The organism is Alcaligenes faecalis, from assembly GCF_041521385.1.
GTDB classification, from domain to species: domain Bacteria; phylum Pseudomonadota; class Gammaproteobacteria; order Burkholderiales; family Burkholderiaceae_B; genus Alcaligenes; species Alcaligenes faecalis_E.
This window is the reverse complement of sequence record NZ_CP168006.1, coordinates 227,800-284,350: the sequence shown is the minus strand read 5'-3', so window position 1 is coordinate 284,350 and position 56,551 is coordinate 227,800. Positions and strand designations below refer to the sequence as shown.

52 protein-coding genes, 4 tRNA genes and 1 riboswitch (2 of these 57 running past the window's edge) are annotated in these 56,551 nt (G+C 55.5%); of the genes, 33 read left to right on the top strand and 23 right to left on the bottom strand.

The genetic code is table 11. From position 1 onward, the window contains the following. The 3 genes from phnX to ACDI13_RS01340 form a co-directional block, all read right to left on the bottom strand. Window positions 1-248, bottom strand: the 5' portion of a protein-coding gene (gene phnX / locus ACDI13_RS01350) for a phosphonoacetaldehyde hydrolase (RefSeq protein ID WP_316989415.1). The gene continues 619 nt to the left of window position 1, outside the view; 248 of the gene's 867 nt are visible here — the first part of the coding sequence; the start codon lies at window positions 246-248; the stop codon falls past the left edge of the window. 7 nt (window positions 249-255) lie between these two features. Further along, complete coding sequence (locus ACDI13_RS01345; RefSeq protein WP_372373075.1) at window positions 256-1,962, bottom strand: putative 2-aminoethylphosphonate ABC transporter permease subunit; 1,707 nt, start codon at window positions 1,960-1,962, stop codon at window positions 256-258. Between the two features lie 91 nt (window positions 1,963-2,053). Further along, window positions 2,054-3,130 (bottom strand): putative 2-aminoethylphosphonate ABC transporter ATP-binding protein, encoded by a 1,077-nt coding sequence (locus ACDI13_RS01340; protein WP_316989417.1) that lies wholly within the window; start codon window positions 3,128-3,130, stop codon window positions 2,054-2,056. Window positions 3,131-3,270: 140 nt separating this feature from the next. On the opposite strand from ACDI13_RS01340, the gene ACDI13_RS01335 reads away from it, so the two are divergent. Beyond that, complete coding sequence (locus tag ACDI13_RS01335) at window positions 3,271-4,146, top strand: LysR substrate-binding domain-containing protein (RefSeq protein ID WP_162090490.1); 876 nt, start codon at window positions 3,271-3,273, stop codon at window positions 4,144-4,146. A 9-nt stretch (window positions 4,147-4,155) separates the two neighbouring features. On the opposite strand, the gene ACDI13_RS01330 is transcribed toward ACDI13_RS01335, so the two are convergent. After that, entirely contained in the window at window positions 4,156-6,189 is a 2,034-nt protein-coding gene (locus ACDI13_RS01330; protein ID WP_316989418.1) for a DUF4139 domain-containing protein, read from the bottom strand. Between the two features lie 226 nt (window positions 6,190-6,415). Here ACDI13_RS01330 and ACDI13_RS01325 point away from each other — a divergent pair, with 226 nt between their 5' ends. Together ACDI13_RS01325 and ACDI13_RS01320 are read left to right on the top strand one after the other, a co-directional pair. Next, window positions 6,416-7,096 (top strand): A24 family peptidase, encoded by a 681-nt coding sequence (locus tag ACDI13_RS01325; RefSeq protein WP_372372619.1) that lies wholly within the window; start codon window positions 6,416-6,418, stop codon window positions 7,094-7,096. Window positions 7,097-7,424: 328 nt separating this feature from the next. Further along, window positions 7,425-8,498: an FAD-dependent monooxygenase gene (locus ACDI13_RS01320; RefSeq protein ID WP_316989419.1), complete on the top strand. Its 1,074-nt coding sequence runs from the start codon at window positions 7,425-7,427 to the stop codon at window positions 8,496-8,498. Between the two features lie 336 nt (window positions 8,499-8,834). Here the strand turns inward: ACDI13_RS01320 and ACDI13_RS01315 are convergent. Next, window positions 8,835-8,919, bottom strand: a tRNA-Leu gene (locus ACDI13_RS01315). A 160-nt stretch (window positions 8,920-9,079) separates the two neighbouring features. Here ACDI13_RS01315 and ACDI13_RS01310 point away from each other — a divergent pair. Further along, a complete protein-coding gene (locus ACDI13_RS01310) occupies window positions 9,080-9,652 on the top strand; it encodes a PadR family transcriptional regulator (RefSeq protein ID WP_261780308.1) in 573 nt (190 codons plus the stop codon). A gap of 2 nt (window positions 9,653-9,654) precedes the next feature. Further along, a complete protein-coding gene (locus tag ACDI13_RS01305; protein ID WP_316989420.1) occupies window positions 9,655-10,455 on the top strand; it encodes a siderophore-interacting protein in 801 nt (266 codons plus the stop codon). On the opposite strand, the gene ACDI13_RS01300 is transcribed toward ACDI13_RS01305, so the two are convergent. Then, entirely contained in the window at window positions 10,452-10,796 is a 345-nt protein-coding gene (locus ACDI13_RS01300; RefSeq protein ID WP_210938394.1) for a hypothetical protein, read from the bottom strand. The genes ACDI13_RS01305 and ACDI13_RS01300 overlap by 4 nt on opposite strands. Before the next feature lie 117 nt (window positions 10,797-10,913). After that, window positions 10,914-11,007: riboswitch (SAM-I-IV-variant riboswitch) on the bottom strand. A gap of 152 nt (window positions 11,008-11,159) precedes the next feature. On the opposite strand from ACDI13_RS01300, the gene ACDI13_RS01295 reads away from it, so the two are divergent. After that, window positions 11,160-11,244, top strand: a tRNA-Leu gene (locus tag ACDI13_RS01295). Between the two features lie 479 nt (window positions 11,245-11,723). Then, window positions 11,724-11,978: a heavy-metal-associated domain-containing protein gene (locus ACDI13_RS01290; RefSeq protein ID WP_316989421.1), complete on the top strand. Its 255-nt coding sequence runs from the start codon at window positions 11,724-11,726 to the stop codon at window positions 11,976-11,978. A 507-nt stretch (window positions 11,979-12,485) separates the two neighbouring features. Here ACDI13_RS01290 and ACDI13_RS01285 read toward each other — a convergent pair. Continuing rightward, a tRNA-Leu gene (locus ACDI13_RS01285) sits at window positions 12,486-12,570 on the bottom strand. A gap of 108 nt (window positions 12,571-12,678) precedes the next feature. Here ACDI13_RS01285 and rnr point away from each other — a divergent pair. The 3 genes from rnr (at window position 12,679) to ACDI13_RS01270 (ending at window position 17,366) form a co-directional block, all read left to right on the top strand. Then, window positions 12,679-15,156: a ribonuclease R gene (rnr, locus tag ACDI13_RS01280; protein WP_316989422.1), complete on the top strand. Its 2,478-nt coding sequence runs from the start codon at window positions 12,679-12,681 to the stop codon at window positions 15,154-15,156. Window positions 15,157-15,225: 69 nt separating this feature from the next. Beyond that, window positions 15,226-15,972, top strand: coding sequence for a 23S rRNA (guanosine(2251)-2'-O)-methyltransferase RlmB (gene rlmB / locus ACDI13_RS01275; protein WP_316989423.1), 747 nt, complete (start codon window positions 15,226-15,228; stop codon window positions 15,970-15,972). 158 nt (window positions 15,973-16,130) lie between these two features. After that, window positions 16,131-17,366, top strand: a complete 1,236-nt coding sequence (locus ACDI13_RS01270; protein ID WP_316989436.1) for a cystathionine gamma-synthase family protein — start codon at window positions 16,131-16,133, stop codon at window positions 17,364-17,366. Window positions 17,367-17,379: 13 nt separating this feature from the next. Here the strand turns inward: ACDI13_RS01270 and ACDI13_RS01265 are convergent, their stop codons facing one another. Continuing rightward, the gene (locus ACDI13_RS01265; RefSeq protein WP_316989424.1) at window positions 17,380-18,852 is read right to left on the bottom strand and encodes a PLP-dependent aminotransferase family protein; all 1,473 of its coding nucleotides are present in this window, start codon (window positions 18,850-18,852) and stop codon (window positions 17,380-17,382) included. Between the two features lie 319 nt (window positions 18,853-19,171). On the opposite strand from ACDI13_RS01265, the gene ACDI13_RS01260 reads away from it, so the two are divergent. Genes ACDI13_RS01260 through ACDI13_RS01250 form a run of 3 tightly spaced genes read left to right on the top strand, consistent with a single transcriptional unit; the run spans window position 19,172 to window position 22,118 of the window. Further along, window positions 19,172-20,731: a cytochrome D1 domain-containing protein gene (locus tag ACDI13_RS01260; RefSeq protein WP_316989425.1), complete on the top strand. Its 1,560-nt coding sequence runs from the start codon at window positions 19,172-19,174 to the stop codon at window positions 20,729-20,731. 13 nt (window positions 20,732-20,744) lie between these two features. Continuing rightward, on the top strand, window positions 20,745-21,089 hold the full coding sequence (locus ACDI13_RS01255) for a c-type cytochrome (RefSeq protein WP_316989426.1): 345 nt from the start codon (window positions 20,745-20,747) through the stop codon (window positions 21,087-21,089). A gap of 48 nt (window positions 21,090-21,137) precedes the next feature. Next, window positions 21,138-22,118 (top strand): NAD(P)-dependent oxidoreductase, encoded by a 981-nt coding sequence (locus ACDI13_RS01250; protein WP_316989427.1) that lies wholly within the window; start codon window positions 21,138-21,140, stop codon window positions 22,116-22,118. A 404-nt stretch (window positions 22,119-22,522) separates the two neighbouring features. Here ACDI13_RS01250 and nirJ read toward each other — a convergent pair whose 3' ends face one another. The 7 genes from nirJ to cobA form a co-directional block, all read right to left on the bottom strand. Beyond that, window positions 22,523-23,656, bottom strand: coding sequence for a heme d1 biosynthesis radical SAM protein NirJ (gene nirJ / locus ACDI13_RS01245; RefSeq protein ID WP_316989428.1), 1,134 nt, complete (start codon window positions 23,654-23,656; stop codon window positions 22,523-22,525). Between the two features lie 2 nt (window positions 23,657-23,658). Next, window positions 23,659-24,156 (bottom strand): Lrp/AsnC family transcriptional regulator, encoded by a 498-nt coding sequence (locus ACDI13_RS01240; RefSeq protein WP_316989429.1) that lies wholly within the window; start codon window positions 24,154-24,156, stop codon window positions 23,659-23,661. 1 nt (window position 24,157) lies between these two features. Next, window positions 24,158-24,643: an AsnC family transcriptional regulator gene (locus ACDI13_RS01235; RefSeq protein ID WP_316989430.1), complete on the bottom strand. Its 486-nt coding sequence runs from the start codon at window positions 24,641-24,643 to the stop codon at window positions 24,158-24,160. Beyond that, window positions 24,636-25,559: an Lrp/AsnC family transcriptional regulator gene (locus ACDI13_RS01230; protein ID WP_316989431.1), complete on the bottom strand. Its 924-nt coding sequence runs from the start codon at window positions 25,557-25,559 to the stop codon at window positions 24,636-24,638. Before ACDI13_RS01230 ends, ACDI13_RS01235 begins: the two co-directional genes overlap by 8 nt. 52 nt (window positions 25,560-25,611) lie before the next feature. Continuing rightward, window positions 25,612-26,772 carry a cytochrome D1 domain-containing protein gene (locus tag ACDI13_RS01225; protein ID WP_316989432.1) on the bottom strand — a complete coding sequence of 387 codons (1,161 nt, stop codon included), beginning with the start codon at window positions 26,770-26,772 and terminating at the stop codon, window positions 25,612-25,614. Beyond that, the gene (locus ACDI13_RS01220) at window positions 26,769-26,963 is read right to left on the bottom strand and encodes a cytochrome c (RefSeq protein WP_372372617.1); all 195 of its coding nucleotides are present in this window, start codon (window positions 26,961-26,963) and stop codon (window positions 26,769-26,771) included. The genes ACDI13_RS01225 and ACDI13_RS01220 overlap by 4 nt, the downstream gene beginning before the upstream one ends. A 179-nt stretch (window positions 26,964-27,142) precedes the next feature. Next, window positions 27,143-27,925 (bottom strand): uroporphyrinogen-III C-methyltransferase, encoded by a 783-nt coding sequence (gene cobA / locus ACDI13_RS01215; RefSeq protein ID WP_316989434.1) that lies wholly within the window; start codon window positions 27,923-27,925, stop codon window positions 27,143-27,145. Window positions 27,926-28,487: 562 nt separating this feature from the next. Between cobA and ACDI13_RS01210 the strand changes: the two genes are divergently transcribed. From ACDI13_RS01210 to ACDI13_RS01130, 17 genes are all read left to right on the top strand, one after another. Next, a complete protein-coding gene (locus ACDI13_RS01210) occupies window positions 28,488-28,760 on the top strand; it encodes an HU family DNA-binding protein (protein WP_003799450.1) in 273 nt (90 codons plus the stop codon). 91 nt (window positions 28,761-28,851) lie between these two features. Continuing rightward, a tRNA-Val gene (locus ACDI13_RS01205) sits at window positions 28,852-28,927 on the top strand. 169 nt (window positions 28,928-29,096) lie between these two features. Then, window positions 29,097-29,288, top strand: a complete 192-nt coding sequence (locus ACDI13_RS01200; RefSeq protein WP_316989347.1) for a hypothetical protein — start codon at window positions 29,097-29,099, stop codon at window positions 29,286-29,288. Window positions 29,289-29,893: 605 nt separating this feature from the next. Then, window positions 29,894-30,250 carry a hypothetical protein gene (locus tag ACDI13_RS01195; protein WP_372372616.1) on the top strand — a complete coding sequence of 119 codons (357 nt, stop codon included), beginning with the start codon at window positions 29,894-29,896 and terminating at the stop codon, window positions 30,248-30,250. A gap of 715 nt (window positions 30,251-30,965) precedes the next feature. Next, entirely contained in the window at window positions 30,966-31,175 is a 210-nt protein-coding gene (locus tag ACDI13_RS01190; protein ID WP_316989349.1) for a cold-shock protein, read from the top strand. A gap of 224 nt (window positions 31,176-31,399) precedes the next feature. Next, a complete protein-coding gene (locus ACDI13_RS01185) occupies window positions 31,400-31,672 on the top strand; it encodes a hypothetical protein (protein WP_316989350.1) in 273 nt (90 codons plus the stop codon). 31 nt (window positions 31,673-31,703) lie between these two features. Further along, the gene (locus ACDI13_RS01180) at window positions 31,704-32,291 is read left to right on the top strand and encodes a class I SAM-dependent methyltransferase (protein ID WP_316989351.1); all 588 of its coding nucleotides are present in this window, start codon (window positions 31,704-31,706) and stop codon (window positions 32,289-32,291) included. 151 nt (window positions 32,292-32,442) lie between these two features. Continuing rightward, window positions 32,443-33,462, top strand: coding sequence for a sulfate ABC transporter substrate-binding protein (locus ACDI13_RS01175; RefSeq protein ID WP_316989352.1), 1,020 nt, complete (start codon window positions 32,443-32,445; stop codon window positions 33,460-33,462). Between the two features lie 25 nt (window positions 33,463-33,487). Beyond that, entirely contained in the window at window positions 33,488-34,402 is a 915-nt protein-coding gene (gene cysT, locus ACDI13_RS01170; RefSeq protein ID WP_316989353.1) for a sulfate ABC transporter permease subunit CysT, read from the top strand. Then, on the top strand, window positions 34,399-35,286 hold the full coding sequence (cysW, locus tag ACDI13_RS01165; protein WP_316989354.1) for a sulfate ABC transporter permease subunit CysW: 888 nt from the start codon (window positions 34,399-34,401) through the stop codon (window positions 35,284-35,286). The genes cysT and cysW overlap by 4 nt, the downstream gene beginning before the upstream one ends. Before the next feature lie 18 nt (window positions 35,287-35,304). Then, window positions 35,305-36,402, top strand: a complete 1,098-nt coding sequence (locus tag ACDI13_RS01160) for a sulfate ABC transporter ATP-binding protein (RefSeq protein WP_316989355.1) — start codon at window positions 35,305-35,307, stop codon at window positions 36,400-36,402. A 250-nt stretch (window positions 36,403-36,652) separates the two neighbouring features. Continuing rightward, a complete protein-coding gene (locus tag ACDI13_RS01155; RefSeq protein ID WP_316989745.1) occupies window positions 36,653-37,426 on the top strand; it encodes an energy transducer TonB in 774 nt (257 codons plus the stop codon). Window positions 37,427-37,435: 9 nt separating this feature from the next. Then, the gene (locus ACDI13_RS01150) at window positions 37,436-38,293 is read left to right on the top strand and encodes a MotA/TolQ/ExbB proton channel family protein (RefSeq protein WP_316989742.1); all 858 of its coding nucleotides are present in this window, start codon (window positions 37,436-37,438) and stop codon (window positions 38,291-38,293) included. Between the two features lie 2 nt (window positions 38,294-38,295). Further along, window positions 38,296-38,796, top strand: a complete 501-nt coding sequence (locus ACDI13_RS01145; protein ID WP_316989741.1) for a biopolymer transporter ExbD — start codon at window positions 38,296-38,298, stop codon at window positions 38,794-38,796. Window positions 38,797-38,883: 87 nt separating this feature from the next. Continuing rightward, entirely contained in the window at window positions 38,884-39,564 is a 681-nt protein-coding gene (locus ACDI13_RS01140) for a response regulator transcription factor (RefSeq protein ID WP_316989740.1), read from the top strand. 39 nt (window positions 39,565-39,603) lie between these two features. Next, window positions 39,604-40,743, top strand: a complete 1,140-nt coding sequence (locus ACDI13_RS01135) for a HAMP domain-containing sensor histidine kinase (RefSeq protein ID WP_316989739.1) — start codon at window positions 39,604-39,606, stop codon at window positions 40,741-40,743. 54 nt (window positions 40,744-40,797) lie between these two features. After that, window positions 40,798-42,633 carry a potassium transporter Kup gene (locus ACDI13_RS01130; RefSeq protein ID WP_316989744.1) on the top strand — a complete coding sequence of 612 codons (1,836 nt, stop codon included), beginning with the start codon at window positions 40,798-40,800 and terminating at the stop codon, window positions 42,631-42,633. A 105-nt stretch (window positions 42,634-42,738) separates the two neighbouring features. Here the strand turns inward: ACDI13_RS01130 and ACDI13_RS01125 are convergent, their stop codons facing one another. The 7 genes from ACDI13_RS01125 to ACDI13_RS01095 all read right to left on the bottom strand — a co-directional run bounded on the left by ACDI13_RS01125 (window position 42,739) and on the right by ACDI13_RS01095 (window position 49,389). After that, window positions 42,739-43,116, bottom strand: a complete 378-nt coding sequence (locus tag ACDI13_RS01125) for a hypothetical protein (protein ID WP_316989738.1) — start codon at window positions 43,114-43,116, stop codon at window positions 42,739-42,741. A gap of 185 nt (window positions 43,117-43,301) precedes the next feature. Continuing rightward, complete coding sequence (gene mnhG, locus ACDI13_RS01120) at window positions 43,302-43,730, bottom strand: monovalent cation/H(+) antiporter subunit G (RefSeq protein WP_316989737.1); 429 nt, start codon at window positions 43,728-43,730, stop codon at window positions 43,302-43,304. Beyond that, entirely contained in the window at window positions 43,727-44,008 is a 282-nt protein-coding gene (locus tag ACDI13_RS01115) for a K+/H+ antiporter subunit F (RefSeq protein ID WP_009461751.1), read from the bottom strand. Before ACDI13_RS01115 ends, mnhG begins: the two co-directional genes overlap by 4 nt. Continuing rightward, the gene (locus ACDI13_RS01110) at window positions 44,005-44,490 is read right to left on the bottom strand and encodes a Na+/H+ antiporter subunit E (RefSeq protein ID WP_316989736.1); all 486 of its coding nucleotides are present in this window, start codon (window positions 44,488-44,490) and stop codon (window positions 44,005-44,007) included. The genes ACDI13_RS01115 and ACDI13_RS01110 overlap by 4 nt, the downstream gene beginning before the upstream one ends. After that, window positions 44,490-46,076, bottom strand: a complete 1,587-nt coding sequence (locus tag ACDI13_RS01105; protein WP_316989743.1) for a monovalent cation/H+ antiporter subunit D — start codon at window positions 46,074-46,076, stop codon at window positions 44,490-44,492. The genes ACDI13_RS01110 and ACDI13_RS01105 overlap by 1 nt, the downstream gene beginning before the upstream one ends. Before the next feature lie 44 nt (window positions 46,077-46,120). After that, complete coding sequence (locus tag ACDI13_RS01100; protein ID WP_316989735.1) at window positions 46,121-46,462, bottom strand: Na+/H+ antiporter subunit C; 342 nt, start codon at window positions 46,460-46,462, stop codon at window positions 46,121-46,123. After that, on the bottom strand, window positions 46,462-49,389 hold the full coding sequence (locus ACDI13_RS01095) for a monovalent cation/H+ antiporter subunit A (protein WP_316989734.1): 2,928 nt from the start codon (window positions 49,387-49,389) through the stop codon (window positions 46,462-46,464). The genes ACDI13_RS01100 and ACDI13_RS01095 overlap by 1 nt, the downstream gene beginning before the upstream one ends. 196 nt (window positions 49,390-49,585) lie before the next feature. On the opposite strand from ACDI13_RS01095, the gene hemN reads away from it, so the two are divergent. Together hemN and ACDI13_RS01085 are read left to right on the top strand one after the other, a co-directional pair. After that, complete coding sequence (hemN, locus tag ACDI13_RS01090) at window positions 49,586-51,007, top strand: oxygen-independent coproporphyrinogen III oxidase (protein ID WP_316989733.1); 1,422 nt, start codon at window positions 49,586-49,588, stop codon at window positions 51,005-51,007. A 122-nt stretch (window positions 51,008-51,129) separates the two neighbouring features. Further along, window positions 51,130-52,278, top strand: a complete 1,149-nt coding sequence (locus tag ACDI13_RS01085; RefSeq protein WP_316989732.1) for a nitronate monooxygenase family protein — start codon at window positions 51,130-51,132, stop codon at window positions 52,276-52,278. A 131-nt stretch (window positions 52,279-52,409) separates the two neighbouring features. Here ACDI13_RS01085 and ACDI13_RS01080 read toward each other — a convergent pair whose 3' ends face one another. Beyond that, window positions 52,410-52,946 carry a hypothetical protein gene (locus ACDI13_RS01080; RefSeq protein ID WP_316989731.1) on the bottom strand — a complete coding sequence of 179 codons (537 nt, stop codon included), beginning with the start codon at window positions 52,944-52,946 and terminating at the stop codon, window positions 52,410-52,412. A gap of 435 nt (window positions 52,947-53,381) precedes the next feature. On the opposite strand from ACDI13_RS01080, the gene ACDI13_RS01075 reads away from it, so the two are divergent. Next, window positions 53,382-56,551, top strand: the 5' portion of a protein-coding gene (locus ACDI13_RS01075) for an MG2 domain-containing protein (RefSeq protein ID WP_316989730.1). 2,740 nt of this gene lie beyond the right edge of the window; the window shows 3,170 of its 5,910 coding nt (coding positions 1-3,170); the start codon lies at window positions 53,382-53,384; its stop codon lies off the right edge, out of view.

Sequence of the window (56,551 nt, the reverse complement as noted above, 5' to 3'; positions counted from 1 at the left end):
GCATGTACCTCAGGCAGCTCCAGCATGGCTTTGATGTGGTCCCATTTACCGATGCCCATGGCGCTGCGAGCCTGGTCCAGGTTCAGGGTCAAGTCAAAGCATTTGAAGGCTTCCACCAGAATTTGGGTGGGGGCAAAGGAGCCAAAGTCCACCAGCGTACCGGCCCAGTCAAAAATCAGGGCTTCAAGGCGAGGGGCCTGGGAGCGTGGCGTGGCGAGTGGCGTATTCGCGCAAGTAGGGGATGGCATTGCGGTCCTATCGGGTTGGGGAAAGGGGGGAGGCGGAGCGCCAGGCTTGGCTGCGGCGCAAGGCGGCACGGCTCAGGACATGAACCAGCAGGCAGACAAAGCCAGAGCTCAGCATGATGACCGTACACATGGCGGCAGCCGGGCCAATAAAACCGGCGTCATCCATATTCATGACTGCGACCGATGCCAGCACGGTTTGCGGGCTGTACAGAAAGACCACGGCAGATACGGTTGTCATGGCCGATACAAACAGATAGCGCGATACTGACAACAGAGCCGGCAGGCACAGCGGCACGGTGACACCCATCAAGGTGGAAAGGCGTGGCGCTTTCAGGGACGCAGCAGCGGCTTCCAGTTCGCCGGGAATGGCTTTCAGCGCAGTGACAAAGTTCAGGTGAGCACTGGTGTACAGATGGATGACGGTACACAGCACCAGCAAGGTCATGGAGCCGTACAGTCCCGCCAGGGGATTGTCGGGGTGATTGAAAAAGAAGATGTAGCCCAGACCCAGCACCAGACCGGGAATGGCCATGGGTGCCAGTGCCAGCATTTGCAGCACGCCGTACAGACCTTTTTCGGACTGGCCTCGGGCTGGCAGTTTTTCCAGTACCCAGGCACCCAGGAAGATCAGGGCTGAACCCAGTACGGCGGTAAAGAAGGCCATGGTCAAACTGTTGCGCCAGGCCAACCAGCCGCCACCGTCCATATTGTTGAAATCGTAAGACTTCAGGGACAGGCTCAGGTTGTAAGGCCAGAACTTGATCAGCGACGCCCAGACTGCCATGCCCACAATCGTCAAAATGGCCAGGGACACCAGCATCAGGACGGCGGTGAAGTACAGGTCGCGCTGGCGGTGTGGCTGGGGCGAGTAGGCGCTTAGCGATCCTTGAGCCTGACCGCTGGCACGAGCCCGCAGGTGACGGTCCAAGAAAAAGGTCAGTACAGCGGGAATCAGCAACAGCACGCCAATGGCCGCGCCTTTGGAAAACTGCAACTGGCCAACCACAGCCTTATAGGCTTCCATGGCCAGCACGTTGTAGGAGCCACCTACGACTTTAGGTACACCAAAGTCGGTGACGGTGAGCGTAAACACCAGGCAGGCGGCAGAAAAGATGGCATAGCGACTGGCGGGCAGTGTCACCGTCAGGAATCGGCGCCAGGAGTTCGCGCCCATGGCGCGGGCGGCGTCATACAGGCGGGAGTCGGCCAGGGATAGACCCGTGCTCAGAATCATCAGGGCATGGGGAAAGGTGTAGAAGGCTTCACCCAGCACAATGCCCCAGAATCCATAAATCGTTTCACCGCCCAACCAATGGCGCAGCACGCCTTGATTGCCGAACAAGTAGATCAGAGACAGGCCTGGCATCAAGGAGGGAGCCAGCAAGGGCAACAGGCCCAAGGCACGAAACATGCCTGCTCCCCGTATGCAGCAGCGTTGCAGGGCAAAGGCAAAAGCATAGGCGGCAGGGATGACAATAATCAGCGTGCTGACACCGACCAGCGCGCTGCGTCCCACCATGGGCATAAAGCCGGGCGCGCTGATAATGGACCAGAACTGCCCCACGCCCACTAACTGTCCGTCGCTGTCTTGAATGGCGCGCAGCAAGATAAACAGCATGGGCAGGGCCAGGAACAGGACCAGCAGGGCAAACAGGGCAATCAATAAGGCGCGTCGTGCTGCCGAGCCTATCCAGACAGGTAACACGGGACGGATCAGGGGATGGTTCTTCACGCTCGTTTCAGCAACAGGCAGGCCATGCAGGCTGGTGGATGTCAGGGAAGCAGCGCCAGGCTGTGGCATGGAATCAGTGGTGGGCATGCAGCGCCTCGCTGGGAAGCTGGATGCGGCAGCGACGTGCGGCCAGGGGATCAAGCAAGCGGTCGCCCTGTTCTGGGTTGACAATGGCTTGTACGGTCAGTCCATCCATACCTTCAGGGCGTAGGGTCAGCTTGTAGTGACGGCCCAGAAAAATGCCATCCACGATGTCGGCCAAAAAGGTATTGGTGACAGGCGCGGGGCTGGTGTTGTCCAGTACGCGGATGTTTTCAGGACGAATAAAGAGGCGTCCGGCGCTGGTGGGGGCTTCCTGACTCAGGTCCAGACGGACACGTTCCACTCGCACTGAGCAATCGTGCAATGGGGTAAAGGGCAGCCAGTTTGCCTCACCGATAAAGCCTGCCACAAACGGATCGGCAGGAGCGCGGTACAGGGCCTGGGGGCGATCAAATTGCACCAGGCGGCCTTTTTCCATCACGGCGATACGATCCGCCATGACCATGGCCTCTTCCTGATCATGCGTGACCATCAAGGTCGTAATGGACAGTTGTTTTTGCAGATCGCGCAACTCACTGCGCAGACGCTCGCGCACCTGGGCATCCAGAGCCGACATGGGTTCATCGAGCAAGAGCAGCGAGGGCGAGGGCGCCAGCGCACGAGCCAGGGCCACGCGCTGTTGCTGGCCACCGGAAAGTTGTGCGGGGTATTTGTCTTCTGACCCGGACAGGCCAACCAGATCCAGCATTTCCGAGACGCGTTGGCGCACTTGGGTGGCCAGGTTCTTGCGTGGGGACAGGCCGTAGGCAATGTTCTGGGCGACGGTCAGGTTAGGAAACAGCGCGTAGGACTGAAACAAGATGCCGTAGTCACGCTGTTGGGGCGGCAGGTGGGTAATGTCACGGCCTGCCATTACGATGCTGCCTTGATCGGCCTGTTGCAGCCCGGCAATGCAGCGCAGCAAGGTGGTTTTTCCGCAGCCCGAGGGGCCCAGCAAACACACCAGCTCACCGGCTTGTATATCCAGGCTGACCTGGTCCAGAGCAGTAAAGGAGCCGAACTGCTTGTGCAGTCCTTGTATGGTTAAAAATGCAGGCTTGGCGCTCATCCCGGGGTTCCGACTTGTCATGAATGTCATGAACGTCAGTATGGGAGTCGTATATGGCGGCCCTATGACAGTACAACTAATTTCTGTAATACGAGAATCGGATAATTTGGGCTTTGAGTCTTAGCAAGGAGAGCGGCAGCATGCTGGCTCTGGAACTGAAGTCCTTTCACGCCACCGCCCATTGTGGCTCTATTACCAAGGCTGCCCAGCAACTGGGGATCAGCCAACCCACGGTGACGTCGCATCTGCGGCAGCTGGAAACCCGCTATGGCGTGGAGCTGTTCTATAGGCAAGGCAAGGGTGTGTATTTGAGCCAGCAAGGGGAACGGCTCCTGCCCCAGGTCGAGCAGTTGATGCAGCAGGCCGCGCAGATCGATTTCAGCTTGCGCGATCTGCGCGATCTGAAAAGTGGCATGTTGCGCGTAGGCGCGACCGGGCCGTATTACATCATGGCGGTATTACGGAATTTCCATCAGGCCTACCCCGGTGTGAAGATGCGTTTGAGCATTGATAACTCGCAACGGGTTCTGGGTGCCTTGCATGATTATCAACTGGATGTGATTGCGTCCTCGGCGCTGGTGGATGATCCGCGTTTGGTGCGCCTGCTGCTGGCGTCCGATCCCCTGGTCGCCGTGCTGCGAGTGGACCATCCTTTGGCGAATCGGCAGCGTGTGCGCATTGTGGATCTGTGTCGTCATCCCATTCTGATGCGTGAGCCAGGGTCCATGACACGGGAGTTATGCCATCAGGTGTTCCGGCAGGCGGGGCAGGAGCCGACGCAGCTTCTGGAAATAGGTAGCCGGGAGGCGATAGGGTGGGGGGTGGTATGTGGCATGGGAGCCAGCTTGCTGCCCTTGCGTGAAGTGCCTGCGCATCCGGACATTATCAGTTTGCCGCTGAGTGATGTCTCGGCTCATTTGAGCGAGTTCGTGTACTGCCTGAAAGAACGCGCGCAGGGCCATGCCATACGCGCGTTTCTGGAGCAGGTGCAGGCCGAGTTGCCTGTACCGGCATAAGGACCGGGATCAAGCCAGTTCGGCCAGACCCTTTTCAAAAGCCTGACGGGCTTTTTGCACGGCGTCGCGCTGTTCCTGAACGGCTTTGCGCTGGCTGGCAATCTGGTCTTCCTGCTGGGCCAGTTGTTCGCTAAAGCGCTGCCCCAAGGTGCTTTGGGCACTGACCGCTGCCAGGTTGGCGCGGATGCGCTCCTGTTCGGCCACGGTTTCGTTCAGGCGCTCGACGGCCTGGTTTTGAGCCTGCTGGGCCTGGCTCAGTTGACGACGCAGCTCAATCAGCTTGTCCATCTTGGCTTGCTGCGCGCTGTCCTCACCGTTGCCACGCCATTGCAGCAGCATGTTCTCGTCGATTTCTTCCAGACGCAGTTCCACATGGTCTTGCAGGCTTAGCTGGGCGGTGACAGTGACTGTCTTGCCTTTGGCAACCTTCACTTTCAGGCGGTGCTCCTGGGCGGTATCGCTATCGTGCGCATCCGATTTGAGCGTCCAGCCGTCCTGACGGGGCAACTGGATCAGCACGGTACGATCTTCATCGGCCGGGGCTTTGATCTCATAGCGGAAGTTCTGCAAGCGTGTCCATTCCGAACGAGCCACGCCGTCCGTCACGCGGGTTTTGCTCAGGCGATATTCATCCGTCTGCTCTTCGCGGATCTGCACTTTGCTGTCCTGGGCAAAGTAGATCAGGCGCTGCTCGCCAGCAGGCAGGCCGGCCAGCTCCGCGTCACCCACATGGCCGTCCTGTTCATTGAAGACCGTGATAATGCCTGGTGGCAGGCTGTTGGCCTGTTCATTGTTGACCCAGATAGCGGCGGTGGGGTGATCACCTGCCTGGCCGCTGCGGTAAACCGACAGAGATTCGGCTTGCAAAGACGTATCGATAAAAGGCACCGATACAGTTTGGCCTGTGGGGACGCTCAGCGTCTGAGGCAGCGTGAAGCGCACTTGAGTCAGCCCTTCCTGTGCCTGCGTGCTGGCACCCGCGCCGCCCGCCGCCCACTGTTTGGCCATGCTGCTATCGGCCGCGTAGGCCGCGCTTTCCATCATGATGGGAGCGGGGGCGGCTGGAGCCATGCGGGCACGCATGGCGTCGCCAGCTGCTTTGCGAGCTTGATTCGCGCTGACCGTGGCTTGAGTGTCCGCTTGCGGGGCGATGGAGCTGCCTACTGCAACCGGCAATTCCGGTCGCTCGCTCCAGTAACGCTCCAGCAAACGCTGGCGCAGCATCACAGGTGAGCCGGAACTGAGGGTGACTTTCACCTCTTTCCAGTCCTCGCCGCTGGTGTTTTCAAAAATGGCCCAGGCCTGCAGACGGGCCTTGCCGTCCTGCATCATCAGGCGATAGGTGCTTTTCCAGACCGGTGCAGGAATCAGGTAAGACAGGCGGGCTGTCTTGGTATCGGTTTTGTTCAGGACCAACTGAATATCACGCGATTGCTGATTGCTTTGACCTGCCAGCACGTCGGCGGCCTGCTGCAATTGCTGCTGCACTGTTTTGTCCAGCACGTCCAGGCTGGTATCCGGGCCCAGTTCCAGGGTCTGGATCTGGCCTTGTTCCGTTAGCACGCTCAAGATGGCTTGGGCGGGGTGTTCGTTAGTGGCAGCCGTTGCGCGCACGCCCAGGACCGCACCACGCACCAGACGGCCTTGCGAGCTGGCGCTGACTTGCTGGCCGCGCAGGGCTTGCGCCAGAGTGGCGGGTGAGCGCAGGTCTTGGGCCGAGAAGGGTAGGCTGTCAAAGCTTTCTTTGAGTGGGGCCAGACCGGACAGGGTCAGGGATTCGATGCGGTTCTTGCCATCGACGGCCATCAGGGTTTTGAGAATGTCATCGACCTGTGTCAAGGGCACACGCAGTTGAGCGGTGCCCGCATCGGAGATGGGGATCTGTCGTTCGATCTCGGCCATACCGGCACTGGATAAGGTAATGGACTCGATCTGCTGAGCCCAGGCGGTGCTGGCTGTGGAGCCCATCCAGACCAGGAGTAGGGCGCCGGTCAAAGAGTGCAGGCGAGGCGTACGCGCAGCGTGGGGCACAACGTAGTTCATAGTGCTTCCTTATTCATCCGTCAGCAAAACAAAGGGGTGAAGCGCATTATGCCTAGCCTTGTCGGGCTCTGTCTGTCATTCGGGTAACAAAAAAATGCCATCGTCCGGCTTGACTCCCCCTGGAGCAAAAAATGCTTACGTCATCAAAAGCACGCAAGGCTCTGCTAGGATTTGGGCAGCATGGCTTGTGTCCGTGCGTATTTATTTACTCCAGTGAAGGATCAATATGATGTGGACGTCGTGGGGCAATGCCTGGGCGGGAATGGGGCTTGCTCTGGTCTTGGCGGTTTGTTTTTTCTGGCCTGCTCGACGCTTGTCCTGGAGCTTGCCCATAGAATTGGAGCCCGAACTGGACCGGCGTTCGCCGCGTACCCATCGCCAATGGGGATGGGTGTGCCAGAGTCTGGCCTTGGTCTTGATGTTATGGGCGGGTTGGTGCTGGCAACTGACGCCAGCGGCAGTGGCTGCTTGTGTGTTTATCGCCGGGACGGCCTTGCTGGCCTGGATTGACGCGGAGACCGGCTATCTGCCCGATCGCCTGACTTTACCCTTGTTGTGGCTGGGTTTGCTGGTCAATCTGGATCACACTTTTAGCAGCTTGCCTTTGGCCGTGGTTGGTGCGGCGCTGGGTTACAGCTTGTTGTGGTTGTTGAATCATGTGTTTTTGTTGCTGACCGGGCGGGCTGGAATGGGCCATGGCGACTTCAAATTGCTGGCAGCTTTGGGGGCCTGGTTGGGAGCGACCGCCTTGCCAGGTATCTTGTTATCGGCATCGTTGCTGGGCCTGTTGGCGGCTCTGGTCCTGCGCCTTGGTGGGCGTTTGCAAGCAGGGCAGGCGATTCATTTTGGTCCCTATCTGGTGTTGGGGGGCTGGGTCATGTTGTTTTCGCTGCCTCGCATTTCGTAAAGAGAAGTCTCGTGATTGTTGTAACTAGAAAAGAATGACCGCCGGTTTCCCCTCTATTGGGGTTTATGTGCGTGGATGTGTGCTAATTCGCCGCTTTTTTTTGGGTGTGATCGAAGCCGGGTTTTGGGGCTTTTCTGTTTAAGGTAGCAGTAATAGGCCTGAGTGTGCCTATTGGGTTTAAATCGTTTGCCTCATCAGGCAGTCGTGGTAAAACGTCCGGGGCCAGTCGGGCTGGCGGGAGTTTCGCTCGAGCTGGATGTGAGAGTACAAGGCGGTTCTATGGACATTGTCCCGCTGACAAAGCAGACGGGAACCTGAGGATGAAGGCATGATTATTGTTGTTGGCGCCGGTGTGGCGGGCTTGGCGGCGGCGCGTCGCCTGAGTATGCAAGGTCAGGAAGTAACGCTGGTGGCTCCCCTGGAACCCCAGCCCTCATTGGGCGAGACCTTGTCCGAACGAGGGGCCGTGGTCTTGACCAGTTTGGGCTGGGCAAGCTGCCTGGATGAGACGGTGGCCTTGCGCTCGCAAGGGCGTTTTTCAGTATGGGGTAGTGCAGGATTGCGCACTGTGCAGGATGAAGACGGGCAGGGCTACCTGCTCGACAAAGCCCGCCTGGAGCAGGCACTGTTCGAGCGTGTGCAAAAAGAAGCGAAGGTCAGCATTCGCCAGACGCGTGTCTTGGGTCTGGAACATCAGCCTGAAAGTGTTATTGTCAAGCTGGCAGACGGTACGAGCCTGGAAGCCGCTGCTTTAATCGACTGTACTGGTCGTGCGGCTTTGTCCGCGGGTGCAGCCGCCGAGCGTCATCGTCTGGATAGGCTGGTGGCTGTCTGGCATGTCTTTGATCTGCCCGACGGGGCCGAGCCCTTGGCTGCTTCTCTGGTAGAAGCTGTAGAACTGGGGTGGTGGTATTTGTCTCCCATGCCCGGCCATCGTTTGATGGTGGCCTTGTTCTCGGACGCAGATCTTTTGCCTGATGGCCTGAGTCGTGATGGTTCGGTCTGGGCTGGTTTGCTGGGCTGTGCTGATGCGGCACGGGTGCGTATGGAAAGCTTGGGTCTGGATAGCCAGATGGCTGAGCACACTCCTACAGTCAGTGCCGCTGCCAGTTGCACAGTGTCTTACTTCGTGGAAGGCCGTATCTTGCGTGCCGGGGATGCGGGCGCGGCTATGGACCCCTTGGCCGCCAATGGTTTGGCAACGGCCTTGTGGAGCGGGTCACAATCGGCACAAGCTGCGGTGGCGCTGACAAAAGGCAACCCAGAACCGGCACGAGCTTACGAGAAAGATTATCTGCTGGGCTTGGTGCGCCACCTGAATTCGCAGCACGCTTTGTATGGTATGGAGCAACGCTACGCGGCGCAGCCGTTTTGGCAGCGTCGTCATCGTGCATTGGAGTGATGGTCAAGAAGGTAAGGAAGCCAAATAGCGTCCGATAAAACCACCGGAGTCAAATAAAGCCGAAACAGCATGAGCCTTGTTTCGGTTTTTTTGTGGCTGGCCGTTTCAGTACATCTGGAATGTATTTCGGGCGCTTCTTGGTTGCATCTGGAAAGAAGCTCTGTCTGCTGGCAGTTGATGTGCCCAACAGAGGGTTTGGGCGTCTTGAAGTGATCCTGGCAGGATCTGTATGCCCGACCTTTCTCGTCCCCACGTCAGGTACTCAAGCACCTGACTTTCTGGGCTGGAATGCAACAAGCCGACCATCTTGCGATGATCGGCTTGTTGAGGAATTTGTGGTGCCCAGGAGAGGACTCGAACCTCCACACCCGAAGGCACATGGACCTGAACCATGCGCGTCTACCAATTCCGCCACCTGGGCTTTGATCAAGGCCGTTGCCCGTCTCAAGCATTAAATTATAAGACGAAATTTCCAAATAAAGCAAGTATCTTCCATTCAATAAATTTCATTTTATTTATTGTTGATTGTTATTCTCATTATCATTAAACTATATCATGCGATATAGCATAAGAGTATAGACATGAAATTCAACACAATGGATGTCGAGCGCATGTTGCTGGACATGGGCCAAGGCCGAAAGTACTCCGCTCGGGCCATGCAGCTCATGCTGATGGTTCTGCTCAAAGAGGGCAGTACTCACGGTTATCAGTTGATTCGCCGCTTTGCGCAGCTTAGCCAGAACAGCTATGTGCCCAGCGCGGGCGCGGTGTATCCCGCCCTGGCGTATTGCGCCACGCAAGGCTGGGTGCTGATCGAAGAAGAAGGTCGTCGCAAGATGTATAGCCTGACCAAGGAAGGTCAAACGTATCTGGAAGAGCAAAAGGAAAAGTGCGATTACCTGATGCAATCCCTGACCTATCGCGGGCGCAAGCTGGTGTGGATACGGCAAATGCTGGCCGAGCACAACAGCGACGAGGATTTGAAGGCCGCACAGGAGCAAACAGGCTGGTTGCCAGAATTTGTCCAGGTACGCCACAGCCTGAAGCAGGCCATGTTTGAACAATCAACAGCCAGTCTGGAACGACAGGCTGAGGTGGTGGCCATTCTGGAAAAAGCCATCGCCGAAATACGGAACTTGCCCAAGGAGTCTTAAGAATGCAGTCCGAACAATTAACGCAGAAAGTTGCTCATACCTTGAAGTTGCGTTTGCTGACCGTTAAGAAGCGACGCGAACTGGGGCCTGATATGGTGCGCATCACCCTGGAAGGCTCGGATCTGGAGGGTTTTTATACCCCCGGCTTTGACGATCATGTCAAATTGATTTTCCCGGACCCGATCACCAAAGAATTGCGGCTGCCCCAAATGGGCGATCGTGGCATGGTCTTTGCCGCCGGACAGGAAAAGCCCCCCATCCGCGACTACACCCCTCGAGAGTTCCGTGAACAGGAACTTGAGATGGATATTGATTTTGTGGTCCACGGTGAGGGCCCGGCATGCCAATGGGCCATGCACGCCAAAGAGGGTGACAAGCTGGGCGTGGCCGGTCCGCGTGGATCCTTCCTGGTCAGCAAGGATCTGGATTGGCAAATCCTGATTGGCGACGAAACCGCTGTGCCGGCCATGGCGCGACGAGTGAAAGAACTGCCTTCCAATGTGAAGGTGCAGGTGTACGTGCTGGCACGCAATCTGCTGACCGTGGGGGCGATGGAAGCGCCGGATCACGTCACCGTGAACTGGATTCCTTCGCTGGCGGGTCTGAATGGCATTCTGGATGCACTGCGTGCCGCACCCCAGTTGAGCGGTACCGGCTATGTATGGGTTGCCGCGGAGTATTCCATTGCTCAAAGCCTGCGCGAGTACTGGGTGCAAGACCGCGGTCTGGATAAAGGCGCGATTCGGGCCAGCAGCTACTGGCGTCAAGGCGATCAGGGCGAGGATGCCCCACGTCTGGACTAAGCGGCTTTTTGCTGAGGGTAGGGCTGGGCGCGCAAGCGTCCGCCTACTTTCAGGACGGGCTGCAAATCCGTATCCAGCACAGTGTCGGGATGAGCCAGACGGTGTTCGTCAATCAGACGGGCAATCGCATCCATGTTCAGCAACAAGGTGCTGTCAATATCGTGCTGGAAGCGGGCCCAATAGCCACCGCGACAACTGGAACCCAGCCAGCGCGGCTCGTAATGCCCGACCGTATCCGCATGCGATTCGCACACAACGGCCAGCCGGGAACAACCGGGGCGCAGGACAATGCGGTAGCTGTGCTGTTCTAAAGTCAGGTGATAACAAAACGGTACAGACATGAAACACTCCTGTTTAGCTCTTGGAAGGGAGTTCCGGGTGAGCAAGTTGGATTAAAAGACCCTTTGCCTGACGCCAGTCAGACATAAAAAAACCCGCTGGCAGCGGGTTCGTATCTTGATGATCCCATTGATTGCCAGATGGCCATATCTTGAATCCACCTTGTGCGGGTACACAGGTTGGCATGGGTTGCCCCAACTCTTGATATAGCAATAAGCATAAAAGCGTTTCTTATGAAGTGCAAGGGCCGCGCTTATTTCTGTTGGGTATGAGAAATACAGAAATAGTTTGCACTATTTAAAATTCGTGCTATAGTTATCTTCTGTCTTGCAGAGATGGGTTGAAAAACAAATCCAGCAGTCAGAGCCCAGGTGGCGGAATTGGTAGACGCGCATGGTTCAGGTCCATGTGCCTTCGGGTGTGGAGGTTCGAGTCCTCTCCTGGGCACCAAATTCCCAAAAAGCCGATCATCGCAAGATGGTCGGCTTTTTGTTTTATGCGTTCGGAATGATGAAAGGTCGGTCATTGAAAAGTGATCGACCTTTTTTATTGATTGCAGCCTGCGCCGCCTTGTGCACCTCGCTTTTTTGCAACTCCATGAACCAGCAGTTGCATGAGATCCTGCCTGTAGCTGGGCAAAACACCTGTCTGTCCTTGCGCCGCAACATTGGCCTGACTGTGTTCTGCGTTTTGCCTCGGCGATCTCATGGGATTGATTGCCTTGACCGGTTAGACTGTGGCGCCCAGCTATTCCCTGGTTATGGCAGTGGTGCTGAGTATCGTGGCGTTGCTGGCAGTCAGCGGCAAGTCAGGCTTTTTTCTACGGTGGCTTCCTGTCTCTTGCCGTATTTATAAGATGTATTTAATATATATCTTTACGGGCGGTGGCTCTCTCTCAACTGCCTCACCTCATGTTAAAGGGATCAAAAATGCAAGTTGGAATGCTGAAACTGGCGGGTCTGCGACATCCGGAATGTGCCGATAAAGTAGCCATTGCCTTGGCGGCTATCGAAGGCGTGCAAGCGGCAGATGCCTCGTTCGAAAACGCAAAGGCATCGGTCCGTTTTGATGAAACCCAGGTCTCGCTGGAAGACCTGCATGCTGCTGTGGAGCAGGCAGGCTATCAAATCGCCAAACCTGCCCATGGTGAAGACGGGGCATGTTGTGGTGGCTGCGGCGGTTAAACCTACGGCATCCTGAAGCTGAAAACCGATTGTGGAAATACAGTCGGTTTTTTTGTGGCTGCACAAAGCAGGGGTGGGGTCAGGCGTGGGTGTTGTGCTTTGAGCGTGTCGCCTTGGCTCCACCGGTGCTTGTTCCGAGACGCATTCACAGGCTTGTAAAGAAAGCAGCCGATCATGCGGTGATGAGTCTTTATGTGGAAATAGCGGTGTTCAAAAAAGAAGAGAGTCGTATTGCTACTCGGTTTTTGTCACAGCCAAATTTAATCGCATTGCTGCTGAAGGATAATAAATGTGTGGAGCCACAAAATAAAAAAGGTCGATCATTGAGAAATGATCGGCCTTTCGGAATTTTGGTGCCCAGAAGAGGGCTTGGTCACACTGGCGCGACCCCGGTCGGGCTTGCATGCCCGACCTTTCTCGTCCCCACGCCAGGTGCTCAAGCGCCTGACTTCCTGGGCTGGAATGCAAAAAGCCGACCATCTTGCGATGATCGGCTTTTTGGGAATTTGGTGCCCAGGAGAGGACTCGAACCTCCACACCCGAAGGCACATGGACCTGAACCATGCGCGTCTACCAATTCCGCCACCTGGGCATATCGTTGTATGCTTATGGTTGTGCCAAAAGCTTTTAACGACTTTGCTGCGTGAACAGCAAAGAAAAAAGATTATAGGCATACTTTATTAATAATGGAAGTGTCCTTTTGAATAAAAAACATCAAGGCAGTACTGAGGACCGTATTCAATCAACGGGCCGTTATGAGTTGCCGCCTGACTTCGACCCTGATACCCCGACGCGGGAAGTGATCTTGGCGGGGCTGCGCGAGGATGCAGACGGCCTGACCATGCAGGCTCTGGCGAAAAAGCTGGGCCTGGGCAAAGAAATTACGGTGGGGTTTGAGCGGCGTGTGCGCGCAATGGAGCGCGATGGTCAGTTGCTGATTTCCCCCGAAGGTAAAATTCGCAAAAATAGCCAGGCCGGTTTTATCGCGGGCAAAGTGTTGGGCCATCGCGACGGCTTTGGTTTCCTGCAGCGCGACGACGGGCAGCCTGATCTGTTCCTGTCGCCACGGGAAATGGCCAAAGTGTTGCACGGCGACCACGTTATGGTTCGCATCGTCGGTGAATACCGCGGCAAGCCAGATGCTTCGATCGTAGAAGTTACCGCGCGTCATACCAGTAAGCTGGTGGGCCGTTTCTTGCGTGAGCGTGGCACGTTTATCGTGGTGCCTGAAGATCAGCGTATCAAGCACGATATCCTGATTCCGGGTGGAGATCAGGGTGAGGCCGAGCCCGGCCAGGTCGTGACGGTAGAGATCACTCAGCAGCCTGAGCGCCATCGCCAGCCCTTGGGGCGTGTCATTGAAGTGCTGGGGGAAATTGATGATCCCGGCATGGAAATCGAAATTGCCGTGCGCAAGTTTGAAGTGCCGGTCGATTTTTCCGAGAAGGCGCTCAAGCAGGCAGCTCGCATTCCCGCCAAGGTCAAGCCATCGGAATACAAAGGCCGCGTTGATTTGCGCGATGTGCCTTTTATCACCATTGACGGTGAAGACGCACGGGACTTTGACGATGCGGTGTATTGCGAACGTGTGGATATTGGCACGGGCAAACGCTCACGCTGGGCGTGGCGATTGCTGGTGGCGATTGCTGACGTTAGCCATTACGTGCGTTCCGGCGATGCCCTGGACGAGGACGCTCTGGAGCGGGGCACCAGCGTGTATTTCCCGCGCCGTGTGATCCCCATGCTGCCTGAAAGTTTGTCCAACGGGATCTGTTCTTTGAACCCGTCGGTAGATCGTCTGGTCATGGTGTGCGATATGATCATCTTGGCCGATGGCGCTAAATCCGGCACCGTATCGGCCTATCAGTTTTATGAAGCGGTCATTCATTCACACGCACGCACCACGTATTCCGATATCTGGAGCGCCCTGCAGCAGCCGACCGGCCCGGCGGCCGCTCAGATTCAGCATGTGCTCGAACCTGTACAGAACCTGTACTCCTTGTATCGCCTGTTGGCCGAGCAGCGTACTGCACGAGGTGCCATTGATTTTGATACGGTTGAAACCAAAATCGTGTGTAACCCCTTGGGTCGTATCGAGCGTATCGAACCCTTGATCCGTAACGACGCGCACAAGCTGATCGAAGAGTGCATGTTGGCCGCTAATACGTGTGCTGCCGACTTTATTGCGCGTAGCCGTCGCAACGGTTTGTACCGGGTACATGAGGGCCCAACGCCGCCCAAACTGGAAGCCCTGCGTGAATATTTACGTAGCTTGGGTCTGACTTTGGAAGGGGGCGACGAGCCGACTTCTGCTGATTACGCCAAAGTGGTGGCCGCCGCTCGTGGTCGTTCCGATTTTGCCATTATTCAGACCATGTGCTTGCGTTCCATGCAGCAGGCCATTTACAGCCCGGAGAAAACGGGGCACTTTGGTCTGGCTTATTCACAATACGCTCACTTCACTTCACCCATTCGCCGTTATCCAGACTTGTTGGTGCACCGCGTCATCAAGGGTATTTTGAAGGGCGAGCGTTACATACCGGCGGTTGCCGAAGAGCCAGGTGATGCCGCCTTGCCCGCCAGCAAGCGCGATTTTGCACGCTGGGAAAAACTGGGTGCCTTGTTGTCGGCGCGCGAACGTCGTGCTGACGAGGCTTCCAAAGATGTGGAGGCCTGGCTCAAGTGTTGGTTTGTTAAAGAGCATGTAGGCGAGGAGTACTCTGGCAAGATCAGCGGCGTGACTAGCTTCGGTCTGTTCGTAACCCTGGATACCTTGTATGTGGAAGGTTTGGTCCATGTCTCCGAGTTGGGCGCGGACTATTTCCAGTACAACGAAACCTCGAACGAGTTGCGTGGTGAGCGCACCGGTCTGCGTTATCGCCTGACTGACGCGGTGCAAGTGCAGGTCGCTCGTGTTGATCTGGAAGCGCGTCGTATCGAGTTCCGCCTGGTCAAGGGTGTGGGCTACAAGGCGGTGAAGGCGGCAGCCGAAGGGGCTGATCCATCCGAGCGTCCCATCAAGAAAGCGGCGTCTACCAAACCGCTGGCCTTGAAGGGCACCACGGCCTCCCAACGACGTGCTTCTCAAAAGCAGGCCGAGCGGGATGAAAAGCGCAGTGCGGAGAAGGCCGCCAAGTCTGCGAAAACGACGCGTAGCCCTAGAGGACGTCGCCGATAGGCGTACAATGCCAAGCCGGGCTTTTTGCCCGGCTTTCTTTATTTGCTCTTATTTCCCCCAAGGATTGTTATGCCTCAGCAGGTTTTGGCCGGTTTCCATGCCGTTATTGCCCGAGTTCGTTTCAGCGCCGCTTCGGTGCGCGAGGTCTATGTAGATCAGACCCGGCGCGATAAACGGATGCTGGCTTTTATCGAGCAGGTGGAACAGGCAGGCTTGAAAGTCATGGCCGTGCCGGTCGAGCGTCTGGATGGTCTGGCCAAAGGCACACGTCACCAGGGTGTGGTGGCATTGGCTCTGGAACAAGAACTGGCCGTTGATGTCAATGAATTGCTGGATGATCTGGAAGAGGCCGGTCAGGTTCCTTTCCTGTTGATTCTGGACGGAGTGACAGACCCCCATAATCTGGGAGCCTGCCTGCGTAGCGCCAACGCAGCGGGTGCTCACGCCGTGATTGCGCCTCGTGACCGCGCTGTGGGGCTGAACGCGACGGTATCACGCGTGGCATGTGGTGCAGCTGAATCGACCCCTTACATTACGGTGACGAACCTGGCCCGTACCATGCGCATGCTGCGCGAGCGTGATGTCTGGTTGGTTGGCACCAGCGATCAGGCTACCCATACCTTCCACCAGATGGATGCCCGCCGTCCCATGGCCTGGGTGATGGGGGCCGAGGGCGAGGGGATGCGCCGTCTGACCCGTGAAACCTGTGACGAGCTGGTTTCTATTCCCATGATGGGCGCGGTAGAAAGCTTGAACGTCAGTGTAGCTAGCGCAGTTTGCCTGTACGAAACCTTGCGCCAACGTAGCCAGCCTTAATTTCTTTTAAGCCTTGTTACTTACTTAATTACTTATTTGTATAAAAAACGGCGGGTTTCATCCGCTGCTTCACCAGATAATAGGTAATTGGCCGTCAGCCGGGCAAAACCCAATCGGTGCTGACGGTATGGACACGCATTATGGGCTTTGAAACGATCATGGAAGAAAACGGCTTTATTACCTCTACCCTGCACTCTGACCGCCGTTTGGGCACGCAGCATGGCGCTATCCATCAGCCATTGCATCCATCGACCGAGTTCGCTTTTCAGGATGCGCGTGAGTTGGCCGCAGTCTTTCAGGGTAAATCCGGCTTTACCTATTCCCGCCAGGGCACACCCACCACGGCGGCGCTGGAAGCCAAGATTACGCGCATGGAAAAAGGGGTGGGCAGCGTCAGCTTTGCAACCGGCATGGCCGCTTTGAGTGCCACCTTGTTTACCTTGCTGCGTCAGGGCGATCACCTGATTGCCAGCAAATATCTGTTCGGCAACACCAACAGCCTCTTGGGTACCTTGCGCGATCTGGGTGTGCAAACCACGCTGGTGGATGCAACTGATCTGGCCCAGGTGCAAGCCGCGCGTCAGCCTAACACGCGCATGGTCTTTCTTGAAACCATTGCCAATCCTGGCACGCAGGTGGCTGATCTGAAAGGGGTAGGGCAGTGGTGTCAGGACGAGGGCTTGTTGTACGTGGTCGATGCCACCTTGTCCTCGCCTTATCTGTCGCCCGGTCGCGATTTCAACGCCTCTTTGGTGATCAATTCGCTGTCCAAACATATTGGTGGTCACGGCAATGCCCTCGGTGGCATGGTGACGGATACCGGTTTGTTTGACTGGACGACCTATCCCAATATTGCCGAGGTGTATCGCAACGGCAATACGCAAAACTGGGGGCTGGTGCAGATCCGTAAAAAGGGTTTGCGCGATATGGGCGGCACCTTGTCGTCCGATGTGGCTCACCGTTTGGCCGTAGGTTCGGAAACCTTGCCGTTGCGTATGGAACGCATCTGTTCCAACGCGCTGGCTTTGGCGCGCCATTTGAAGGCGCATCCCAAGGTGAAACACGTGCAGTATCCTGGCCTGGAAGATCACCCGCAGCACGAGCGTACGGCTCAGTTGTTCGGTAATCGCTTCGGCGGCCTGATGAGCGTGGTGCTGGAAGAGGGTATCGAGATTTTCGACTTCCTGAATCGCCTGAAAGTCTTTGTGTTGGCCACGCACTTGGGTGACAACCGTAGTCTGGTGCTGCCCGTGGCCCACACCATCTACTACGAGATGGGGGCCGAGCAGCGCGCTCTGATGGGCATTGCCGACAATCAACTGCGTATCTCCGTGGGCATCGAAGAGATCATCGACCTGACTTCGGATTTTGATCAGGCGCTGGCCCAATCTTAAACGTTTCATACATCTAGCCATGGTTCAGCCTGGGCTGTATCAGGGCTAGATGCTGCATCGCTTGCTGTAGTTCCCTGCATTCCAGATTCGCATAACCAAACAGCAGATGGCGCGGGTTTGTGCTGTCTACTTCTTGGCTGGCGGCCTGTGCCAAAGGGTAGAGCCGTATGCCATAGCGCAGTGCTGCAGCGGCAACATGGTGGGCATTCGGGCTTTGTGGCGGCAGGCGAAAGGCCAGATGCATACCGGCATTGTGTCCGCTGACCACACCCGTCGTTCCCCACACTTTTTCCAGCCCTTGCAGTAGCGTATTGCGTTGCTCCAGATAACGGCGACGCAGATATTGCAGGTGTCGTGGATAGTCGTACTCATCAAAAAAACGCGCCAGTACAGCTTGCGTTAACCAGGGCGATCCGTTGTTGAGCAAGGCCTTGCGAGCAATAAAATCCTGGCTCAGATGAGCCGGACAGACCATATAGCCCAAGCGCAAGCCAGGGCCCAAGGTTTTGGAAAACGAACCCAGGTAAATCACCTGTCCGGGGCTCATGGCCTTGAGCGGCGCCGGCAAGGCCGGACCATAGCAGAAGTCCCCATCGTAGTCGTCCTCAATGATCAACGCGCCATTGGTGGAGGCCCAGGCCAGTAGCTCCTGTCTGCGACTCACCGTCAGTGTGTGCCCCAAGGGGTATTGATGGGAAGGCGTGACAAATGCCAACTGAATCGCCTTGTCAGGCAATTGATCCGTGCGTAAACCGTGTTGATCTACCGGCACAGGAATACCTTGTGTGCGGTGCCGCCCCAGCAAATGTCTGAAGCCGTTGTAACCGGGAGACTCATACACCGCACAGCTGCTTTCATCCAGGAAATGCGCCGCAATCAGACTCAAGGACTCCTGCGTTCCTGCCGTGATAATGATGTGGTCTGGGTCAGCCAATATGCCCTTGCTGGCAGACAGGTAATCCGCAATTTGCAGCCGCAAACCCCATAGACCTTCAGGTGGCGGATAGTCGACCATGGCAGAGCCTGCGTAACGCAGCAACTGGTTGGACAGATAAATGAACTGGCGTAGCGGAAAAGCATGGACCGAGGGGCGTCCAATCTTGAAATCAAAACGAACGGGTACGCTGGCAGCAGGCACATGCACGCCGCTGGCCAGAGCCGTGCTGGTACGTGGGTTGCGTGAACAGTGGGCCGTCTCCAGCACAAAGTCCGGTGCCTGGCGACTGCGCCCGTTGCGGGTAGGCGTGGCTACAAAAAATCCTCGGCTGGGTTCGCTATGAATCAGATTGGAATCGATCAGCAAGTCATAGGCCCCCATGATCGTATTTTTAGAAACCTGCAACAAAGAAGCCATTCGGTTGATTGAAGGCAGGCGATTGCCTTCTTGCAAACGTCCCGAACAGATCAGGGTTTCGATTTGACGTGCAATTTGGCGTTTATACGGTGGGCTATGGGTATGAGAAAGCGTAATCGGTAAAGAAAACATGGCGGGACCGGAAAAATAATCAAAACCATCAAGGGCGAGCCAAGCCGGGCCACTATAGGCAGCAGCCTCTAGTTTTAACTTGAGTTAGGTCAACATGAATATTCGTTCGTGATAAATTTATCCGGCTTCTTGATCTTCGAACTGGCTCCTTGTCATGGATGTTTTTATCTAGGTAAGAGTATTTAATTTCTCGTAATTACGATATAAAAAAACCATCCCCATTATTTAATCTGTATCCATACCTTCTCAGTGAAAAATAACAATCGTTATAGTTTGTTTGGTCTTGCCCTTTAGCAAGGCAATTGTTGGAGGTAATGGAATGTATAGAAAAATGATGACCCTGGCCTTCCTGTCTACCACTGTCAGTGCGGCTTTGGCGGCCCCGACGCAAGAGCAAGTGCGGGTAGATAACTTGTTTCAGCAAAACTGTGCAGTGTGTCACGCAGCTGATCGGGGAGGGTATATCGCACCAGGCCTGCATCGTGATCGCCTGGTTCAAAGTGAGATTGCCTTGCGCGGCACCATCATGACCGGGATCCCGGATACCTTGATGCCGCCGTTTGTCGGACGCTTGCCCGACGAGGACATTCGCGCACTGGCCAAGATGATCAAGAACGAGCCCGTGGTGGAGCGCAGTTGGGATATGGATCAGATTCGTGCCAGCGTGAAAGTGCTGGTGGATGAATCTACCTTGCCCAGCAAGCCCAATTACGAGATCGACTCTGTCTACGACCTGATGGTCATCATGGCCCGTGGACGCTATGGCCGGGGCGATGGCTCCAATCAGGCACGCGCTGTTTTTATCAATGGCAAGAACAACCAGAAGGTGGGTGAAATTGCCACGGTTGGCGCGCCACACATCATGGAATTCAGTCCTAGCCACGAGCGTTGGGGCTACTTGAAAAGCGATGATGGGCACGTCTACAAAATTGACCTGTACACCTTGCAGATTGTGCGGCAGGCCAAAGTGGGCCTGACAGGGACGGGAATTGCACTGTCCAAAGATGGCAAGTGGTTGGCACTGAGTTCTTTTGTGCCCAACAGTATGGTCATTCTGAACGCCGACACACTGGAGCCGGTGAAGTATCTTGCTCTGGAGGGCGAGGACCCCGATGGCAATTTCATCAAGTCAGCCGGTGGTCCCATCATTGGCAGCCGCATCAATAACAAGTTTGCATTGACCCTGCGTCAGGCCGGGCAGATCTGGATTATTGATCCGGACAAGCCAGAGATGCCTGTCACCAAACTGGCCAAGGTCGGTCGCATGTTACATGACACTTTCCTGACGCCTGATGGCCGCTATTCCATGGTCGCTTCGTACGATGACAACAAATACGTGGCCATCGACTTGAAGGACAACAAGGTGGTGCGTGATATTCCCGCTGGCTGTCAGCCGCATGCAGGCTCGGGGGCGGTTACCGAAGTGAATGGGCGCATGCTGGCTTTCGGTACCAATATGGGCAGTTGCAAGCTGGGTTCTGTCGTTACGGCCTGGGATACCAAGGATTTCTCCGTGGTGAAGCAGATTCCGGTAGCGGGGGCTACGGAATCGCCTGCCGCGCATCCCAATGCACCGTATGTGGCGGTGGACATTATCGACAAGGATAAGCGCGCTTCCTGGATTCAGTTAATCGACAAAAACACCTTGTCGGTGGTGAAAACCCTGGATGTGGGCGGTCATGCCTTCTTTCCCAACTACAACCGCACAGGAGATTACTTGTACGTCAGCTCGGGCTACTGGGGCGACCGTCTGAAAATCTATGACAGCCGTAGCTTGGAGCTGGTAGCCGAGCACAAGATGGAAAGTCCATCAGGCATTTTCTCTCGCGCCCGTACCCGTTGGCTCACCATTGGTCAGCCTGAAACCCAAAAATTTTAAGCAAAGGAACGTCATGAAACAGCTTTTTATGGGTGTGGCTTTGGTTGGTCTTTTAGGCTCAGGTGCAGCGTTGGCTGCGGATAAGCCGGCTGGTTTACAAGGTTCGCATGGGCAGTCGCAACTGTCGGCTCAGGCGTCATCCATGTTGCCTTTATGCGCCTCTTGCCATGGACTGGAAGGTATCAGTACGGAAGGTATGTATCCCAACCTGGCGGGGCAGAAGGTGGAGTATCTGGTCAAGCAGTTGCAGCAGTTCAAATCCCGAGAGCGTAACGATCCCATCATGAGCCCGATGGCTGAACCCCTCAGCCCGGAAATGGTGAATGAACTGGCTGCCTACTTTGCCAGCTTGAAGTAAGTGTGAACTAGGCGCCAGTTCCTACTGGCGCCTTAAGGATGTCGTGCAATGAATGTGTTTCCCTTGTTCTTCAATCTGACTGGTAAAGCCGTTGTCGTTGTGGGTGGAGGTTCGGTGGCCGAACGTAAAGTTCGGCTCTTGCTGCGTGCGGGAGCGCGGGTGACGGTGGTTGCCCCGGAGCAGACCCCCTGGTTGCGGGCCAGTGCGCAAGCGGGGGCGCTAAGCAGCCTGTTTACTGCCTTTGTAGCCGAGCATATACGCGAGGCTTGGCTGGTTATCGCGGCTACCGGACGGCGCGAAATAAACCGTATCGTGGCGCAGGCTGCCGATGCCTTGCATTTGCCCTGTAACGTGGTTGATGACGGGCAACTGTCCACCGTGCAGGTTCCTGCCATGATCGACCGTTCGCCTTTGATGATTGCGGTTTCCTCGGCAGGGTCTGCCCCCGTGCTGGCGCGGCGCATTCGGGAATGGATAGAAAGCGAATTGCCGGAATCAGTAGGGGACCTGGCCGGTTTACTGGCTCGCCGTCGAGTTGATATCAAGCAAGCCTTTCCCGAGGTGCATACTCGTCGCCATTTTTTTGACTACGTGCTTGATAGTCATATTCCCGAGCTTCTGACACAAGGAAAGCCTGTCGAAGCACTGGCAGCTTTTGATGATGCCTTGCAGACGCAGACTCCTCAACTGCATGTTCAGGTCACCATTTTGCCTATCGCGGACTTGGAGGCGGTGGACTTGTTGACCCTGCGTGCCCTACGCAAATTGAATCAGGCAGACTGGGTTCTGTACCTGCCATTGATCCTACCCGCGATTCTGGAAAAAGCGCGCCGTGACGCTCGTTTGATGGCCTTGGATCAGGCAGGTGAGGTCCTGCAGGATACCTTGCTGAATCAGGCGTTTTGGGTGCCGCTATGCCGCTCCTGGGCACCAGGAGAGCGTATCGTCATTGCCTGGAAGTCTTCTTGGGAAGTGCAACCGTTGCTTGATTTGTTAACGCAGCAAGGCTTGAGCTGTGAGTTGGCTTAGGAATGTTGGAGGAATGAAGAGCTAGGTAGCGGGTGCTTGCTACGTTATACGGAGGTGCTTAAGTGAGGCAAGAGTTTTTGCCTCACTTTTTTGTCTCTTGTTTTTGCAGTCTTATGGGCCTGGAGAATGATGCGTTTTGTCAGCATCCACATCCACATCCGCACTGGCATCGGCAGCATCCTCATCGGTGTTTGTATTTGTACCGGTACAGGGTATGCAGGAAATCCGGGGTCCGTCTCTGTCCAGACTGTTATCCGAACCCTGGCTATGTCTGGAGGCTGTATTCGCCTCTCAGTGCTGCTTTACTGTTCTGGACAGTTGCTTTGCATGGTTTCGTGTCCGGGCAGGGAAGGGGATTAGGGTATAGCGAAAAGGGCTCTGACTGGCTTCTTGATTGGGTAGGCTTAGGCTGTAATTTCCTGATTGTTGAGGTAGCAGCCAGGGTCTTCTGCCCATACATGACCTGTGCTTTTTTCTGCTCTGGTGCGCGTGTTGCCATTGCAGATATCCAGGTAGGCACACCCCGCACAGCGTCCCTGTACAGGTCTTGGCCGTTGGCGTAGTCCAACCAGTAAAGGATCTTGATCGTTAGACCAAATCTCTGAGAAAGGCTGTTGCAGCACATTGCCCAAATTGTAGTGCCACCACATGGTGTCGGGGTGTATATTACCTCGGTTGTCGATGTTCGCAATTCCTTGGCCGGAGGCGTTGCCTCCCCATTGACGCAACATATTCAGAATTTTGGGAGCTTGCTCGGGATAGTGGCGTCGTACCCAATGCAGAAAAAAAACACCGTCAGCATCGTTATTGCCTGAGGTGAATTCCTTGGGCTTGCCGGCTTTCTGATGCGCCATACAGGTTGTGAAAAGTTGTTCCATAGCCTGTCGGGTGACGGCGTGATGGCTGGCCAAAGCACGATTGCTTAGGCCTCGACCTGCGTAATTCAGATGGGAGAGATAAAAACGGTCGATTTGTTCCTGGTCCATCACCGCTAGCAGACCATTGAGGTCAACTGCATTTTCTTGAGTCAGAGTAAAGCGTAGACCCACTTTCAAGTGTTTTTCGCGGCACAGTCGCAAACCATGCAAGGAAGCAGCGTAGGCTCCGTTTTCGCCACGAATACGGTCATGCCTGGTTTGCAAGCCATCCAGGGAAATGCCGACATAGTCAAAGCCGCAGTCGGCAATCTGATCAATGTTTCGCTCAGTAATCAAAGTGCCGTTGGACGAGAGTCCTACATACATGCCCAATGCTTTTGCACGTCGGCCCAAGTCGTAAATGTCCGGGCGTAGCAAAGGCTCACCGCCGGACAGAATCAGGGCGCGTACACCGAACTGGTGCAGATCGTCCATGACAGAGCAGGCTTGCTCGTAGCTTAGCTCGCCGGGAAAGTCCTTGTTGGTGGAGGCCGAGTAGCAGTGGCTGCAATGCAGATTACAACGACGTATCAGATTCCAGATCACTACAGGGGCTTTGCTGGCGCGTGTTGGTGCAACAGGGGAGTGCAGGGCAGCGATAAAACGTGATATCCGGAACATGCTCAAGGCCTCCGCAGACGCAGGCCGGTCTTTTTAAGAATGGCCGTGGAAAACAAAATGTCGTGAGCGTGCAAGACACCCGGAAAGTGCTGCGTGATGTCCCTACTGATGCTCTTGGCTTGGGCACAGACTGTGTCATGGTCCGTGCCATGCAACATGGCAAACAAGTTGTATGGCCACGCAGGCAGACGACGCGGGCGACGATAACAATGGCTGACTCCGGCTTGTGAACCTAGCCATGCCCCGACTGTGTCCACGCTATCGTCCGCAATATTCCAGACGCACATGCCATTGGCGACATAGCCTAGGGCGTAGTGATTTGGGATGGCTGCAATCCGTCTTATCAAACCTTGATCCAACATGGTTTGAAACTTCTGTATCACATCGTCTTCGCTGACGCCCAAGTCCTGGGCCAGCTTCAGGTAGGGTTGTGGCTCTATCGCCAGTCCTTGCTGCGAAGCCTGTATCAATGCGGTATAGGCAGGGTTTAAATGCTCCATATCAAAGCTCCAGTTTCAGGCTAAGTGCGTATTCCCGTTCTTTGGGGAAAGCAAGGACAGCTAAGCCGGTTTCGGCTTCGATTGTGGCCAGGCAGGATTCGATGTCTTGTGGCGTCGCCGTGGCCAATACAAACCACATATTCAAGGCGTGAGCGCGTCGGTAGTTATGGGCGACCTCGGGATGGCGGTTCACAACTTTGACAACGCCGTCCCAGCGTTTTTCTGGTACGGACATGGCGGCCAAGCAGTAAGCGCCGCCTAGTGCTTCAATTTGGAAGAGAGGACCAAAGCGGGTCAGGACACCGGATTGGTGCAGGCATTGGACGCGCGCAATCAGGTCGGATTCGTTTAAGGATAGATCAGGCGCCAGTTGTGCAAAGGGGCGGGAGCAGACTGGGAAACCCTCTTGCAAGCGATTGAGAATGTGGCGGTCTGTATCGTCCAATTCGACCGGGGTATGCAGTGTCGTGGTGTGAGTGTCAGTCATGATGAACCGGGCTAAGCAGTGCTCCGCGTTGTTTGAAACAGCGAGTGGAAAACAGTACATCCTGTGGGAACTGGTCCAAGCCTAAACGGCTATTTAGTTCCGCATGGCGTGCCAGTACCTGCGGGCGATCCTTGCCGTGAATCATGCAAAACAGGTTGTGATGCCAATGTGGCGGGTAGGGCTGTCGTTGATAACAAAGCGTGATGTTGTTTTGCTTGGCCAACTCCTTCCCTAGGATGTCGACATGATGTTGGTCTACCGTCCAGACGCACATGGCATTGGCGCTATAGCCCAGCTTGTGATGGCGCAAGACCACGCCAAATCGCCTGAAAATGCCTTGGTCCAGAAAGCTGCGCAGGTGTTGCAGGACTTGTTTCTCGCTTATCTGGACATGTTCTGCCCAAGGCTGGAAGGGTTCGGCTTGTACTTCCAAACCTTGCAGGGAACGCTCCAGGAGTTTGCGTTCGGTGCTACCTAATGCAGGCAGCCTATGGCTGGGTCCCAAGGGGCTGGTGATCTTGGTATGGGCGGCAAGGCTAAATCCCAAGTCAATGTGATAGGCCTGAATCATGGGCAAGGACAGGGGCAACAAGCCGGTGTGTTCAGCGATGTGGTCCAAAGTCGCCTGCCGTGCTTGTTCACTCGCACAGGTAAGCACAAACCAGAGATTGATGGCGTGTTCACGCTCGTAGTTGTGATTCACGGCGGGCAAGGCGTTGATCCAATTTGCAATTTTGTCCAGATCCTTGGCTGGGACATGCATGCCCACTAAGGTGCTGCTCATGCAGGCGGGGTTTAGTACCGGTCCGATACGGCTGATAATACCTTCGCTGCGCCAGCCTTGGAGATAATCCATCACGGCTTGCTCGCTTAGTCCCAATAGCAGCCCCAGCTTGCGGAATGGCCGGGACTCCAAGGGAAATCCGTGTTGCCAGGCATTTAAGAGTTGGAAGGCTGAAGGGGAAAGATCAGAAACCAATGCGAGCACTCCGATGCGTAAAAAACACCCCACTGGGTTGCTGAATCTCCAGGCTCTCCAAACGCTTGAAATTGCGGGTGTCGTACACGCTGACCCGATTATCGTCTCGTGCTGAGATCCAGACAGCCTCGCCCCGTGGAGTGAACTCCATGTGAAGAACGGCTTTGCCTGCGTCCAAGGTCCGAACTACTTCTAAAGTGGCAACATCAATGACCTGTACCTTGTCGTTGTCTGGAAAAGCGAAGTTCACCCAGACCTGACGGCCATCGGGTTGAGCCATCACAAAAACGGGTTGGCCATGAACAGGGATACGCGCTTTTTCTTGCCAATCTACGGTGCCGGCCACTAGCACTTCATGGCGTCCGATAGCAGGCAAAAACAAGTTCTGACCGGCTAGGGACCAGCCACGCAAATGTGGCATTTTGTAGACGGGCAGGGCAGTCTCCCCCTTGCCATAGCCTTGCAATATTTTTCGGACCCCATTTTCAGGGTTCCATAAATCCAGCATGACCAAAGCGTCTTCACCAAACAGGCCGGCAATGTAGTAGCGCCCGTCCGGGGTGACCATGGCATCGTAGGGTTGGCGGCCTGCTGCAAAACGCTGTGTTTTGGGGTGTAAGGGATCGGACAAGTCGGTCAGCCAGATTTCACCTGCCTCGAACAAGGAATAAGCGAATTGCTGATTGGGTAGGTCAGCCAAGCCCACCACTTTGGCGCGTTTGCCGGGGGCGTAATAGGACGGAACTTCACTGATCAAGTCCAGGGTCTTGGCGTCGAAAACCTTGATGCCGCCTGGTTCGTAGTTCTGTACCACAATCAGCTTGCCGTCCTGGGAGATGGCCCCACCTATGGCATTGCCGGACTGCACAATGCGGCGGACTAAAACCTGTTTGATCAGGTCTACTTTGTTCAGTCCGCCATCACGTCCGAATATATAGCCGTACCGCCCATCGCGCGAATAGGTGATATGGGCGTGGGAGAGGTCTCCCAAGCCCTCAATGCGCGCCAAGCGACTGCGGTGACTGGTTTCAATAAGGGCTACGCTGCCAGTGGCGCGCTCTACGATCAGCCCCAGGTCGTTAGTGCCTCGTAGCGAGTTGGCACAGCCGCTTAAAAGGACAAGCAGGCTAAGCGTTAGTAGTGTTTTCATGGCGCTGCCTCCGAGTTCTGGAGAAGAAAATGAGCCAGCCATAAACTTTCTGCTGGCCGCAGAAAGCGGTTCCAGGCAGGCATGGCTGTGCCGGGGCGACCGTGCAGGATGGTCAGGGCAATTTGCTCTGGGCTTTGACCCTGCAAGGCCTCGGCCGTCAAGGCAGGGCCCAGGCCTCCTTTTAAGAGCAAGCCATGACAGGAACCACACTCTTGATGAAGCAGTGTGCGTAAAGAGGTGCGCTGCTCCGAAGTTAATATGGCTTCATTCGCAGTGGCTTCTTGCAGACAAAGAAGGCTGAGCAATACGGGTGGCCCAATCCGGGCTAGAGTCTGCCTGCCGTAGCGAGTTAACGAGAAATGCACGCCACTCACATCAGTGCCCAGGATAATTCGGGTGTGAGCGCATCTTGCGTGTTGGATGTGGGCGCAGGGTAGTCCGGGTGTAGCTGCACCACTTGCCCGATGATCAGCAAGGCGGGAGGGCTAAATGTCTGCGCAAGCTGAGGGAGTGTTTGCAAGGTACCCAAGCCCCATCGCTGGCTTTTCAGCGTGGCATCTTGTGCCAGGGCGATAGGCGTATGGGGGCTACGTCCATGTTGGATCAAGGCCTGGGCGATATGATTGCAGTTGGCCATGGCCATGTAAAACACCAGCGTACAGGTGGGGTCGGACAAAGAGGTCCAGTTCAACTCCAGCCCGTGGTTGTCCCGCAAGTGTCCGGTGATAAAGCGCACACTGCTGGCTAGCCCGCGATGGGTCAAGGGAATGCCTAAAGAAGCCGCACAGCCTGTAGCGGCAGTAATTCCCGGTACAACTTCGGCCTGAACCCCGTGTTGTTGCAGATAGAGTTGCTCTTCGCCACCACGCCCAAAAATAAAGGGATCACCGCCTTTCAAGCGGATAACGCGCTGGTGCGTTGTGCTCAGCGATAGGAGGAGGTCGTTAATGTCGTCCTGCATGCTGGGTTTGCAGGAAGCTACCTTGCCAACATCGTGCAGGGTGGCTTCAGGGTTGATGCAGCTCATGATGGCGCGGCTGACCAAGCGGTCATAGACCACAGCATCTGCATGTTGCAGCAGGTATAAAGCGCGTAGAGTGAGAAGTTCAGGGTCGCCAGGCCCTGCTCCAACTAAATAAACCTTGCCGTGCATCGTTGCGCTCCTTGACGGTAGCAAGTACCGAAATACAGTCAAACCATGCAGAAAATTGTAGAGGGGCAGACCGCTCAGGTATGGGCACAGTTGATGCTCAAGAGAAGGGTGCAGAGCTTTGCTCCAGCTACGTTGACAAGGTGTTATCGGTTGCTAAGTCCGGATCAGGAAAGGGAAATTGGGCTGACAGGGGCTGTGGACAGGGACCCATCCGCCGTTGGAAAAATATTCAAGATCACAGTATCAGCCAGCTAATTTTGAGATGTTGAACGTGCAAATAACATATTTGCGACGGCCTGTTAAGTTTCACAATGCAAATTAGGGAAAGTCCTGCAACTTGTATCAACAGTGAGCAATGATGCGGGTTACAGAGGTTTTTTTGCTTGACACGGGTATTAAACGAAGGCTTAATACGCGGTAGCCAACCGGGGCGACGATGCGCCCGGTAGCCATGGCAAACGGCCGTGCTTCGTTGCTCTTTCGTTTGTCACTATTAAGTCTGACCGCCACAAACTGGTTCCCGCTGGGGGCCCGTAAAATAATTTTCAGGGGTATTTTCTCAATGAATAAAACCGAGCTTATCGAATTCATTTCCACCAAAGCCGATCTGTCCAAAGCTGACGCTGGTCGTGCACTGGATGCGTTTATCGATGCCGTGACCACCACGCTGAAAGAAAAAGATACGGTTACTCTGGTTGGTTTTGGCACCTTCGCTGTGTCGGAACGCGCTGCCCGTTCGGGTCGTAACCCACGTACCGGTGAAACCATCGAGATCGAAGGCGCAAACGTGCCTAAGTTCCGTCCCGGTAAGGCTCTGAAAGACGCTGTGAATTAATTTTTAAATTAATTTACGCAAAAGACTTGCAAAAAGAATTCTTTGGTCCTATAATTCTTTTTCTTCACAAGAAGAACAGCATCACTGAAATGGGTGCTTAGCTCAGCTGGTAGAGCGGCGCCCTTACAAGGCGTAGGTCGGGGGTTCGAACCCCTCAGCACCCACCATTTCTTTTGCTAGTCGAATCAAGCACTTAGGTAAAACTAAGTGCTTTTTTTGTGCCTGTTTAGCTCGCTTTTTGGATAGCCTCAACCAACCAGGATTGGCTTGCTACCAACTCAACTACGCCCTGCATTGAAGCCTGTCTAAGCTTAGATGGCGTGCTGGGAAAATGTAATGGCTTGTAAACAGATCCGCACAAACGGCACCTGGGAATATGTATTCAAAAAATCCGGGTTACTGGAAAAACCTGTCCATATGACCTTCGTCTCTGAGCAAGGGGGCGATGAGTATGCCCAGCGGTTTGATGTCCTTTGCGGGATTGGGGCATCATTTCTTCAGCGCATCAGCCAGACGGCCGCATCCTGACGATTAATGCTTTGGACAGAGAGTGCCAATCGGAAACCCATCCATCCCCGAAGGATGTCGCAGCACAACGCACGATTGTGCGCATGCATGACGATTGGCCGTTGGTCAGGATGACTGTCGGCTGGGTAGATAATTGGATCATCAGAAATGAAAAGGGTGGGGCTGCTGCGCCAGCTACCATTCGTGCCCGCATAGGGGGCACGTTGCACCGACTGGGGAGTGAGAAAAGGTTACGTCCAGTTTTCTGATCATCCACAGCGTCTCGTTACTGGATGGGTACGCATATCAAGCAGGATGCTGCGCTGTCGGGTGGCGGATGTGTTGATATGGGGCAGGACCGTAGGCTTGAGCGCGGTGAGTACGAAAGGAAACTGGCGATCATTCAAGAGGGCCGACTTCCGCGAACAAGGACTGATCTGCCGTATCCGCCAGCTTTGGAGTGCATTTTCATGCGACGGTGAAGTGGTTGGCATGCTAAATTACGCAGCCCCCCCTCCAGTTGGGGGAGGCCCGCAATAAGTCAGGATGAAATGGCAAACGAATACAACTTAATGCTTGTGATCGGCGCTGGGCTCAGTCTTATAGCTGCCCTGCTGCATGTTGGGGTGATCATTGTTGGGCCTTCCTGGTATCAACTGTTTGGCGCAGGCGACCGCTTTGTGCGTGCGGCCCAGGCTGGCCGCTGGTTTCCTGCGGTGTTTACAGCAGGGATCGCCCTAGTGCTTGTGGCATGGGCAGCATACGCACTGTCCGCTGCTGGCGTGATCGGACACCTTCCCATGCTGCGACCTGCATTGATCGTGATTACCTCGATCTACTTGCTGCGCGGTTTGCTTGGGCCATTGGCCCTGGCGGGTACCGGCCGAAGTCGCCGGTTCATCATGATCAGTTCAGCGGTCTGTTTGGTTTACGGGCTGGTGCATTTGTTTGGGCTGGTGCAAGTGTGGGGCTCTCTAGTCTAAATGGTTGTGTGCCGGGTTAAGCATCAGGCGGCTATTTAACCGACCCGCGACCTTAAGCACGTAGACTCCGCCAGCTTCAACACTCTGGCACTCCACATCGACAAAAAAACCCCGTCATTGATGGTGGGAGACATATTGTTGCGGCTATCAGTCAGTCCCCTGATGCGGTACGGGCTCACACTACCCACTTTTTCACGCACCCACTGCTCAAGCACATTTACGTGTTGAAAGAGTTGCACGGGGAGGCCGGCTTCCCGGCCACGGCCCTTAGAGGTAGTGGGGGAGATATTCCGGCCATACGTATGCTGGGAGCGGTGCGCAACTGATTGCAGTTGTCAGCTTCCCAGATTCGGCGGCAAGCCAGCCAGGGAAGGCGGCATTCAGTCGTTCAACACGCTCCTCACCAATGCGCTTTTGACCTGTCTTTCTTCCAGGGGAGAGCATGCGAGAGACGTAGCTGGGGTCAACGTCAATTCGTGCATTACCTGCGAGTAAGTGACCTATAGGTATTCAGATATGAACACAGTGCTCATGGATATCGACGTATAGCAGGGCGCAAAGTCATGAGGCCGAATATCGAGCCCCCTTCCTATGCTTCGTTGATGATTCGCGCAGGTGTGGCGTCGGTTTAATTTGTAACGGCGCTATCTATACCTGCAAATAGCGTCCATAGAGTGTCCAGGGACATTTTTCCCCTGATTAATTAGGACATACATTGAAAACAGAAATTGGTGTCGTGAAGTGGTTCACTCACGAAAAAGGCTTCGGCTTCATCATGCCCGAAAGTGACGGTAAAGACCTCTTCGCACACCACAGTGAAATTCAGGGTGCTGGGTTTAAATCTCTTGAAGAGAACCAACGAGTTTCGTTCGTTGCAGGCGTAGGCCAGAAAGGCCCGTGCGCTACCCAGATCCCGATCATTTGATCCTCTGCTTGCCTGATTGGGCAAGCGTTGCGTTGATCAATAAAGCCGGGCCCTTTGAAACATTGGGTTCGGCTTTTTCAATTCTACTTATCCGGTCTAAGGCAAGGTAGGGCCGGGATGATTTGGCAGCCTTGCCAAACTTGTCGCTGCTTTTTGCCTGCTCTTGAGCGCAGCGACTATTCAGGTAACACTACGCCTTGTCGATATGCGGTCCTCGGGTCTTCATGAGCAAACTACTTTCTTGCCTGTCCCCTCTTGCCACCTTGATTCTGGCATGGCTGGCCTTTATGTTTCTTTTGTTTTTCCCGCCGCTATGGATCTTGTGGCCTGTGCTGGTCGTGTGCCTGGGCTGGATCAATGACAGAGGGATACGTTACGCATTGGGCAATAGTGACAAGTCCAAGCCCTGGCACCTTTGGTTCAATGTAGGCGAGTGCCTGTTGGCGGCGATTGTCCTGATTTTACTGGTCCGTGACCTTGACGTCCCAGCGACCTGATTTTTTCCCTTGTTGTACGAGAAACGTGCTTATGTATTCGGACCCTTGGCTTGATCGCTGGTTACCCTTGATCGCTCAACGTGAAATTTCTTCGCCGGTACTGGAGATAGGCTGTGGTTTTGGTGACGATACGTTGACCTTGACCCAGGCAGGATTGAAGGTGATGGCTTTTGACCTCTCACCCGAATGTGTGGCAATCGCGCTGCAACGCGCTTCCGAGGCGTTGATTGAGTGCAGGGATACGCGAGGTCCCTGGCCGGAGGCGGCGAACAATCTTGAGCTGGTCCTGGCCAGCTTGTCCCTGCATTATTTTCCATGGGATGAAACCCAGGCCATTGTGCGCAGAATCTGGAATAGCTTGCGGCCTGGTGCTTTGTTTTTATGTCGTCTGAACTCCACCGAGGATGTGAACTTCGGTGCCGGGCAGGGCGAGTTGATTGAAGCCAACTTCTATTGCGACCAAGGCAATTGCAAGCGTTTCTTTGATCAGGCCAGCGTAGAGCAGTTATTTGGGGTCGAATGGCGCCGGATTTCTGTTCAGCACATGACATCGCACAAATATATAAAGCAAAAAGCGATGTGGGAGCTGGTGTTGGAAAAAGGGCAGTTGCCAGGCTGATTCCCGGAACCTGAGCATCCTGGATCTGGCAGCCGTTTCGGTCCCCTCCATCTCTCCGCTATATCTAACCAAAGAATTGGTATTTAGCCGGGTGTAACACCCTTGCTAGACTCGTTCTCATTGCTTGGAAATGGTTTCTGGAGGATGGGAAATGAAGCGGATTCAACAGACGTGGAAGGGCGTTCGGGCGGGGGCTTTGCTGGCGTTGGTGCTGGCAGCGGCAACGGCGGTTGCGGCTGAGGTCAGCATTCTGAATGTTTCGTACGACCCAACGCGTGAACTGTACGCTGAATTCAACAAGGCTTTCCAGGCGCATTACAAAGAACAAACGGGTGATAGTGTGGTCATGCGTAGTTCCCACGGTGGCTCCAGCAAGCAGGCTCGTACCGTGATTGATGGCGTGCCCGCTGATGTGGTGACACTGGGTATTTCTTCCGATATTGATCAGATCGCTCAGTCCGGACTGCTGGACAAAGGCTGGCAAGCTCGCCTGCCAGACAACAGCACGCCTTACACCTCCACGATTGTTCTGTTGGTGCGCAAGGGCAATCCCAAGGGGATTCACGACTGGAACGATTTGATTCGCTCTGATGTGAAGGTGGTTACGCCCAATCCTAAAACTTCGGCGGGGGCGCGTTGGAACTATCTGGCAGCCTGGTTATACGCCTTGAAGCAAGGTAATGGGGATGAAGCGCAGGCCCGTGACTTTGTGGCCAAGCTGTATCGCAACGTCAGCGTGCTGGATTCCGGTGCGCGTGGATCGACCACAACCTTTGTGGAGCGCGGCATTGGCGATGTATTGATTGCCTGGGAGAACGAGGCGCTCTTATCTGTCAAGGATCTGGGGCCCGATCGCTTCGATATTGTGGTGCCTTCCAGCAGTATTCTGGCCGAGCCGCCCGTGGCGCTGGTTGATGCCAATGCCGCCAAGCATGGCACGGAAAAAGTGGCCCAAGCCTATCTGGAATACCTGTATAGCTCGGAAGGTCAGGAAATCGCCGCACGTCATTTTTACCGTCCTCGCCTGGAGTCAGTGGCCGCCAAGTACCGCGATCAGTTCCCGGCGTTGAAGTTGTACAAGGTCGACGATGAGCTGGGCGGCTGGACTCAGGTTCAGGCCAAGCACTTTGCCGATGGTGGTGTGTTCGACAGCATCTACTTGAGCAAGTAACCCCTCTATCACCGAGGATCGTTCGATGTCACAGGCTCGTTGTTGGGGATTTCTACCCGCTGCCCGCAAGCAGCGGGCTTTGCCAGGCTTTGGCTTGACGATGGGTTTGTCCATCAGCTATTTGAGCCTGATTGTCCTGATCCCCTTGTCTGCTGTGTGGCTCAAGACCACCTCCATGGCGTGGTCGACCTTTTGGGAAACCATCAGTGCTGCGCGTGTCTTGGCTTCCTTGAAATTGACCTTTGGGATGGCCGCGTTGGCCGCGTTGATCAATGGTGTGTTTGGTCTGATTCTGGCCTGGGTCTTGGTGCGTTACCGCTTTCCGGGGCGTCGCATGGTGGATGCCCTGATTGATTTGCCCTTTGCCTTGCCAACGTCGGTAGCCGGCATTTCCTTGGCGGCGATTTATGCGCCTACGGGCTGGATCGGTTCCTGGGCTGAACCGTATGTAGGGCAGATTGCGTTTACCCCTTGGGGTGTGTTGATCGCCCTGGTTTTTATTGGTCTGCCTTTTGTGGTGCGTACCGTGCAGCCGGTTCTGGAAGAGCTGGAGCAGGAGCAGGAAGAGGTCAGTGCTTGTCTGGGGGCCGATCGATTCCAGACGGTTACCAAGGTGATCCTGCCCGCTATCTTGCCTGCCTGCTTGACGGGGGTAGCTCTGGCTTTTGCGCGTGCGGTGGGTGAGTACGGTTCTGTGATTTTCATTGCTGGGAATGTCCCTATGGTCTCGGAAATTACACCCTTGCTGATCGTGATCAAGCTGGAGCAGTTTGACTACGCCGGAGCCTCGGCGCTGGCCGTGTTGATGATGGTGCTGTCCTTCATTATCTTGCTGGCGATCAATCGCTTGCAGTGGTACTTGCAGTCGCGTCATTCGGGCCAGGACAATGCCAAGGCGTCCAAGGTGGCAGCGCCTTTATCGCTGGAGGGCGCACGATGAGCAGCTTGACGCTGGACTCCACCGTGCAGGCGGTGCCGGTACGGACGGCGCGCTTGCGGGCAGCGCAGGATGAAGGCCCAGTGGTCAAAGCCATCTTGATTGGTATTGCCTTGTTGTTCTTTGTGCTGTTTTTGCTGCTGCCCTTGATTCTGGTGTTCATGACGGCCTTTAGCCGGGGCATCATGCCGTATCTGTCCGCTTTGGGCGAGAGCGATGCTTTGCATGCGGCCAGCCTGACAGTGTTGGTTGCCGTGATTGCCGTGCCGTTGAATATTGCGTTTGGCCTGGCTGCCTCCTGGGCGATTGCCCGCTTTGAGTTTCGTGGCAAAAGCATTCTGACGACGCTGATCGATCTGCCATTTTCGGTATCGCCCGTGATTGCCGGTTTGATGTTTTTATTGATTTTCGGTCGGCAGGGCCCGTTTTGGGACTGGCTGGATGCGAATAATATCCGCATCGTATTCGCCTTGCCCGGTTTGGTCTTGGCGACCTTGTTTGTCACTTTCCCCTTCGTGGCGCGTGAGTTGATTCCACTGATGCAAATGCAGGGCAGTGAGGAAGAACAGGCCGCGCGGGTGCTGGGGGCCAATGGCAGGCAGATGTTCTGGCGGGTAACCCTGCCCAAGATCAAGTGGGGCTTGCTGTATGGAGTGATCCTGTGCAATGCCCGTGCCATGGGCGAGTTTGGCGCGGTGTCAGTGTTATCGGGGCATATACGGGGCCAGACCAACACGCTGCCCTTGCATGTAGAGATTGAGTACAACGACTATCACACGGTGGGCGCTTTTGCGGCGGCTTCGGTGCTGGCGGTCTTGGCTTTACTGACGTTGGCGCTTAAATTGTGGGCCGAGCGCAAAATGGTTCAAGACGGTCATCGGGGATGATCGCATTCGGAGTTCATTATGAGTATCGAAGTTCGTCATCTATCTAAACAGTTTGGTGCGTTTACAGCACTGGGTGATGTGACATTGGATTTTCCAGCGGGTGAGCTGGTGGCCTTGCTGGGGCCGTCGGGCTGCGGCAAGACGACCTTGCTGCGTATTGTGGCTGGCCTGGAACATGCGGATGCGGGCCAGGTCCTGATCAACGGCAAGGATGTGGCCGCAGTGGGCACACGTGATCGTCAGGTGGGTTTTGTGTTCCAGCACTATGCCTTGTTCCGCCACATGACCGTGTTTGAGAACGTTGCCTTTGGTTTGCGTATCAAACCACGCAAGCAGCGTTTGCCTGAAGCTCAGATTCGTCAGCGTGTGCATGAGTTATTGGAGCTGGTGCAGTTGGACTGGCTGGCCGATCGCTATCCAGCCGCTTTGTCGGGTGGTCAGCGACAGCGTATTGCTCTGGCACGTGCCTTGGCGGTGGAGCCTGGGGTCTTGCTGTTGGACGAGCCTTTTGGTGCTTTGGATGCCAAGGTGCGCAAGGAACTGCGTTCCTGGTTGCGTCGTTTGCATGACGATTTGCATATCAGTACCTTGTTTGTGACACACGATCAGGAAGAGGCCATTGAAGTGGCGGACCGGATTGTGGTGCTGAATAAAGGCCGAGTCGAACAGGAAGGTGCTCCGCAGGATGTCTATAATCATCCAGCCAGTCCGTTTGTGTATGAGTTCCTGGGGGCGGCAAATCGCTTGCCGGGCCAGTTTCAACATGGACGTTTTGTGGCTGATCCCCAGTTGGGTCAATTCGAGTCCAATCAGGCCTTGAATGGCCAGGGTACGGGTCAGGGTGAAGCGGTGGGTTATGTGCGTCCGCACGATCTGGATTTGCAGCGTCAGTTGGACGGCCAAGGTATTGTCGTGGCCGTGCAGCGTATTATTCCTTTAGGGGCGACGGTGCGGGTCGAGCTGGCCTTGAACGAAGGCCAGCGAGCCTGGGAAGCCGAGTTTGATCATCAGCGTTGGTCGCAGCTGGGTTTGCGGCCGGGTGAACGGGCCTTGGCTTTGCCGCGTAAGTTCAGTGCTTTTCCGATCGAGCCTCAGGCCGAAGTGCGTTTGTCCTGATTTTTTGCAAGTTGTTTGCAGACGGGCTGATCCACGATCAGCCCGTCTGCGTTAGTATCTTGGAGCCTGTTGCGGGGTGGATGGTAAGCAGGAAATATTATAAGAATCCAGTATTGAGAATCATTCCTGTTTCTGTTAAGATTCGATACTTCACTGGGCATCCTGTCCGGTCCCGTCATGGTCCATGCGGGTTGCAGAATGTGTAGAACGGATTATGACCGGAATTGCTTCTCAAAAGAATAATCGCTCGATGCTGGCCTTGAAGGCAACTGGGCTGGTGTTAGCTCTGGGATTGCACGTGGGTGTCGTGGCTACCATCTTGTGGACGGAAACCCCCAAGATTGTGGGCGAACCCGCCCCTATCGATGTCGTTGGGGTGACCTTGGTGGAAGTGGCGGAGTCCCCGGTTCAGCAAGAGCAGGTCAGCGCCCCTCCTGAAGAGGTCGTGGCCGAGCCGGAGCCTGACCCTGAGCCGGAGGTGGAGCCTGATCCCGAGCCTGAGCCCGAACCGGTTGTTGAGCCGGAACCCGAGCCAGAGCCTATCGTGGAAAAACCACCTGTTCCCGAGCCGCCCAAGCCTAAACCAAAACCCAAGCCAAAACCTAAGCCCAAGCCACAGCCCAAGCCCGAGGTCCCGCCCGCAGAAACGCCGCAACCTGCTCAACCAGCCGCTCCCGCCACGCAAGCAGGCCCGGCAACGGATAACCCAGCCCAAACCGTCGCCCGTTCGACAGATGGTGACCGGCCTAAGCTGATCGGTCGTGTGGATTATTTGGGGCGCCGTCCTGTGCCTGTGTATCCACGGGCATCGGAGCGCCGACGTGAGCAGGGCCGCGTGGTGGTTCGTGTAGTAATTTCAACCCAAGGAACCGTGCTGGAAGCCAAAGTGCAAAGCTCCTCAGGCTATCAACGTCTGGATGAGTCGGCGTTGAAGGCAGTACGCACAGCACGTTTTAAACCGTATACGGAAAATGGTGTGGCCTATCGTGCCATGGCCGATATTCCTTTCGACTTTGTTTACTAGGATATATCAATGATGCAGGAACTATTTCAAAGCGTATGGGTAAGCCTGGCACAAGTTGCAGGGCCTGTTACCGATCAGGCTGTCGCCAGTGTTGCTGCCGCTGAGGAAGCGACCGGGGTGCTGCACTTTATCCAGCAAAGTGATGTGGTTGGCAAGACCTTGTTCGTGATTTTGGCCTTGATGTCGGTTGCCAGTTGGTACTTGATCATCGTCAAGGGCGTGTTGTCCTTCCGCCTGAAGCGCCGTTCGCAAGGCTTTATGCGTGAGTTCTGGTCCGCCAGCTCTCTGGAGCAGGTTGAAAACGAGATTGCCACTCACGGCGCACGTGATCCATTCAGTCATTTGGCCAGCCACGCTATTCATGCTCAAAAACACCATGTGAAATACGGTGCCATGCGTCTGGAAGAGAAAGGCTCTACGGATGCTTTTGTTTCGCGCATCATGCGTAAAGTCATGGACGAGGAAACCGCCAAGCTGGAAAATGGCCTGACGCTCTTGGCTTCAGTCGGTTCTACTGCTCCGTTTGTGGGTTTGTTCGGTACGGTTTGGGGCGTGTACCACGCGCTGATCAATATCGGTTTGTCCGATGGCGTGACCTTGAACAAGATTGCTGGGCCGGTGGGTGAAGCGCTGGTCATGACCGGTCTGGGTTTGGCCGTGGCGATTCCCGCCGTGTTGGCCTATAACGCTTTTGTGCGTACCAATCGTGTTTACTTGTCGCAGCTGGATGCCTTTGCCCATGACCTGTTCACTTTCCTGACCACGGGTCAGCCTGTGCAGGATAATCAGCCTGTTCTGCGTCGTGTCCCTAGGTCGGGCGGCGGTACCGCATCGAGCTCGGCAGCGGCTGCCAAGCGGGAGGACTAATCATGGCTTTTGGCAGCTTTGACAATCGCAACTCGGGCTCTGCGCTGTCCGAGATCAATATGGTGCCGCTGATTGACGTCATGCTGGTGTTGCTGGTGATTTTTCTGATCACCGCTCCGCTGCTGTCACACTCTATCAAGATTCAGTTACCCCAGGCCACGTCCGAGCCGGTTCAGCAAGATCCCAAGACGATTGATCTGGCCATTGACGCGGAAGGACTGATCTTCGTCAATGAGCAGCCCGTTGCGTTGGAGGATCTGACCGCTACCTTGGCTCCTTACTCCAAGGATGAGCCTCAGCCTGAACTGCGTATCCGCGCTGATACCGATACGCGCTACGAAACCCTGGCCAAGGTGATGAGCCGTTCCAAGGCTTCCGGCCTGACTCGTCTGGGTTTCATTACTCGTCCCGGCCCAACGAGCAAGACTGCGGGTGAAGGCGGGGAAAGCAAGGATGGTGCAGCAGCCACCCAGCAGACAGTCGAGCCTGTGCCCGCTCAGTAATCCCTGGTTCTGGTTCGTGTTGTTTTTTCTGGCCCCTCGCTGTGTATTGGCAACGCGAGGGGCCAGTTCCGTAATAAAATCTCCCGAATGCGTGTACTAGTTATCGAAGACGACGCCATACTGGGCGCCGCATTGCAGGAATTTCTCAACGATCAGGGCTACGCTGTTGATTGGCTTCAGGAAGGTGAAAGTGCCTTGAAGGAGCTGGCTGCCCAGGTCTACGATCTTCTGCTTTTGGACTTGAACTTGCCCGGCATCAGCGGTCTGGATGTGTTGCGCCAATTGCGTCAACAGGGTAATGCCATTCCCGTTCTTATTCTGACGGCGCGTGATGGTGTGGATGACCGGGTCGGTGGGCTGGATGCGGGTGCGGACGATTACCTGATCAAACCTTTTGACCTGTCCGAGCTGGCTGCCCGTGTACGCGTATTTGGCCGCCGGCGTAGCGGTCAAGTACAGCCCGTTATTGATGTTGGCCCCTTGAGCTTTGATACCATTGGCCGCGAGCTGCGCTGTGCGGGCCAACGTGTCACTTTGTCCGTGCGGGAATTGTCCGTACTGGAGATGTTGATGATGCGCGCAGGCCGTGTCGTTACCAAGCAGCAAATTATCAACTCCTTATCTGCCTGGGATGCTGATTTCAGCGACAATGCGGTCGAGGTCTATGTGTATCGTCTGCGCAAGCGTCTGGAAGGTACCGGGGCGGTTATACAGACTGTGCGTGGCTTTGGCTATTTGCTCGATGTGGAGAACGTGGCCGAAGCATAATGGCCGCCCATCCCCGCTGTCTGAAAATCCAGGTCAACCATGCCCGATCAGCATCTTTCTCCAGCGGTAAAAACCTCCTTGTTGCGAGGCTGGCTGGAGCGTTTTTTAGCCCCCGGTTCTTTGGCCCGCAAATTGATGGGCCGTTTGTTTCCTCCAATCTCGATTCTGGTGGTGCTCGATTTGAGTGTTACCTGGATACTGACACGTCGCATGAGCCTGGAAGATTGGCTGCTGCGCGATATCTTCTGGACCATGGCGCTCAGTCAGGTCTTGCTGGTCAGTCTGATTGCCTGGGTGTTGTTGTCAGGGATTCGCTCCCAGTTGGCTTCTATTGATGATTTATCACAACAGATCCGCAACCGCTCCGATGATGACTTTGAGCGCCTGGATGCCAGTGCCTTGCCTGCGGAAGTGGTGCCGCTGGTTGAGCACTTTAATGAGCTGCTGGAACGCCAGCGTGATACCCTGCAGGCGCAAAAACGTTTTATTGGTCATGCAGCGCATCAACTGCGTACCCCGCTGACTGGTTTGCAACTCGAGTCCGAGCTGATGCTGGCGCGACCCTTGCCGGAGGACATTCGCCAACGGGCCGAGCGCATCAAAAGTGTGTCAGACCGAATGATTCGTTTAGGCCAGCAGTTGCTGGTGTTGGCGCGCACCGATGCAGACAACAATATCAAGGACAGTTTTGTGCGTCTGGATTTGTGTGAGTGGGTGCGCGAGGAGGGCGGGGACTGGTTCTTGCAGGCGCGTCAGCATGGTGTGGAAATCCATTTGCTGGCACCTGAAAAGCCGGTCTGGATTGATGCCGCCCCCATACTATTGCGGGAACTTTTGTCGAATTTGATGGATAACGCCCTGCGCTATGGGCTAGGGACAGACCGGATTGTCTTGCGGGTGGCCAGTAACCCGCCTTCCTTGTCGGTGGAGGATCACGGGCCGGGTATCGAGGCCAGCGAACAGCAGCGCGTGTTTGAGGCCTTTTACCGTTCCCCTGGCACGCAGGCGGGTGGCTCCGGTTTGGGCTTGGCCATTGTGCAGGAAATTGCCCGTGCGCATGGGGCCTGGTGGAGCCTGATGAGCCGTCCTGATTTTCCCGGTACCCGCATCACCATTGTTTTTCCCGGTCCGCGTATTGGCGCGCGTCTGACCCGGCACGATACTTTGATTGGAAATTAAGCCTTGAACACAGCAACAGAAAACCCCAAAAAAGCGGCTCAGGCCGCCTTGTTGATGGGCGCGTTAGGCGTGGTGTACGGCGATATTGGAACCAGCCCGCTCTACACCATGAAAGTGGCCTTGAGTCCTTATGGACAGCCCGGCGCCGAGCAGGTCTATGGGGTGTTGTCCTTGTTGTTCTGGCTGTTGACGGTGGTGGTCTCTATCAAGTATGTCACGGTGGTGTTGCGCCTGGACAATAAGGGGGAGGGCGGTACGTTGGCACTCATGGAGCTGGCTGCACGCGCCATTCAAGGGCCACGTCGTCAGATCATTGTGGTGCTGGGGCTGATCGGCGCGGCCTTGTTTTACGGAGACAGTATCATCACACCAGCCATCTCTGTGATGTCTGCGCTGGAGGGCATAGGGATGGTATCCCATGTGCTGGATCCCTGGATTGTGCCACTGTCGCTGGGAGTGTTGCTGGCCTTGTTCTTGATTCAGTCGCACGGCACGGGGACCATGGGCAAGCTGTTCGGCCCTATTATGCTGACCTGGTTTCTGGTGTTGGGTGGGTTGGGGTTATGGCGTGTTATTGAGCACCCGCAAGTCTTGCTGGCTTTGGATCCTCGTTGGGCCGTGGCCTTTGTGGCTGAAGCACCCTGGCAAACCTTTTTGCTGCTGGGGGCGCTGGTACTGGCGTTAACCGGTGCCGAGGCCTTGTATGCCGATATGGGGCATTTTGGTCGTCCCTTGATACGCAAAGCCTGGTTCATGATCGTGATGCCTTGTCTGGTTTTGTGCTATTTCGGTCAAGGGGCCTTGCTGATTTCTGATCCGACGGCAATTCGTAATCCTTTCTTTTTCCTGGCTCCTAACTGGGCTTTGGTGCCCATGGTCATGTTGGCCACGGTCGCGACGGTGATTGCGTCCCAGTCCGTGATTTCTGGCGCTTTCTCTGTGACCCGCCAGGCCGTTCAGCTTGGGTTCTGGCCGCGCATGATAATTCAACATACTTCGGCAAAAGAAGAAGGGCAGATTTATCTGCCGCGTGTGAATTTGCTGCTGTGTGTGGCCGTGATGATTCTGGTTCTGAGCTTTGGCTCCTCCGATCGTCTGGCCCATGCGTATGGTTTTGCCGTCACAGGCACCATGTTGATGACCAGTTTGCTGGCTTTGCTTTTGCTGCCGCGCCGTGCCAGCGGAGTCAAACGCTGGGCCTGGTTGGGTTTGTTGGGGATCTTTCTGGTTCTGGACGTGCTTTTGTTTTCGGCCAATGCGCTCAAGATCATGGAGGGTGGCTGGCTGCCCTTGTTGGTGGGCTCCGTGTTGTTGGGCCTGATGTTGACCTGGCGTCAAGGGCGCGCTGCTTTGCACGAACGCTTGCTGGAGAACAAGCAGCCGCTGAAAGAGTTTTTGTTGAATCTGGAGGAGTATGCTCCGACCCGTGTGCCGGGTACGGCGGTGTTTATGAGCACGATTCCCGACTCTGTGCCTCCGGCCTTATTGCATAACCTGAAGCACAATAAGGTTCTGCACGAGCAGGTCTTGTTCCTGACCGTGACGAGTGCCGGTGTGCCTTATGTTCCGTTTGGGGAGCGTTATGCTTTGCAACGCCTTAGCCGTGGCAGTTGGCAGGCGGTGGCGTCCTGGGGCTTCAAGCAGGAGCCTAATGTGCCGCAATTGCTGGAGCAGATTGCCCTGGAGCACCCGGAGTTGAATCTGGAGCCTATGCAAACGTCCTATTTCCTGTCGCGTCAGACAGTGATGATTCAGTCGCGTCAACCTTGGTATTTGGGCTGGCGTCGTCGCTTGTTTGCATTCATGGCTCGAAATGCCAGCCGCAGTACCCGCTTTTTCAAGATTCCGCCTAATCGTGTGGTGGAGATGGGTATACAGGTGGAGCTGTAGATGGATAGTGCTCGAAAAAACCGCCAGTAGAAATGAAGAATGGGCCTGAAAAGGCCCATTCCTTTTATGCGGCTACCTGTTCGGGCAGTCTGCAGCACAACAGGCTTACGGAGCAGGCACCACAGTCGTTGTTTCGCGCAGAATACCGCCGCCTTCTACGCTACCGCGCACGGTTGTGTCCTGGCCGGTCATGGCTTTCAGGCAATCTTGCTGGCGATCAGCGGGTAGACGATGGCAACGCGCCTGACGGTTGGCATCCATGTTGTGATCGCGTTTGTCCAGCTTGTGCTGACGCTCGGCTTGCAGGGCGGCACCAGCTTCGCGACGGCAAGTGGTGCGTTGCTCCCCGGTGAATTGCTCGCAACGCTGGATATCGCGGTGGTAGTCTTGCGACGGGGTTTGAGCCCAGGCTGCGGACGATAGCAAACCTAAGCTGAGCAAGCTTGCATTCAGAATTCGGGATGGGCGTAGACGTAGACTCATCGATCTCACTCCTTAACTTGCTAAGAGAATTAACGGCTTGGCGAGCACTGTAACGAGAAGGGATGACCAGCAGGCTGCAAAGCCTCAAAGGTGACTGCGTATGGGGCATTCCCCGATACGCAATAGACACACAGTAGTATAAGTAGAGCAGTGGCTAGTGGGGGTAATAAACTTTTTCTAAACGCTTACTTCTTGACCTGACTCTGGTCGTTGGCGTGCGGTTCGAGTACTTCTGTGGGAAGAGGCGCTTTGTGCGGCATGTCCAGGTAGCCCGGTTCATCCGGGCCATATTCAGCCAGGCGCTGGCGATGCTCTCGCTTGATGGCAGCGCGCATCAGAAGGATGGTTGTCACTGGCGAGGTAATGATCAAGAGGACACTCAGGATGAGCGGGTGCAGGATAGGGCGGCTCATTAGGTGGCTGGCGCTGATCGCCACGGCTAGCACCATAAAAAATGTACCCAGCGTATTGCCCATGGTGGGGGCGTGGATGCGGGAGTAAAAATGCTTGAAGCGTAGCAGGCCAGCCGATCCCACCAGCGCCACGATGCCGCTCAGTACCAGTAAAAGGGCGACCGGGATGGCCAGCCACCAAGGCAACAAAGTCGTATTCATGGTTCGATCACCTCGGCGCGTAGCAGAAACTTTGCCATCGCTGCCGACCCAACGAAACCAAACAGGGCAATGAGCAAGGCGATATCAAAGTACAAGGTGGAGTCAAAACGGATGCCCAGGGCTAACAGGGCCAGCATGCCGTTGATGTACATGGTGTCCAGCGCCAGCACGCGGTCGGCAGCGGAAGGGCCTTTTAGCAAGCGGATGACAGCGCAGCCCATGCCCAGGACAAAGCAGCCCAGGGCAAACTGACAGGCCCAGTAAACAATGTCTATCATTGGAAAATCTCCAGTAGCGGTTCTTGATAACGCTTCTGAATAGTGTCTAACCAGACCTGCTCGTCTTGTAAGTCCAGAATATGCAGGCTCAGGATACGGGTTTCATAATCAAAGCCGGCCCAGACGGTACCTGGTGTGTAGGTGATGATGCAGGCCAAGGCAGCCAGAGCATGCGGGTCAGTGAGTCGCAGGGGAATGGCTAAAAAACCGGGACGAGGTGCCTTGCTACCTTTCAACACCAGATGGCCGACGGCAATATTGGACAGCACAATGTCCCTGGTTACTTGGCAGACGAGTTTCAAGGCCAGAAAGGGATGGCGGATGCTGGCTTTAACCGGACGGAAAGGAATGGCGGCCAAACTCAAGGCGATGGCCAGGAATAGGCCCAACACCACATAACCGGCTGAGAGCGAGTCATTTAGCAGCAGCCACAGCCCCAGTAGCAGCAAGGGCAGGAACAGATGTTTGGTATAACGTCGCATCAGAATCCCTCCGCCTGGACAGAACGCACGGGGTTTTGCCGCAAGACCGAGCCGATGTAAATACGAGGCTCATCCAACTGTTGTGCCGTCTGTTCGAGGTACGTTGTGATGGGGCCGGCATACCAGCTCAAGATCGCGCAAGCAACAATAATGCTGGCAATGGGTGTAGCTTCGATCAGCTTCAGGCGGGGAATTGTCAAGGAACTATTGCTCCAGAACAGACGGATGCCCACACGTACCATGGCAATTAAACCGGCCACTCCTGAGATCAGCACAGCGGCTGTCAGAATCCAGGCGTTCAGCGGTTCGGGCGACTGGCCCGAGGCTTTCAGGGCGGCTGTCAGCAAGGACAGTTTGGCAACAAAGCCAGAGAGCGGTGGCAAGCCCACTATCAGTAAGGCACAGGCAATAAAGGATATGCCCAGAAACACCATTACGCCGGGGATGGCCACGCCGACCACGTCGTCGCTATTGTCGTCGGACTCCGGGTCGTCCAGATCAAAGACTTCCTGGCTGACGGCCAGCAGATCGGCACCAAAGGGTTTGGTGCGGCTGACCAGCTCCAACAGCAGGAAAAATGCACCCAGAGCCAGTACACTGCTCAGCATGTAATACAGGGCAGGGCCTGTCAGAATGACTCCTGGCATACCCAGAGCGGCCAGCAAGGTGCCAGAGGACACAATGATGCAATAACCGGCCAGTCGTTCGGGTTGTTGTGCGGCCATTACGCCGATAGCGCCGAAGGCTAGCGTGGCAATACCTGCCGGGAACATCCAGGCTACGCCAAAGGCGGCAGGGGCTCCCGTGGGAAGTAGCAGGGAGCCGATACGCAGCAGTGCGTAAATGCCCACCTTGGTCATGATGGCGAACATGGCAGCGACCGGAGCACTGGCATTGCCGTAGGCATTGGGCAGCCAGAAGTTCAACGGCCAGGCGGCGGCTTTGATCAGGAAGGCGATACCCAGGATGGCCATGGCGGATTCAAACACCAGGCGGTCTGCGTCGGGCATGGAGCCGGCACGTAGGGCTAAATCGGCCATGTTCAGGGTACCAGTGACACCGTAAATCAGGGCGATGGCGATCAGCAGCAAGAAGGAGGAGATCAGGTTGACGGCAATGTAGTGCAGTCCGGCACTGACGCGGGCGGCGCCTGAGCCGTGCAGCATCAGACCGTAGGACGCAGCCAGCAAAACCTCGAAAAATACAAATAGATTGAACAGGTCACCCGTCAGGAAAGCGCCATTCAAGCCCATTAGAAGCAACTGGAACAAGGAATGGAAATGCACCCCTACGCGATCCCAGCGGGCTAGTGAATAGAACCAACAGCAAAAGGCCAGCACATTGGTCAGCACCAGCAAGAAAGCGGCCAGCCGGTCAACGACCAGCACAATCCCAAAGGGGGCGGGCCAGTCACCGAGCAGGTAAACACCAACGGATTGCGGCCAGATCGGGGGCAGTGTGCCGTCGGCCAGTAACAATAGATATACGGCACAAAACAATTGGGCCAATAAGGAGCCAAAGGCGATCAGCAGTTTGTAGTGACGGCGCTTGTCGCGAAGCATCACCATCAGTGCCGCCGCTACCATGGGGATGGCAACGGGTAAGACGGGCAAGTGTTGGTTGAGTAGACTCACAGGTCGTCTTCCTCGCGGCCATCAACGTGGTCAGTGCCGCTCAGGCCGCGATTGGCCAGAATGACGACCAGAAACAAGGCGGTGGTGGCAAAGCCAATCACAATCGCGGTCAACACCAGGGCCTGGGGCAGGGGGTCCGCATAGTCTGCCCCCAGATTGCTGGCGTTGATAACAGGAGCGGCACTGATTTTGAGTCTGCCCATGCTGAAGATGAACAGATTCACGGCATAGGACACTAAAGCCAGTCCCATGATGACCTGAAAGGTACGTGGGCGCAGCAGCAGCCAGACGCCTGAGCCGGCCAGAACACCAATCGCAATTGAAAGCACGATTTCCATTATTTTTCCTCCATCCCGGATGCAGCGTTCGAGGCGGATTGCAACGACGGCAGTTTGCGATAAAACCGTAGAGACTGGTGGGCCAATGCGATCAAAATCAGGATGGTGGAGCCAATCACCAGCATGAACACGCCGATGTCAAAAATCAGTGCGCTGGAGGTATGCACATCACCAATCAGGGGCAGATGCAGATCCCAGCTTTGGGCGGACAGGAAGGGCTTGTTAAAGGCCCAGACCAGCATGGCGGCCACACCGGCGGTCAGCAGGCCCAAGCCAATCCAGGTTTGCGGCTGAATCAGGGGGCGGGACTCCATCCACACCACGCCGCTGACCATGTACTGCAAGATAATGCCGGTTGCCATGATCAGGCCTCCCACAAAACCACCACCAGGCAGGTTGTGCCCGCGCAGCAGGAAGTACAAGGCGATCAGCGTAGAGATAGGCAGTAACAAGCGCAGCAAGACGGCAGGAATCTGCATGATGCCTTCGGGCAGGGCAGTTTTGGGGTCGGGCTCGACAAAGACGGCTTCACGGCTATCCTTGACGTTTTGGCGACGGGCCAGAGGCTGGGCGATGGCTTCAATAGGCGGACGGAATCGACGCAGCAGGGCAAAGACCGTCAAGGCCACAATAGCCAGTACCACGATTTCGCCAAAGGTATCGAAGCCACGGAAGTCAACCAGAATCACGTTGACTACGTTGGCCCCGCCGCCCAGTGGCAGTGCTTTCTCGATAAAAAAGGGCGAGATGCCGCTGGGGTGAGGGCGCGTCATCATGGCGTAGGCCAGGGCTGCAATACCGCAACCGGCCAGAATGGCAATAATCAAGTCGCGGCTGCGGCGGAGCAGGGCGCGGGCACTCTTGTCCTGGTTGCCGGGCATATCGCTGACTCGCTGTGGCAACCAGCGCAGGCCCAGCAAAATCAGCACAACGGTGACGACTTCCACGGCCAATTGAGTCAGGGCCAGGTCAGGGGCCGACAGCCAGGCAAAGGTCAGGCTGGTAACCAGACCTGCCCCGCCAGACAGCAGCAAGGAGGCTGGACGGTGGAACTTGGCTTGACGGGCCGCACCAATCGCGCAGGCAATTCCCACTACCCACATCAGGGCAAAGAAGGGATCGATAGGTGTGGAAATGGTGGATTTGAACCAGTTTCCACGGACCAGGGGCAAGGCGGCAACGCACAGGGTGGCCACCACAATCAACAGCATCTGACGTTGCAGGCGTGGTGAGTAGAGCTTGCCTACCGCCCAGTTTGCGGCCACTTCCAGATACTCCATGGCCAGCTCAAAGAAGCGCCGGCCATCGGCACGGTTTAGCAAGGGTGTACGGCCTTGACGGTTTTTGTAGAAGCGGTTGATGATCAGAACGAAGAGGACGCCCATGCCGGTGGCAAGCAGGCTCATGATCAAGGGCAGGTTGAAACCATGCCAGACGGCCAGATTGTATTGGGGCATTTCAGCGCCCAGAATAGCGTTGGCCGCCGTATGCAGGAAGGGACCAAAAGTCAGGCTGGGAATCATGCCGACCAATAAACAGGTCAGTACCAAAATAGCACTGGGGATCAACATGCGGCGAGGGGGCTCATGCGGCTCTCGTGGCAAGTCGGTGGCGACGGGGCCAAAGAAGACCTGAGCGATAAAGCGGAGGGAATAGGCAACGCTAAAGGCCCCGGCAATGACTGCAACAATGGGTAGGGCGTACTCCCAGGTATTGCCGTTACCGGCCAGAATGGTCTCGGCAAAGAACATTTCCTTGGAAATAAAGCCATTCAACAGGGGGACGCCAGCCATGGCGGCCGCAGCGACGGTCGCCAGAGTGGCCGTCAAGGGCATGGCGTGACGTAGACCTGATAGCCGATTCAGGTTACGGGTACCTGTTTCGTGGTCCACGATACCGGCTGCCATGAACAAAGAGGCCTTGAAGGTGGCATGGTTCATCATGTGAAACAGCGCCGCGACCAGCGCAAGCGGGCTGTTCAGGCCCAGCAGCAAGGTAATCAGACCCAGGTGACTAATCGTGGAGTAGGCCAGCACGCCTTTCATATCCCGCTGGAACATGGCGACGTAGGCCCCCAGCGTCAGAGAGCACAGACCCGCGCCACCAATAATGACAGCCCATTCAGTCGTTCCAGACAGCGCGGGCCACAGGCGTGCCAACAGGAATACTCCGGCCTTGACCATGGTGGCCGAGTGTAAATACGCCGACACGGGAGTGGGGGCGGCCATGGCATGAGGTAGCCAGATATGAAAGGGGAACTGGGCGCTTTTAGTGAGCGCGCCCAAGGCAATCAGGACCAGCATCCCGGTATACCAAGGATGGTTGCGAATCTGCTCGCCCGACTCCAGAACCACGCTCAGGTCATAACTGCCAGCGGCCTGGCCAAGCATGAGCACACCCGCCAGTAAGCAGAACCCCCCAGTACCTGTAATGATCAGCGACATGCGCGCGCCCCGGCGCGCATCCATGCGGTGATACCAATAGGCGATCAGCATGAAGGAGGAGATACTTGTCAGCTCCCAAAATACGACCAACTGAATCAGGTTGCCCGACAGTACCACTCCCAGCATCGAACCCATGAAGGCTTGCAGAAAGGAAAAAAAGCGCCGGACCGGATCTTGGGCCGACAGGTAGTAATGCGCATAAAGGGCAATCAAGGCCCCCATGGCGGTAATGATGATACTGAACAGCCAGGCATAGCCGTCCATGCGCAGTTTGAAGGTCAGGCCATGAGCAGGGATCCAGGAGCGTGACGACTCTACTATTTCTCCGCGCGCAATGTCTGGATAGGCGTAGAGAGTCAATAAGGTGCAGGTAACGGCAACAGCGCCCGCAAGAGATGCTTGGAGTTTGCGAGAGTTCGCGGGCATCAAGGAAGATAGCAAACTACCGATGAACGGCAGTGCTAGGATCACGAGCAAATACATCTGACTCCAACTGGCGGTAATTTGGGCGGCTTGCGCTTAATAATACGATATATGAAGCTAATTTCAGCTCAACGGCGATAAAAAAAGCGTTTTTTTAGTTCTTGCGGCCTTGATGCAGGTCAAGCGCCTGCCCGAGGTTTTCTCTCACAATAAATGCTTGACTAGAAGAAATCGGTCTTTTTCAGGAGGACCCTCAATGCCGCAAACTTTGGAAGCATCGGATACCCGTGCCCCGACCGCGCAAGATATTGAAATCTCAGAAGCCTTGATCCGGCGCTTTGATCGTTCCGGACCGCGTTATACCTCCTACCCCACCGCAGACCGTTTCTTTCAGGATTTTCCCGCCCAGCCTTATATTCACGAGCTATCGCGACGGGCCTTGAGCAGCAGTAATCCTCCCTTGTCGGTGTACCTGCACATTCCGTTTTGCCAGTCGCTTTGCTACTTTTGTGCCTGCAATAAAATTATTACGCAAGACCGTAGCAAGAGCGAGCAGTACCTGGATTACTTGCTGCGCGAAATTGATATGGTCACCCAATATATGGATGCGGACAGGCGCACCGAACAATTGCACTTGGGCGGCGGCTCACCCACTTTCCTGGACAATGAACAATTGGCCCGCCTGATGGCCAAGCTTAACGAGCAGTTCGCGTTCACGGACGATGCAGAACTGGGCATCGAAATCGACCCGCGTACCTTGGGGCAAGGTACGCTCCAGAACTTGGCGGCTCTGGGCTTTAACCGTACCAGCTTTGGGGTACAGGATTTTGACCCCGACGTGCAAAAAGCGATTAACCGTATCCAGCCTTTCGAGATGGTCAAACGCGCCATAGAAGAAGGCCGCGCAGCCGGTTTTCAATCCATCAACACGGACCTGATCTACGGTCTGCCTTTGCAGACCCTGGAAAGCTTTGCCATCACGATTGATTCGCTGGTGCAACTGCGGCCAGATCGGATTGCTCTTTATAACTACGCGCACTTGCCAACCCGCTTTAAGGCTCAACGTTTGATTAACGAACAAGAGCTGCCAGACGCCGACCAGCGTCTGCAACTGTTCCTGATGTCCTCTCAGCGTCTGCTGGATGCGGGCTATGTCTACATTGGTCTGGATCACTTTGCTTTGCCGACAGACGAGTTGAATCTGGCTCGCCTGGACGGCAGCCTGCACCGCAACTTCCAGGGCTACACCACTCGCGCAGCCTGTGATCTGGTTTCTTTCGGCGTGTCGTCCATCGGTCAGGTGGGCACCATGCATGTGCAAAATGCCCGTAGCCTGCGCCATTATTACGCCGATATAGATCAGGGGCGTCTACCGATCGAGCGCGGCATTGTGATGCAGCAGGATGATCGCTTGCGGGCGGAAGTCATCATGCATTTGATGTGTAGCATGCCAGTGCCTATTGCGCGTCTGGAGGCGCGTTATGGCATTGATTTTTCTAGCTACTTCTCTTCTGAGCTGCAGGAGCTCCACAGCTATGCCCAAGCCGGTTTGCTGACTGTCGATTCCCAGTCTATCCAGGTGCTGCCCAAAGGTCGTTTGTTTGTGCGTGCTTACAGCATGGTGTTCGACAAGTATTTGAGCCAGGAAAGCGGTGCGCGCTATTCCCGCCTGATTTAACACAGTGGCTGTCTTGGCAGACAGCCACGATTCTATTGCCCTGTTTCTGGTCCCGACGTGGCCGGCAGGTTCTTGCATCAACCTAAGGTATTAACATCGTGCTAAAGACGGATTTACGTCTCATGTCCCTGAAGGGAAAACTGCTTTTGCCTATTGTTCAAGGCGGCATGGGAGTCGGTATTTCGGCGTCCCGACTGGCGGGTACAGTGGCTGCATTGGGTGGACTGGGGACGATCTCCAGCGTGGATTTACGGCGCCATCACGAAGATCTCATGGACAGCACTGGAGGGGATGTCGAAAAAGGCGTAGTCGATGCGGCCAATTTGCAGGCGCTGGACCGTGAAATCCATCGTGCCCGAGAGCGATCGGGGGGGAAGGGCGGGATTGCCGTGAACATCATGAAGGCCGTTTCGCAGTATCCCGAGTATGTACGTCAGTCCTGCGAGAGTGGGGCAGACGCAGTGGTGGTGGGGGCTGGTTTGCCACTGGATTTGCCTGAACTGGTTCAGGATCACCCTAAAGTTGCCTTGATTCCTATTCTGTCCGATGTACGCGGCGTCACCCTGTTAGTGAAAAAATGGCTACGCCGCAAGCGTTTGCCCGATGCGGTTGTTCTGGAAAACCCCCGTTATGCTGCAGGTCATCTGGGGGCCGCTGACGATCAATCGTTGAGCAAGCCTGAATATGCTTTCCAGCGCGTATTGGAGGGGTGTCGTGCCTTGTTCCGTGAAATGGGCCTGGAGGCTGAGCGCATTCCTTTGATCGCCGCAGGCGGGATTCATCGCCCTGAACAGTTGCGACAATTAATGGATTGGGGCGCAGACGGCGTGCAAATGGGAACCGCATTTGCAGTTACCGAAGAAGGCGATGCCCACGAGAACTTCAAACGTGTATTGTTGGATGCAGAACCCAAGGACATTGTGACTTTCATGAGTGTGGCCGGCTTGCCCGCTCGTGCTGTCCGTACGCCTTGGCTGGATGCCTATTTGCACAAAGAGAAAAAGCTGCAATCGGTGGCGCGAGAACGTGCCTGCACGGAAGGCTTTGATTGTCTGGCACATTGCGGCTTGCGTGATGGCGTGCAGCGCCATGGCCAGTTTTGTATTGACCGCCAACTGGCCTATGCCTTGAAAGGGGATGTGGAGCGTGGCCTGTTTTTCCGTAGCTCCGAAGCCTTGCCTTTTGGCAAGGCCATGAAGTCGGTGCGCGAACTGATGGACTATATGTTGAATGGCCGTAGCAAGAAGCCTGGTGTGGTTCCTGCGGGCTAAAATGGTGGCGTCACGAAGGGGACGGTGATGCTCCGTCGCTTCGTCACGCCTCCTTAGCAGGCTCAGCGTGTCCAGCGTATTTGAGCCACTCAAAGAGCGATCTTGATAAGAGCAAAAGGATCGACTGGGTTTTAACCCTTGATTTCTCGTATTAAATTTTCCTCGCTACCATCAATGGTATGGACCGCCTCACGCCTTTGCGTTTCCAGCGCCAGGCGTCGTGCAATTGCATAGCATTCTTCAATATGCTGGTTACCCACTTTACGCAGCACGACAAAGCTGATGGATGCCGAGATGGCACTCCCGATCAGGGGGACATATTTGGCGCCGTATTTGCCGGCCAGTTTTTTAGCACCCAGGCGCACCAAAATATTGATGACACGATCCGTTGTCAGAACCCGTCCCACCATGCCCAGTCCCATACTGGTTCCGCCGACGACAACCAGCTTTTTCAGTTCAGGGCTGAGGGCGTCCACATCATTGGCGGTCAGCCCAAAGCGGGCATTGATGATAGGAATGACTTTCATCAAAATCGCCACGTCCGCGCCCATATCCACGCCAGGGATGGGCACCACGGCAGCCGCCGCTGATAGCAAGGCGCGCTGACTGATCAGTTTGCGGCATTCTTTGCGGGTTTTATCCAATTCCTGCAGTGTCATCGTGCTCATGTGTCTGTCCTGAGATCAAGGCGAATGGATCCGTGTACGCGTTAAAGACATAGGGAGTGGGTAGGCCGGGTTTCCAGTAAGGGCGGGAGTAATTGTGCTTCTAATCGTAGTTGATATCGCCCGTTTTAGGAAAAAAGCTCGGTATTGGTCGCATATGACATTTTTACTTTCAAATGCCACCAGAATTCGCATTTGATGAGGCTGCAGGCTTTTGGATCAGAGCGGCTTTTCTTTGTTGCCGGGCCGTCCCAACGCTTTGCGCCCCTGGCCAAAAGTGCCCCTTTGGTGGACAGCCCGTCGAAGGCGTGGCGTGGGGTTTTTTCTGTTGCATTTGGTGGTGTTTTTTATGTCCTTTTGAGGCGGCCCAGACACGCCCAGAGGAGCTGATTTCCATTAAACTGGCGCGAAAATAGCATATTCCATAGGGGAAGAACGATGCATCGCCAGTCTTTGCTGGGTTTGGTGTTCCTGCTGGGCGTCAGTAGCGCCCAAGCCATCACGATAAGCAGTTTCTCGCCTCAGGGGGCGACATCGGATTTGCGGGATGTCAAAGTTACTTTTGCCAAACCCGCTGTTCATTTTGGGGATTCGCAATTGCCTGCACCTGTGCTGGTGCAATGTGATGATCCATCGGTAGTCGGCCAGGGCCGTTGGCTTGATTCGCGTCGCTGGATTTATGAATTCGACGAGCGTCCAGGACCAGGTTTGAGTTGTACGGCGGTCGTGTCCAAAAGCTTTCGCAGCATCAATAATGAAGCGATTAGTGGACCGGCTCAATATCGTTTTAATTCCGGTGGTGCCATTCTGGAAAGCAACCGCCCGTATTACAACATGATTAATGAGGACCAGGTTTTTCTATTCCGCTTCAATGCGCCTGTTAATACTGGCTCTTTAATCAAAAACGGCTATTGCCGGGTAGAGGGTATTGGCGAGCGTATTGGTCTGAAAGCCGTTGAGGGGGCCCAGCGCGATGCCATGGTTCGCGCCGAGTTCTATGTGGACGAGGTCGACGAGCGTTACCAGGCCGTGCAGTGTGCACGCCCCTTGCCAGCGGATGCCACCGTGTCGGTGGTGCTGGAACCGGGCATCATGACCCAGATCGACAATCGTAAGGGCGTCCCGAATACGGATCGCTACACCTACGATTACAACGTGCGTCCCGAATTTACGGCCTCGCTCTCTTGCCTGCGTGAACGTGCAGAGGCACCTTGCACACCGGTTGGCAGCGTTGGTGTTCAGTTCTCTGCGCCGGTCGCGTACGAGCACCTGCGTCAGATCCGTTTGGAAGCTGGCGAACAGGTCTGGGAACCCGTGTCTGATAGTGATGAGGCATGGCAAGATCGTGGCCCTAGCCAATATGTGCGTTTCCAGGGCCCTTTTCCTGAAAACACCAAGCTGACGGTCAAGATTCCGGATGGTCTGACGGACGATGCTGGCCGCAGTCTTAAGAACCCGCAGGTTCTGAGCAACGGGATGAGCACCACGACGTATCCGCCGTTGGTGAAGTTTGCCGTGGAGCCTTTTGGGATTGTGGAGCGTTTCGGCCATGCCGACCGCGATGGCTCGGATGATTCTGATCCCCCAGCGATTGGTTTGAGTCTTCGTAATGTCGAGCCGGACCTCACGACTGAGCAAATGCTGGTATCGGCCGGTCAGGTGGGCGCCTTGGCCGTGAAGGACGATAGGGAAATTCTGGCTTGGTATTCCCGTTTGCGCCAGCTGGATTATTCCTGGCGGGTCAGTGCAGAACATCTGCGTGGCATGATGGACGGCGATTTTCACATCACCGCTCCTGTTGATCAGTACGGTCAACTGGACCTGCGTGCTCAACCTTTGCTGATCGGCAAAGAGGTCAAGAAGTTGGATCTGCCCGGCATGGATCAGAAAGACGAACGTCCTTTTGAGCTGATTGGTGTGCCCTTGAAAGAGCCTGGTTTCCATGTGCTGGAAGTAGCTTCTCCACGTTTGGGAGCGTCTTTGCTGGAATCGGCAGGCACCATGTATGTGCGCAGCTCCGTGCTGGTCACCAATCTGGGTGTACACATCAAGAAAGGGGGGGATGACTTGCTGGTCTGGGTCACCACCCTGGATGACGCCAAAGTGGTGCCCGGCGCCAGGATCCGTGTCATGAACTGCCGTGGCGAGGAGCTGGTGCAGGGTGAAACGGACAAGGACGGGATGTTCCACCATCCGCAAGCCGTAGATGGCCCTGATTACTGCCAGGACACCGGCCTGTCCGGCTTGTTTGTGACAGCGCGTATCGACAAGAGTAATCCCATGGCTCGCGGTAAGGCTGATTTCAGCTTCGCCTTGAGCGAGTGGAATTCGGGTATCGAGCCATGGCGCTTTAACGTGCCCTACAACTGGGGTGGTCGTGATGAACCAGTGGCCCATACCGTGATGGATCGCAGCCTGTTTCGTGCGGGTGAAGTGGTGCACATGAAGCACTACGTGCGTGAACGCGTGCGCGATGGTTTTAAGGCGCCTCATCGTTATCCCGAGGCTATGATTGTCGAGCATGATGGCAGTGGCAAGCGCATTGAATTGCCCTTGAAGTGGCACAAGACCGCCGCTGGCAGCGTGTTTGCTTTGAATGATTGGAATATCCCTAAGGATGCCGAGCTGGGTGTTTACCGTTTGCGTACCGAAGGTGAAAACCAGTACTTCAATTTTGGTGAATTCCGCGTTGAACAGTTCAAGCTGCCTGTTTTGGGCGGCAGCATCAAGCTAAGTGATGGGCAGAGTCGTCCGTACCTGGTGAACCCCAAACAGATGCAGGCGGATTTGCAGTTGCATTATCTGTCGGGTGGCCCTGCGGACTTTTTGCCTGTCCAGTTGTCGGCGGTAGTACGGGCCCAGTCGCCTTCATTTAGCGCGTATGACGACTATAGCTTTGCTTCTCCCCAGACGGTTGAGTCGTCAGATGCCTGGGACTCCCGTGTTTTCCTGAACAAGCAGCGTTTCCAGTTGGATGCACAAGGTGGTTTGCGTGCCAAGCTGGAGGATCTGCCTGTGGTGGATCGTCCTTCCGAATTCCTGGTGGAGGCTACCTTTGCCGATCCTAACGGTGAAATTCAAACCCTGACTCAAACCGTGTCGGTTTGGCCTGCTGATGTCGTGGCTGGTCTGCGTGCGGGTAGCTGGCTGGCAGCCGGTTCGTCCACCACGCTCTCGGCTATTGCCGTGAGCCCAGACGGTAAGCCGTTGAAAAATGTGCCTGTGCGTATTGAGGCTGCCAATGTGCAGCGATTCTCGATCCGCAAACGCATGGTGGGTGGTTTCTACAGCTATGACAATCAGGAACAGCGCGAGGACCTGGGTACGATCTGCGAAGGCCGCAGCGACGATCAAGGTTTGGTGCAGTGCGATGTAAAACTGGAGAAGGGCGGTCAGGTCGAGCTGCGTGCCATTGCACGTGATGGCGAAGGCCGTGAGTCCATTGCTGCCAGCACCGTCTGGGTCAGTGGTTCCGGTTATCTGTGGTTTGGCGGTCAGAACGATGACCGTATCGACGTCATTCCTGCGAAAAAGACCTGGGCTCCTAGCGAGACAGCCGAGTTCCAGGTACGCATGCCTTTCCGCGAAGCCACGGCCCTGGTGTCGGT

Bases quoted from the DNA above. Each gene is read 5' to 3' on its own strand.
- ACDI13_RS01340 (WP_316989417.1), bottom strand. From the start codon at position 3,130: ATGAGCGCCAAGCCTGCATTTTTAACCATACAAGGACTGCACAAGCAG.
- ACDI13_RS01335 (WP_162090490.1), top strand. From the start codon at position 3,271: ATGCTGGCTCTGGAACTGAAGTCCTTTCACGCCACCGCCCATTGTGGC.
- ACDI13_RS01330 (WP_316989418.1), bottom strand. From the start codon at position 6,189: ATGAACTACGTTGTGCCCCACGCTGCGCGTACGCCTCGCCTGCACTCT.
- ACDI13_RS01325 (WP_372372619.1), top strand. From the start codon at position 6,416: ATGATGTGGACGTCGTGGGGCAATGCCTGGGCGGGAATGGGGCTTGCT.
- ACDI13_RS01320 (WP_316989419.1), top strand. From the start codon at position 7,425: ATGATTATTGTTGTTGGCGCCGGTGTGGCGGGCTTGGCGGCGGCGCGT.
- ACDI13_RS01310 (WP_261780308.1), top strand. From the start codon at position 9,080: ATGAAATTCAACACAATGGATGTCGAGCGCATGTTGCTGGACATGGGC.
- ACDI13_RS01305 (WP_316989420.1), top strand. From the start codon at position 9,655: ATGCAGTCCGAACAATTAACGCAGAAAGTTGCTCATACCTTGAAGTTG.
- ACDI13_RS01300 (WP_210938394.1), bottom strand. From the start codon at position 10,796: ATGTCTGTACCGTTTTGTTATCACCTGACTTTAGAACAGCACAGCTAC.
- ACDI13_RS01290 (WP_316989421.1), top strand. From the start codon at position 11,724: ATGCAAGTTGGAATGCTGAAACTGGCGGGTCTGCGACATCCGGAATGT.
- rlmB (WP_316989423.1), top strand. From the start codon at position 15,226: ATGCCTCAGCAGGTTTTGGCCGGTTTCCATGCCGTTATTGCCCGAGTT.
- ACDI13_RS01270 (WP_316989436.1), top strand. From the start codon at position 16,131: ATGGAAGAAAACGGCTTTATTACCTCTACCCTGCACTCTGACCGCCGT.
- ACDI13_RS01265 (WP_316989424.1), bottom strand. From the start codon at position 18,852: ATGTTTTCTTTACCGATTACGCTTTCTCATACCCATAGCCCACCGTAT.
- ACDI13_RS01260 (WP_316989425.1), top strand. From the start codon at position 19,172: ATGTATAGAAAAATGATGACCCTGGCCTTCCTGTCTACCACTGTCAGT.
- ACDI13_RS01255 (WP_316989426.1), top strand. From the start codon at position 20,745: ATGAAACAGCTTTTTATGGGTGTGGCTTTGGTTGGTCTTTTAGGCTCA.
- ACDI13_RS01250 (WP_316989427.1), top strand. From the start codon at position 21,138: ATGAATGTGTTTCCCTTGTTCTTCAATCTGACTGGTAAAGCCGTTGTC.
- nirJ (WP_316989428.1), bottom strand. From the start codon at position 23,656: ATGTTCCGGATATCACGTTTTATCGCTGCCCTGCACTCCCCTGTTGCA.
- ACDI13_RS01240 (WP_316989429.1), bottom strand. From the start codon at position 24,156: ATGGAGCATTTAAACCCTGCCTATACCGCATTGATACAGGCTTCGCAG.
- ACDI13_RS01235 (WP_316989430.1), bottom strand. From the start codon at position 24,643: ATGACTGACACTCACACCACGACACTGCATACCCCGGTCGAATTGGAC.
- ACDI13_RS01225 (WP_316989432.1), bottom strand. From the start codon at position 26,772: ATGAAAACACTACTAACGCTTAGCCTGCTTGTCCTTTTAAGCGGCTGT.
- cobA (WP_316989434.1), bottom strand. From the start codon at position 27,925: ATGCACGGCAAGGTTTATTTAGTTGGAGCAGGGCCTGGCGACCCTGAA.
- ACDI13_RS01210 (WP_003799450.1), top strand. From the start codon at position 28,488: ATGAATAAAACCGAGCTTATCGAATTCATTTCCACCAAAGCCGATCTG.
- ACDI13_RS01200 (WP_316989347.1), top strand. From the start codon at position 29,097: ATGGCTTGTAAACAGATCCGCACAAACGGCACCTGGGAATATGTATTC.
- ACDI13_RS01185 (WP_316989350.1), top strand. From the start codon at position 31,400: ATGAGCAAACTACTTTCTTGCCTGTCCCCTCTTGCCACCTTGATTCTG.
- ACDI13_RS01180 (WP_316989351.1), top strand. From the start codon at position 31,704: ATGTATTCGGACCCTTGGCTTGATCGCTGGTTACCCTTGATCGCTCAA.
- ACDI13_RS01175 (WP_316989352.1), top strand. From the start codon at position 32,443: ATGAAGCGGATTCAACAGACGTGGAAGGGCGTTCGGGCGGGGGCTTTG.
- cysT (WP_316989353.1), top strand. From the start codon at position 33,488: ATGTCACAGGCTCGTTGTTGGGGATTTCTACCCGCTGCCCGCAAGCAG.
- cysW (WP_316989354.1), top strand. From the start codon at position 34,399: ATGAGCAGCTTGACGCTGGACTCCACCGTGCAGGCGGTGCCGGTACGG.
- ACDI13_RS01160 (WP_316989355.1), top strand. From the start codon at position 35,305: ATGAGTATCGAAGTTCGTCATCTATCTAAACAGTTTGGTGCGTTTACA.
- ACDI13_RS01155 (WP_316989745.1), top strand. From the start codon at position 36,653: ATGCTGGCCTTGAAGGCAACTGGGCTGGTGTTAGCTCTGGGATTGCAC.
- ACDI13_RS01150 (WP_316989742.1), top strand. From the start codon at position 37,436: ATGATGCAGGAACTATTTCAAAGCGTATGGGTAAGCCTGGCACAAGTT.
- ACDI13_RS01145 (WP_316989741.1), top strand. From the start codon at position 38,296: ATGGCTTTTGGCAGCTTTGACAATCGCAACTCGGGCTCTGCGCTGTCC.
- ACDI13_RS01140 (WP_316989740.1), top strand. From the start codon at position 38,884: ATGCGTGTACTAGTTATCGAAGACGACGCCATACTGGGCGCCGCATTG.
- ACDI13_RS01135 (WP_316989739.1), top strand. From the start codon at position 39,604: ATGCCCGATCAGCATCTTTCTCCAGCGGTAAAAACCTCCTTGTTGCGA.
- ACDI13_RS01130 (WP_316989744.1), top strand. From the start codon at position 40,798: ATGGGCGCGTTAGGCGTGGTGTACGGCGATATTGGAACCAGCCCGCTC.
- ACDI13_RS01125 (WP_316989738.1), bottom strand. From the start codon at position 43,116: ATGAGTCTACGTCTACGCCCATCCCGAATTCTGAATGCAAGCTTGCTC.
- mnhG (WP_316989737.1), bottom strand. From the start codon at position 43,730: ATGAATACGACTTTGTTGCCTTGGTGGCTGGCCATCCCGGTCGCCCTT.
- ACDI13_RS01115 (WP_009461751.1), bottom strand. From the start codon at position 44,008: ATGATAGACATTGTTTACTGGGCCTGTCAGTTTGCCCTGGGCTGCTTT.
- ACDI13_RS01110 (WP_316989736.1), bottom strand. From the start codon at position 44,490: ATGCGACGTTATACCAAACATCTGTTCCTGCCCTTGCTGCTACTGGGG.
- ACDI13_RS01105 (WP_316989743.1), bottom strand. From the start codon at position 46,076: ATGGTAGCGGCGGCACTGATGGTGATGCTTCGCGACAAGCGCCGTCAC.
- ACDI13_RS01100 (WP_316989735.1), bottom strand. From the start codon at position 46,462: ATGGAAATCGTGCTTTCAATTGCGATTGGTGTTCTGGCCGGCTCAGGC.
- ACDI13_RS01095 (WP_316989734.1), bottom strand. From the start codon at position 49,389: ATGTATTTGCTCGTGATCCTAGCACTGCCGTTCATCGGTAGTTTGCTA.
- hemN (WP_316989733.1), top strand. From the start codon at position 49,586: ATGCCGCAAACTTTGGAAGCATCGGATACCCGTGCCCCGACCGCGCAA.
- ACDI13_RS01085 (WP_316989732.1), top strand. From the start codon at position 51,130: ATGTCCCTGAAGGGAAAACTGCTTTTGCCTATTGTTCAAGGCGGCATG.
- ACDI13_RS01080 (WP_316989731.1), bottom strand. From the start codon at position 52,946: ATGAGCACGATGACACTGCAGGAATTGGATAAAACCCGCAAAGAATGC.